General features: G+C 74.7%; 49 protein-coding genes and 2 riboswitches (1 of these 51 only partly in view). Of the genes, 23 read left to right on the top strand and 26 right to left on the bottom strand.

Features of this window, described 5'->3' with window-relative positions; all coding sequences use genetic code 11:
- The 6 genes from B5Y66_RS10790 to B5Y66_RS10765 all read left to right on the top strand — a co-directional run.
- A protein-coding gene (locus B5Y66_RS10790; protein ID WP_176168841.1) for a carbon starvation CstA family protein crosses the window boundary here: on the top strand, positions 1-1,094 show its 3' end. The gene continues 1,177 nt to the left of window position 1, outside the view; 1,094 of the gene's 2,271 nt are visible here — the last part of the coding sequence; its start codon lies off the left edge, out of view; its stop codon occupies positions 1,092-1,094.
- Entirely contained in the window at positions 1,078-1,326 is a 249-nt protein-coding gene (locus B5Y66_RS10785; RefSeq protein ID WP_407656381.1) for a YbdD/YjiX family protein, read from the top strand. Before B5Y66_RS10790 ends, B5Y66_RS10785 begins: the two co-directional genes overlap by 17 nt.
- Positions 1,327-1,367: 41 nt before the next feature.
- The gene (locus B5Y66_RS10780) at positions 1,368-2,270 is read left to right on the top strand and encodes an NADP-dependent oxidoreductase (RefSeq protein ID WP_079574283.1); all 903 of its coding nucleotides are present in this window, start codon (positions 1,368-1,370) and stop codon (positions 2,268-2,270) included.
- 80 nt (positions 2,271-2,350) lie between these two features.
- Positions 2,351-2,457: riboswitch (SAM riboswitch) on the top strand.
- 5 nt (positions 2,458-2,462) lie between these two features.
- A complete protein-coding gene (locus tag B5Y66_RS10775; protein WP_079574281.1) occupies positions 2,463-3,485 on the top strand; it encodes a methylenetetrahydrofolate reductase in 1,023 nt (340 codons plus the stop codon).
- A 28-nt stretch (positions 3,486-3,513) separates the two neighbouring features.
- Positions 3,514-5,922 (top strand): 5-methyltetrahydropteroyltriglutamate--homocysteine S-methyltransferase, encoded by a 2,409-nt coding sequence (gene metE / locus B5Y66_RS10770; protein ID WP_079574278.1) that lies wholly within the window; start codon positions 3,514-3,516, stop codon positions 5,920-5,922.
- 386 nt (positions 5,923-6,308) lie between these two features.
- Positions 6,309-6,824 carry an FBP domain-containing protein gene (locus tag B5Y66_RS10765; protein WP_079574276.1) on the top strand — a complete coding sequence of 172 codons (516 nt, stop codon included), beginning with the start codon at positions 6,309-6,311 and terminating at the stop codon, positions 6,822-6,824.
- Between the two features lie 93 nt (positions 6,825-6,917).
- On the opposite strand, the gene B5Y66_RS10760 is transcribed toward B5Y66_RS10765, so the two are convergent.
- The gene (locus B5Y66_RS10760; protein ID WP_079574274.1) at positions 6,918-7,394 is read right to left on the bottom strand and encodes an SRPBCC domain-containing protein; all 477 of its coding nucleotides are present in this window, start codon (positions 7,392-7,394) and stop codon (positions 6,918-6,920) included.
- A 16-nt stretch (positions 7,395-7,410) separates the two neighbouring features.
- Here B5Y66_RS10760 and B5Y66_RS10755 point away from each other — a divergent pair, with 16 nt between their 5' ends.
- Positions 7,411-7,752 carry an ArsR/SmtB family transcription factor gene (locus tag B5Y66_RS10755; protein WP_079574272.1) on the top strand — a complete coding sequence of 114 codons (342 nt, stop codon included), beginning with the start codon at positions 7,411-7,413 and terminating at the stop codon, positions 7,750-7,752.
- Between the two features lie 18 nt (positions 7,753-7,770).
- Here B5Y66_RS10755 and B5Y66_RS10750 read toward each other — a convergent pair whose 3' ends face one another.
- The 8 genes from B5Y66_RS10750 to B5Y66_RS10715 all read right to left on the bottom strand — a co-directional run bounded on the left by B5Y66_RS10750 (position 7,771) and on the right by B5Y66_RS10715 (position 15,770).
- On the bottom strand, positions 7,771-8,427 hold the full coding sequence (locus B5Y66_RS10750; protein WP_176168840.1) for a GOLPH3/VPS74 family protein: 657 nt from the start codon (positions 8,425-8,427) through the stop codon (positions 7,771-7,773).
- 44 nt (positions 8,428-8,471) lie between these two features.
- Positions 8,472-9,971, bottom strand: coding sequence for an aldehyde dehydrogenase family protein (locus B5Y66_RS10745; protein ID WP_079574267.1), 1,500 nt, complete (start codon positions 9,969-9,971; stop codon positions 8,472-8,474).
- A 10-nt stretch (positions 9,972-9,981) separates the two neighbouring features.
- On the bottom strand, positions 9,982-10,983 hold the full coding sequence (locus B5Y66_RS10740) for a proline racemase family protein (RefSeq protein ID WP_079574265.1): 1,002 nt from the start codon (positions 10,981-10,983) through the stop codon (positions 9,982-9,984).
- Between the two features lie 38 nt (positions 10,984-11,021).
- Positions 11,022-11,939, bottom strand: a complete 918-nt coding sequence (locus B5Y66_RS10735) for a dihydrodipicolinate synthase family protein (RefSeq protein WP_079574263.1) — start codon at positions 11,937-11,939, stop codon at positions 11,022-11,024.
- A gap of 90 nt (positions 11,940-12,029) precedes the next feature.
- On the bottom strand, positions 12,030-13,478 hold the full coding sequence (locus tag B5Y66_RS23140; RefSeq protein WP_079574261.1) for an FAD/NAD(P)-dependent oxidoreductase: 1,449 nt from the start codon (positions 13,476-13,478) through the stop codon (positions 12,030-12,032).
- Entirely contained in the window at positions 13,475-13,774 is a 300-nt protein-coding gene (locus tag B5Y66_RS22715; protein WP_079574259.1) for a (2Fe-2S)-binding protein, read from the bottom strand. Before B5Y66_RS22715 ends, B5Y66_RS23140 begins: the two co-directional genes overlap by 4 nt.
- Positions 13,771-15,021, bottom strand: a complete 1,251-nt coding sequence (locus B5Y66_RS10720; RefSeq protein ID WP_079574257.1) for an NAD(P)/FAD-dependent oxidoreductase — start codon at positions 15,019-15,021, stop codon at positions 13,771-13,773. Before B5Y66_RS10720 ends, B5Y66_RS22715 begins: the two co-directional genes overlap by 4 nt.
- Before the next feature lie 71 nt (positions 15,022-15,092).
- Positions 15,093-15,770, bottom strand: coding sequence for a GntR family transcriptional regulator (locus B5Y66_RS10715; protein ID WP_079574255.1), 678 nt, complete (start codon positions 15,768-15,770; stop codon positions 15,093-15,095).
- Positions 15,771-16,072: 302 nt separating this feature from the next.
- On the opposite strand from B5Y66_RS10715, the gene B5Y66_RS10710 reads away from it, so the two are divergent.
- The 9 genes from B5Y66_RS10710 (at position 16,073) to B5Y66_RS10670 (ending at position 28,396) form a co-directional block, all read left to right on the top strand.
- Positions 16,073-18,013 (top strand): glycoside hydrolase family 127 protein, encoded by a 1,941-nt coding sequence (locus B5Y66_RS10710; protein ID WP_217700776.1) that lies wholly within the window; start codon positions 16,073-16,075, stop codon positions 18,011-18,013.
- 64 nt (positions 18,014-18,077) lie between these two features.
- On the top strand, positions 18,078-19,796 hold the full coding sequence (locus B5Y66_RS10705; protein ID WP_245807048.1) for an ABC transporter substrate-binding protein: 1,719 nt from the start codon (positions 18,078-18,080) through the stop codon (positions 19,794-19,796).
- Positions 19,797-19,799: 3 nt separating this feature from the next.
- Positions 19,800-20,756 carry an ABC transporter permease gene (locus B5Y66_RS10700; protein ID WP_139820830.1) on the top strand — a complete coding sequence of 319 codons (957 nt, stop codon included), beginning with the start codon at positions 19,800-19,802 and terminating at the stop codon, positions 20,754-20,756.
- On the top strand, positions 20,756-21,754 hold the full coding sequence (locus tag B5Y66_RS10695) for an ABC transporter permease (RefSeq protein WP_079574251.1): 999 nt from the start codon (positions 20,756-20,758) through the stop codon (positions 21,752-21,754). Before B5Y66_RS10700 ends, B5Y66_RS10695 begins: the two co-directional genes overlap by 1 nt.
- The gene (locus B5Y66_RS10690; protein ID WP_079574249.1) at positions 21,751-22,596 is read left to right on the top strand and encodes an ABC transporter ATP-binding protein; all 846 of its coding nucleotides are present in this window, start codon (positions 21,751-21,753) and stop codon (positions 22,594-22,596) included. Before B5Y66_RS10695 ends, B5Y66_RS10690 begins: the two co-directional genes overlap by 4 nt.
- Entirely contained in the window at positions 22,593-23,570 is a 978-nt protein-coding gene (locus B5Y66_RS10685) for an ABC transporter ATP-binding protein (RefSeq protein ID WP_079574246.1), read from the top strand. Before B5Y66_RS10690 ends, B5Y66_RS10685 begins: the two co-directional genes overlap by 4 nt.
- Positions 23,567-24,874, top strand: a complete 1,308-nt coding sequence (locus B5Y66_RS10680) for an alpha/beta fold hydrolase (protein WP_245807047.1) — start codon at positions 23,567-23,569, stop codon at positions 24,872-24,874. The genes B5Y66_RS10685 and B5Y66_RS10680 overlap by 4 nt, the downstream gene beginning before the upstream one ends.
- The gene (locus tag B5Y66_RS10675) at positions 24,871-26,301 is read left to right on the top strand and encodes an aminopeptidase P family protein (RefSeq protein WP_079574242.1); all 1,431 of its coding nucleotides are present in this window, start codon (positions 24,871-24,873) and stop codon (positions 26,299-26,301) included. The genes B5Y66_RS10680 and B5Y66_RS10675 overlap by 4 nt, the downstream gene beginning before the upstream one ends.
- A 76-nt stretch (positions 26,302-26,377) precedes the next feature.
- Positions 26,378-28,396 carry an OmpL47-type beta-barrel domain-containing protein gene (locus B5Y66_RS10670; protein WP_079574240.1) on the top strand — a complete coding sequence of 673 codons (2,019 nt, stop codon included), beginning with the start codon at positions 26,378-26,380 and terminating at the stop codon, positions 28,394-28,396.
- 91 nt (positions 28,397-28,487) lie between these two features.
- Here B5Y66_RS10670 and B5Y66_RS10665 read toward each other — a convergent pair whose 3' ends face one another.
- Positions 28,488-28,712: a hypothetical protein gene (locus B5Y66_RS10665; protein ID WP_079574238.1), complete on the bottom strand. Its 225-nt coding sequence runs from the start codon at positions 28,710-28,712 to the stop codon at positions 28,488-28,490.
- A gap of 50 nt (positions 28,713-28,762) precedes the next feature.
- Positions 28,763-32,860, bottom strand: a complete 4,098-nt coding sequence (locus tag B5Y66_RS10660) for a phosphodiester glycosidase family protein (protein WP_079574236.1) — start codon at positions 32,858-32,860, stop codon at positions 28,763-28,765.
- A 168-nt stretch (positions 32,861-33,028) separates the two neighbouring features.
- Here B5Y66_RS10660 and B5Y66_RS10655 point away from each other — a divergent pair, with 168 nt between their 5' ends.
- The 4 genes from B5Y66_RS10655 (at position 33,029) to ggt (ending at position 36,254) form a co-directional block, all read left to right on the top strand.
- A complete protein-coding gene (locus tag B5Y66_RS10655; protein ID WP_079574234.1) occupies positions 33,029-33,559 on the top strand; it encodes a TetR/AcrR family transcriptional regulator in 531 nt (176 codons plus the stop codon).
- Positions 33,556-33,975, top strand: a complete 420-nt coding sequence (locus B5Y66_RS10650; RefSeq protein ID WP_456073095.1) for a DMT family transporter — start codon at positions 33,556-33,558, stop codon at positions 33,973-33,975. The genes B5Y66_RS10655 and B5Y66_RS10650 overlap by 4 nt, the downstream gene beginning before the upstream one ends.
- Positions 33,975-34,295 carry a DMT family transporter gene (locus tag B5Y66_RS10645; RefSeq protein ID WP_079574232.1) on the top strand — a complete coding sequence of 107 codons (321 nt, stop codon included), beginning with the start codon at positions 33,975-33,977 and terminating at the stop codon, positions 34,293-34,295. The genes B5Y66_RS10650 and B5Y66_RS10645 overlap by 1 nt, the downstream gene beginning before the upstream one ends.
- A gap of 87 nt (positions 34,296-34,382) precedes the next feature.
- A complete protein-coding gene (ggt, locus tag B5Y66_RS10640) occupies positions 34,383-36,254 on the top strand; it encodes a gamma-glutamyltransferase (protein ID WP_079574230.1) in 1,872 nt (623 codons plus the stop codon).
- 80 nt (positions 36,255-36,334) lie between these two features.
- On the opposite strand, the gene B5Y66_RS10635 is transcribed toward ggt, so the two are convergent.
- Positions 36,335-37,045, bottom strand: a complete 711-nt coding sequence (locus B5Y66_RS10635; protein WP_079574228.1) for a phosphonatase-like hydrolase — start codon at positions 37,043-37,045, stop codon at positions 36,335-36,337.
- Positions 37,046-37,085: 40 nt separating this feature from the next.
- Entirely contained in the window at positions 37,086-38,261 is a 1,176-nt protein-coding gene (locus B5Y66_RS10630) for a TIGR03364 family FAD-dependent oxidoreductase (protein WP_079574225.1), read from the bottom strand.
- Positions 38,262-38,329: 68 nt separating this feature from the next.
- Between B5Y66_RS10630 and B5Y66_RS10625 the strand changes: the two genes are divergently transcribed.
- Entirely contained in the window at positions 38,330-39,061 is a 732-nt protein-coding gene (locus tag B5Y66_RS10625) for a GntR family transcriptional regulator (protein WP_079574223.1), read from the top strand.
- An 11-nt stretch (positions 39,062-39,072) separates the two neighbouring features.
- Here B5Y66_RS10625 and B5Y66_RS10620 read toward each other — a convergent pair whose 3' ends face one another.
- From B5Y66_RS10620 to B5Y66_RS10605, 4 genes are read right to left on the bottom strand one after another with little or no spacing between them, the layout of a single operon-like run.
- Positions 39,073-40,128, bottom strand: coding sequence for a zinc-binding dehydrogenase (locus tag B5Y66_RS10620; protein WP_079574221.1), 1,056 nt, complete (start codon positions 40,126-40,128; stop codon positions 39,073-39,075).
- Positions 40,104-41,756, bottom strand: coding sequence for a phosphonate ABC transporter, permease protein PhnE (gene phnE, locus B5Y66_RS10615; RefSeq protein WP_079574219.1), 1,653 nt, complete (start codon positions 41,754-41,756; stop codon positions 40,104-40,106). Before phnE ends, B5Y66_RS10620 begins: the two co-directional genes overlap by 25 nt.
- Positions 41,753-42,529: a phosphonate ABC transporter ATP-binding protein gene (gene phnC / locus B5Y66_RS10610; RefSeq protein ID WP_217700775.1), complete on the bottom strand. Its 777-nt coding sequence runs from the start codon at positions 42,527-42,529 to the stop codon at positions 41,753-41,755. The genes phnE and phnC overlap by 4 nt, the downstream gene beginning before the upstream one ends.
- A 2-nt stretch (positions 42,530-42,531) precedes the next feature.
- Positions 42,532-43,506 (bottom strand): phosphate/phosphite/phosphonate ABC transporter substrate-binding protein, encoded by a 975-nt coding sequence (locus B5Y66_RS10605; RefSeq protein ID WP_079574215.1) that lies wholly within the window; start codon positions 43,504-43,506, stop codon positions 42,532-42,534.
- A gap of 153 nt (positions 43,507-43,659) precedes the next feature.
- On the opposite strand from B5Y66_RS10605, the gene B5Y66_RS10600 reads away from it, so the two are divergent.
- A complete protein-coding gene (locus B5Y66_RS10600) occupies positions 43,660-44,868 on the top strand; it encodes an alpha-D-ribose 1-methylphosphonate 5-triphosphate diphosphatase (protein ID WP_245807046.1) in 1,209 nt (402 codons plus the stop codon).
- A 9-nt stretch (positions 44,869-44,877) separates the two neighbouring features.
- Here B5Y66_RS10600 and B5Y66_RS10595 read toward each other — a convergent pair whose 3' ends face one another.
- Together B5Y66_RS10595 and B5Y66_RS10590 are read right to left on the bottom strand one after the other, a co-directional pair.
- Entirely contained in the window at positions 44,878-47,769 is a 2,892-nt protein-coding gene (locus B5Y66_RS10595) for an FAD-binding and (Fe-S)-binding domain-containing protein (protein WP_079574213.1), read from the bottom strand.
- Between the two features lie 253 nt (positions 47,770-48,022).
- On the bottom strand, positions 48,023-48,508 hold the full coding sequence (locus tag B5Y66_RS10590; RefSeq protein ID WP_079574211.1) for a DUF1269 domain-containing protein: 486 nt from the start codon (positions 48,506-48,508) through the stop codon (positions 48,023-48,025).
- 99 nt (positions 48,509-48,607) lie between these two features.
- Here B5Y66_RS10590 and B5Y66_RS10585 point away from each other — a divergent pair, with 99 nt between their 5' ends.
- Entirely contained in the window at positions 48,608-49,588 is a 981-nt protein-coding gene (locus B5Y66_RS10585) for a formylglycine-generating enzyme family protein (protein ID WP_079574209.1), read from the top strand.
- Positions 49,589-49,620: 32 nt separating this feature from the next.
- Here B5Y66_RS10585 and B5Y66_RS10580 read toward each other — a convergent pair whose 3' ends face one another.
- The 7 genes from B5Y66_RS10580 to B5Y66_RS10550 all read right to left on the bottom strand — a co-directional run bounded on the left by B5Y66_RS10580 (position 49,621) and on the right by B5Y66_RS10550 (position 57,179).
- Complete coding sequence (locus B5Y66_RS10580; RefSeq protein ID WP_079574207.1) at positions 49,621-50,292, bottom strand: GAP family protein; 672 nt, start codon at positions 50,290-50,292, stop codon at positions 49,621-49,623.
- A 68-nt stretch (positions 50,293-50,360) separates the two neighbouring features.
- Complete coding sequence (locus B5Y66_RS10575) at positions 50,361-50,798, bottom strand: (deoxy)nucleoside triphosphate pyrophosphohydrolase (protein WP_079574205.1); 438 nt, start codon at positions 50,796-50,798, stop codon at positions 50,361-50,363.
- A 129-nt stretch (positions 50,799-50,927) separates the two neighbouring features.
- Positions 50,928-51,161 carry a helix-turn-helix domain-containing protein gene (locus B5Y66_RS10570; protein ID WP_079574203.1) on the bottom strand — a complete coding sequence of 78 codons (234 nt, stop codon included), beginning with the start codon at positions 51,159-51,161 and terminating at the stop codon, positions 50,928-50,930.
- Between the two features lie 251 nt (positions 51,162-51,412).
- Positions 51,413-51,781, bottom strand: a complete 369-nt coding sequence (gcvH, locus tag B5Y66_RS10565; protein WP_079574201.1) for a glycine cleavage system protein GcvH — start codon at positions 51,779-51,781, stop codon at positions 51,413-51,415.
- Between the two features lie 60 nt (positions 51,782-51,841).
- Entirely contained in the window at positions 51,842-53,008 is a 1,167-nt protein-coding gene (gene gcvT, locus B5Y66_RS10560; protein ID WP_079574199.1) for a glycine cleavage system aminomethyltransferase GcvT, read from the bottom strand.
- A gap of 92 nt (positions 53,009-53,100) precedes the next feature.
- On the bottom strand, positions 53,101-56,118 hold the full coding sequence (gene gcvP / locus B5Y66_RS10555; protein ID WP_079574196.1) for an aminomethyl-transferring glycine dehydrogenase: 3,018 nt from the start codon (positions 56,116-56,118) through the stop codon (positions 53,101-53,103).
- Between the two features lie 214 nt (positions 56,119-56,332).
- Positions 56,333-56,438, bottom strand: a riboswitch (glycine riboswitch).
- 75 nt (positions 56,439-56,513) lie between these two features.
- On the bottom strand, positions 56,514-57,179 hold the full coding sequence (locus tag B5Y66_RS10550; protein ID WP_079574194.1) for an HdeD family acid-resistance protein: 666 nt from the start codon (positions 57,177-57,179) through the stop codon (positions 56,514-56,516).
- Between the last annotated feature and the right edge of the window lies 1 nt (position 57,180).

Genomic DNA, 57,180 nt, shown 5'->3' with positions numbered 1-57,180 from the left:
CCCGCTTCATCGGGTACGGCGGCATGCTCATGGAGTCGTTCGTGGCGATCATGGCGCTGGTCGCCGCGATCTCGATCGACCGCGGCGTGTACTTCGCCATGAACTCGTCGGCGGCCGCCACCGGCGGCACGATCGAGGGCGCGGTCGCGTTCGTGAACTCGCTCGGCCTCGCCGGTGTCAACCTCACGCCCGACGTGCTCAGCACCCTGGCCAGCCAGGTGGGCGAGCCGTCGATCGTGTCCCGCACGGGTGGCGCCCCGACGCTCGCGCTCGGGCTGGCGCACATCATGCACCAGCTGGTGGGCGGCACCGCGATGATGGGCTTCTGGTACCACTTCGCGATCATGTTCGAGGCGCTGTTCATCCTCACCGCCGTCGACGCCGGCACCCGCGTGGCCCGCTTCATGCTGCAGGACACCATCGGCAACGTGGCGCCGCGGTTCAAGGACATGAGCTGGCGACCCGGCGTGTGGATCTGCACCGCGATCATGGTCGCGGGCTGGGGCACGATCCTCTACCTGGGCGTCACCGACCCGCTCGGCGGCATCAACACGTTCTTCCCGCTGTTCGGCATCGCGAACCAGCTGCTGGCCGCCATCGCGCTCGCCGTCGTGCTCGCCATCGTCGCGAAGCGGGGCCGCGCCTACTGGGCGTGGCTGTGGATCGTGGCCGCGCCGCTGGCGTTCACGGCCCTCATCACCATCTGGGCGTCGTTCGAGAAGATCTTCTCCGACGTGCCCGCCGTGGGGTACTGGGCGCAGCACAACGCCTTCAAGGACGCCCTCGCCGCCGGGGAGACGTCGTTCGGCACCGCGCCCGACGTCGCGGCGATGGAGGCCGTGGTCCGCAACACCTTCGTGCAGGGCACCCTGTCGATCGTGTTCGTGGTGCTGTCGATCGTCGTGATCCTCGCGTCGCTGGTCGTGACCATCAAGGCGTTCCGCGCCGGCGGCGGCGAGAACCACGAGGACCCGGCTGTCCCGTCGCAGCGGTTCGCCCCGGCGGGCCTGTTCGCCTCGGCGACCGAGAAGCGGATCGAGAAGAAGTGGGCCGACGCCGGCCTGCGGGAGACCAGCGGTGCCGGGCACCACTGAGGCCGGCACCCCTGCGGTGCACCACGCCGCCCGGGCGCTGGCCCGGGCGGCGGCGGCCGCGTGGCGGAACCTGCGCTGGTACGTGCGGCAGGTGATGGGCGACGACGCCTACCGCACGTACGTCGCGCACGAACGGTCCGTCCACCCGGACCGTGAGCCGATGGGCGAGCGCGAGTTCTGGCGGGAGCACTACGCGGAGCAGGACCGCAACCCCGGCTCCCGCTGCTGCTGAGCGCGCGGGCGCGACGGCGGCGGCTGGGCCAGGATGGCCGCGTGCGCGCGATCGTCTTCGAGACCCACGGCGACCCCGAGGTGCTGCACCTCGCCGACGTCCCCGACCCCCAGGCCGGACCGGCGCAGGTGCGGGTGCGCGTCGAGGCCGCCGCCGTCAACGGCTGGGACCTCACGGTGCGGTCCGCGCCGGTGCCGGGCATGCGGCCACCGAGGTTCCCGGTGGTCCCCGGGCTCGAGGTGGCGGGCGTCGTCGACCAGGTCGGGGACGCCGTGACCGGGGTCGCGCCCGGCGACCGCGTCGTCGGGTTCGCCGTCGGCGGCGGGTACGCGGAGCTCGCCCGCACCTCCGTCTTCGCGCGGGTGCCGGACGGGCTCGCCGCGACCGACGCCGTCACGCTGCCCGTCGCCGCGGAGGCCGCGACCCGCGTGCTGCGCCGGCTCGGCGTGCGCGCCGGCGAGACGCTGCTGGTGCACGGGGCGTCCGGGTCGGTGGGCGAGCTGGCGACCCAGCTCGCCGTGCGCCGCGGCGCGCGCGTGATCGGCACCGCGTCCCCGCGGAACCAGGACCGGGTCGCCGCCCTCGGCGCCACGCCCACCCCGTACGGCGCGGGCCTGGTCGAGCGGGTGCGGGCGCTCGCCCCCGACGGCGTGGACGCCGTCCTCGACACCACCGGCGCGGGCGTCCTGCCCGACTCGATCGCCCTGCGCGGCGGCACCGACCGCATCGTCACCATCGCGGACGACGCCGCGGCGGACCTGCGCGTGGAGTTCAGCTCGCGGTCCGAGCGGGACGCCGGCGACCTCGCCGAGGCCGTCGCGGCCCTCGCCCGCGGTGACCTGGTGACCACCGTCGGCGCGGTGCTGCCGCTGGCCGACGCGGCCCGTGCGCACGCCCTGGTCGAGACCGGGCACCCCGGCGGCAAGGTCGTGCTGGTGCCCTGAGCAGGGCCTTCGCCCACCCCACGTCTCAGCAGGCGGTCTCATCCTCGACCGCATGGCGGATGCTGCGTACGATCGAGCTCCAGCCATCCAGAGCGGCCGAGAGTCCTGGCTCGACGACGCCGCAGCAACCCGTTCTCCGACGGAAGCCTCCCGAGGACGAAGGTGCTCACGCCAGGATCGATGGAGTGACGCATGGTCGCAGAGGCATCCCTTCCGCCCACCCCGGCGCTGCCGGCACGCCCGACGATCTCGTTCGAGCTCATGCCGCCCCGCCGGCCCGACGCCGCCCCCAAGTTCTGGGAGACGGCGCGCCGCCTCGTGGCCGCGCGACCGGACTTCGTGTCCGTGACGTACGGCGCGGGCGGCAGTGACCGGGCCACCGCCCGCCAGGTCGTGTCCACGCTGCTCAAGGGCACGCCCGTCCTGCCCGTGGCGCACCTGACCTGCGTGGGCGCGCACCGCGAGGACGTGTCCGCCGTCATCGACGACTTCCTCGACGCCGGCACCCGCGCCTTCCTCGCCCTGCGCGGGGACCCGCCGAAGGACCAGCCGGACTGGCGGCCGCCCGCCGACGGCGTCGCGTCCTCGATCGAGCTCGTGCAGCTGCTGCGCGAGGTCGAGGCCCGGCGCTGCGCCAGCGACCCGGGCGCCGCGCTGCGCGGTGCAGCCCGGCCGATGACGATCGCCGTCGCGACCTTCGTCGACGGCAACGTGCAGGCCGGCACCACCCGGACGCAGGAGGTCCGGCGCCTCAAGGAGAAGCAGGAGGCGGGGGCGGGCTTCGCCATCACGCAGCTGTTCTACGAGGCCGACTCCTACACCGACTTCGTCGCCGAGGCCCGCGCGGCCGGCGTGACGATCCCGATCCTCGCGGGGCAGCTGCCCACGACCGAGCCGCGCCGGCTCCGTCGCGTCGAGGAGCTCACCGGCGTCCGCGCGCCCCGGCACCTGCTGGACGCGCTCGACGCCGCGGGGGACCCGGAGGCGCAGCACGCCTACGGGACGGCCCGCGCCGTGGAGCTCGCCCAGCGCGTGCTCGACGCGGGCGCCCCCGGCATCCACGTGTACACGTTCAACAAGTACCGTCCCGCTCTGGACCTGCTCGAGGGTGTCCACCTCGGCGGACCGGCGCCGGCCGACGACCCGTCGGACGGCGCGGACCTGGCCAGAAGGCCGTGGGTACCGAGCATCCCGACCCAGGCTCCCGCCGTCTGACGCGCGGAGCCCGACCTCTGGAGTGCTCATGTCCACCACCCCCACCCCCGCCTTTCCGGGCGGCACGATCCTCGGCTATCCGCGCATCGGGCGCCGCCGCGAGCTCAAGAAGGCCGTCGAGTCCTTCTGGGCCGGGCGCACCGACGCCGTCGACCTGGAGGTCACGGCCGGCACGCTGCGCCGCGAGACCGCGCGTCGCCTCGTCGACCTCGGCCTGAACCCCGACGACGGCTCCGTCCCGGGCGCGTTCTCCTACTACGACCAGGTGCTCGACGTCGTCGCGCTGCTGGGCGCCGTCCCCGAGCGGTTCCGCGACCTGCTCGACGAGGAGGACGGCTCGCTGGAGCTCGACGGCTACTTCACCGTGGCCCGCGGCCGCGGCGAGGACGCCCCGCTCGAGATGACCAAGTGGTTCGACACCAACTACCACTACCTGGTCCCCGAGATCAGCGAGACGACGCCCGTCTCGTTCGCCGACCACCGCGTCGTGCGCGAGTACGCCGAGGCCAAGGAGGCCGGCGTCACGACCCGCCCGGTGCTCGTGGGCCCGGTGACGTTCCTTGCGTTGTCGAAGGCGGCCGACGAGGCGGGCGACGGGTTCCACCCGCTCGACCGGCTCGACGACGTCGTCGCCGCCTACGCCGACCTGCTGCGCGCGCTGGCCGCGGTCGGCGTGCCGTGGGTGCAGCTCGACGAGCCCGCGCTCGTCACCGACTCCCTCGACGTGCCCGCCGAGCGCCTGCACGACGCCGTCCGGTCCGCGTACCGGGCGCTCGCGACCGACCTCGCGACGGGCACCGACGACACCGACGACACCGACGACACCGACGACGAGCGGCCCGCGATCCTCGTGACCGCGCCGTTCGGGGGCCTCCACGACGACGCGCTCGCGCTCCTCGCCGCCTCCGACGTCGACGCGATCGCGATCGACCTCGTCAAGGGCGCCGTGCCCGCCGGCCCGGTGCCGGGCCTCGAGGGCAAGACCCTGGTCGCCGGCGTGATCGACGGGCACAACGTGTGGCGGGCCGACCTGGCCGCGAGGCTCGACGTCGTCGGGTCGCTGCGTCCCCTCGGCGCCGGTGCCCTCGCCGTCGGCACGTCGACGTCGCTGCTGCACGTGCCGCACGACGTCGAGGACGAGGTCTTCGCGGAGCCCTCAGCGGGTGCGGGGACCACGCTCGACCCGCGCCTGCGCGACTGGCTGGCGTTCGCCGACCAGAAGGTGGGCGAGGTCGCGACCCTGGCCCGCGGGCTCGCCGAGGGCCGTGACGCCGTTGCGGACGCGCTCGCGGCGTCGTCGGCGGCCGTGGCCTCCCGCGCGACCGCGGCCGGCGTCGTCGTGCCCGCGGTGCGCGACCGGGCCGCGGCGCTGACCGCTGCCGACTTCGCCCGCGGCCCGTACGCGGAGCGGGCGTCCGCGCAGGCCGCGCGGCTGAACCTGCCGGCCCTGCCGACGACGACGATCGGGTCGTTCCCGCAGACCCCGGAGATCCGCAAGGCGCGCGCCGCGTGGACCAAGGGGGAGCTCCCGGACGCCGACTACTCCGCCGCGATGCGCGCGGAGATCGGGCGCGTCGTGACGCTGCAGGAGGAGCTGGGACTCGACGTGCTGGTGCACGGTGAGCCCGAGCGCAACGACATGGTGCAGTACTTCGCCGAGCACCTCGACGGCTTCGCGGTGACGGCGAACGGCTGGGTGCAGTCGTACGGCTCGCGCTGCGTGCGTCCGCCGATCCTGTGGGGCGACGTGCAGCGCCCGGCGCCGATCACGGTCGAGTGGTCCGCGTACACGGCATCGCTCACCGAGAAGCCGGTCAAGGGCATGCTCACGGGCCCGGTGACGATCCTCGCGTGGTCGTTCGTGCGCGACGACCAGCCGCTCGGCGACACCGCGAACCAGGTGGGCCTCGCGCTGCGCGACGAGATCGCCGACCTGGAGGCCGCGGGCATCGGCATCGTGCAGGTGGACGAGCCCGCGCTGCGCGAGCTGCTGCCCCTGCGCCGCGCTGACCAGCCCGCCTACCTCGACTGGTCGGTCGGGTCGTTCCGGCTCGCGACGTCCGGCGTCGAGCCCGCCACCCAGGTCCACACGCACCTGTGCTACTCCGAGTTCGGCGAGGTCATCGGCGCCATCGACGGCCTGGACGCGGACGTCACCTCCGTGGAGGCGGCCCGCTCGCGCATGGAGATCGTGCCCGAGCTGGCCGACGCCGGGTACTCCCGCGGCATCGGGCCGGGCGTGTACGACATCCACTCGCCGCGCGTGCCGTCGGCGGACGAGGTCACCGAGCTGCTGCAGCTCGCGGTGAAGTCCATCGACCCGGCGCTGGTGTGGGTCAACCCGGACTGCGGGCTCAAGACCCGCCGGTACGCGGAGGTCGAGCCGGCGCTCGCCCACCTGGTCGCCGCCGCCCGCGAGGCCCGCGCCACCCTCTGACCCGGCCGACCATGCAGCTGCGCGCATTCTGGCGGCTCAGAACGCGCGCAGCTGCATGCTCTCCGCCCGGTCGCGGGGCCCGGTCATGGGGCCCGGTCATGGGGCCCGGTCGTGGGGGCGTGACGGAATAGACGTCGACCCGGGCGACGGTCCCGTGCCACCATGGAAGGGCCGGTCGTGCCCCCGGAGGCGCGAACGGACCAGACTTTTTCTCGAGCGAGGAGCGAGCGATGCGCGGCGTCGCAGGGAGCGGGGTGGGCCATCAGGCCTGCTCGGGCAGTCCCGCCTGCCCCGGCACCGCCTCCCGCTGAGCAGTTCGGTTCGGCAGGTGGGCGGTGCGGGGTTTCACCCTGCCCACCCCCGCTCACCCCGAAAGCCGATCTCTCATGAACCCGCTCACCGAGCAGCAGCTCCGCGCCTCCCTCGTCAACGCCACCCGCAGCGAGCGGCAGCGCATGATCGTCCCCGACCTCGCCGAGCTCGCCTGGGACCGCCTCGACTACCTGGGCTGGCGCGACCGCAAGCAGCCCCTGTCCGCGTACGTCGTCATGCCGCTCGACGACGCTCCCGACGCCGAGCCCGTCGGCGTCCTGCTGCGTGCCTCCGAGCGCACCGGCCCGCGCCGCGCCGCCATGTGCGCATGGTGCGAGGACGTCGTCGAGACGCGCGACGTGCAGCTCTACGTCGCGCGGCGCGGCGGTGCCGCCGGGCGCAAGGGCGACACCATCGGCACGTTGATCTGCAACGACTTCCGCTGCTCGCGCAACGTGCGGCGCCGGCCCACCCTCGCCGAGGCGGGGCGCGACGACGACGGCGTCCGCGAGGCGATCGTGGAGCGGCGCGTCACAGCCCTGCGCGAGCACACCCGCAAGTTCCTCAACGAGGTGCGCAGCACGGTCTGAGACGCCTGGCCCCTGCCTAACAGGCGGTCGACACCGTGATCCGGGACATCTGCCCGCGATCACGGTGCCGACCGCCTGTTCGGCGTCTCGGGCCTACCGGTAGAAGCCCTCGCGCAGGTTGATGCCGTGCTCGACCCACGCCTTGAGCGCGGTGAGCATGCCGGTCCAGCCCTCGCAGTTGCCGAACGCGTTCTTCGCGCCGCCCGGCGTGAGGGCCCAGGAGGACTCGGTGATGGTGACGAGCGTGCGGGTGTCGTCGTCGAGCGGCTCGAGCTCGAACGTCGTCGTGGTCTCGGCCGAGCCGTCGGCGGTGTCGGTGCCCTCCCACCGGACGACGATGCGGCGGGGCGGGGTGGCCTCGACGACGGTGACGGGGAAGCGGCCGGGGAAGTCGGCGAAGTCCCAGGACACGTCGGCCCCGGGCTCGAGACGCCCGCGGGCGCCGCCGGTGGTGAAGTAGCGGGAAAGCTGGTCGGGGTCCGCGATGGCCTCGTAGACGTCTCGGCTCGGGCGCGAGACGCGGCCCGAGACCGTGAAGGTGAGCTCGGAAAGTGCCTGCTTCTCGTTCATGTTGTAGTTTTATCACATGAACGAGAAGACGACCAGGGAACCGGACGACGCGGAGTCGGACGACGATCTCGTGTTCAAGGCCCTGGCCGCGCCCGTGCGTCGTCGCATGCTCGACGCGCTCAAGGAGTCCCCCCGCACCACCGGCGAGCTCTGCGCGCTGTTCCCCGGGCTCGACCGCACCACCGTGCTGCAGCACCTGCGCGTGCTCGAGCGGGCCGAACTCGTCGCCGGGCGCAAGGTCGGGCGGGAGCGCCACCTCGCGCTCGCCCCGCTGCCGATCAAACGCCTCCACGACCGGTGGATCGGCGACTACGCCCGCGCCGCCGTCGAGCTGCTCGACCGGCTCGACGGCGCCTGACCGACGCCCTGCCCTCCGTCAGGTGGCCGTGGGAAGCACCAGCGTCACCGTGCTGACGACTGCGGCGACCGCCGCACCGACAGCTCCCGCCGCCTCGCGGACCGGGCTGCCGCGCCACCACGTCGCCGCAAGCTCGTGCATCCGTGCGTCCGCCTCCCGGCGGCGCTCGCGCGGGACCCGCGGCCGGAGCCAGCCGGACCCCTCGGCGAGGGTGAGCAGCGCGGCGGTCCGGTCCCCGGGCGCGGCGCCGTCGAGCAGCACGCCGTGGACGCGGCGCCGCAGCGCGGCGACCGCCGGCCCGTCCACCGTGCGCCATCGCGTGCTGCGGAGCAGGCCCCAGACGGCACGGTCCTCCCGCCTCAGCAGCCCGCGGTCGACGAGCCCGTCCAGCAGCGGGCGCTCCACGTGACGCGCCAGGAGGTCGACGAGCTCGGCGGCGTGCCGGGGCGTCGCGGCGGCGAGGTCCAGGACGCGGTCGAGCTCGTCCCGCCCCGTCGGCGCACCGTCCAGGACCACGACCGGCCCGTCGCCCCCGGGGGCCGGCGCGACGCGGCCCGCGATCACCAGCTCGACGAGCAGCGCGCCGGCGAGCCGGTATGGCGCGTCGTCGAACAGGGACGGCGCCGTGCGCAGGTCGTCGTGGGCCAGGAGCAGCAGCTCTTCGGCAATGAGCACGTGGTCGGTCCTCCCCGTGAAGCGCCTGGTCGTGGCCTCGCTGCCTACCAGTGCGCAGACTCTCCCACACCCGACCGCGCCTGCGGCACCCCCCACGGGTTACCGTCCTGCAACGGCGCCGGCAACGCGTCCTGCGGGGCGTCCTGGTACGTGGTGCCGCGCAGGAACCGGCCGATCGCCGCGGTGCCGACCGACGTCGCGTCACTGGTCGTGGCCGGCCACGGGCCGCCGTGCTGCATCGCCGGGGTGACGGCGACGCCGGTGGGCCAGCCGTCGACGAGCACCCGCCCGGCGTGCCGCCCCAGCGTGGCGAGCAGGCCCGCGAGCTGCGCCCCCTCGCCCGCCCCGCGGTGCACGGTGGCGGTGAGCTCGCCCGGGAAGAGCTCGGCGACGACGGCACCGAGGTCGGTGTCCTCCGGGTAGGTGACGAGCACGGCGAACGGGCCGAACACCTCCTCCAGGACGGTGTCGCGGTGGGCGCGGAGCGTGGCGAGGTCCGTCTCGACGAGCGTCGGCGTCGCGTGGACGACGCCGTCATCCTCCGTCTCTGCGGAACCCGCGGCGAGCACGGCGACGCCGGGGGTGCCGAGGACGACGGACCGGCCCGCGACGTAGCCCACGCCGACGCGCGCGTTGAGCAGCGCGTGCTCGGGCACGGCGGCGGCGGCGTCGGCCACGACGGGCCCGAGGCCGTGCCCCTCGGGCACCAGCAGGAAGCCCGGCTTGGTGCAGAGCTGCCCAGCCGAGCCGCTCACCGACCCCACCCAGGCACGGGCGATCTCCGCACCCCGCTCGGCGAACGCGTCGGGGGTCACGAGCACGGGGTTGAGGGACCCGAGCTCGCCGAAGAACGGGATCGGATCCGGCCGGGCGGCAGCGGCGTCGGCGAGCAGCCTGCCCACGCGCGTCGAGCCGGTGAACGCCGCCGCCCGGACGGCGGGGTGCGCCAGCAGCGCGCGGCCGGCGTCGTCGCCCTCGACCAGGGCGAACGTGCCGGCGGGCAGGCCGGCGCCGGCGAGGGCCTCGACCATGAGGTCGGCGACGCGCCGCGACAGCGCCGGGTGCCCGGGGTGCGCCTTGACGATCACGGGGCACCCGGCGGCGAGCGCAGCAGCCGTGTCGCCGCCCGGGACGGAGAACGCGAACGGGAAGTTGCTCGCCGCGAAGACCAGCACCGGGCCGACCGGCCACAGCGTGCGGCGCAGGTCGGGACGCGGGCCGAGCACGAAGTCCGGGTCGGCGGCGTCCAGGCGCACGTCGAGGTACGCGCCGGACTCCACGACGCGGGCGAACAGCCGCAGCTGCACCCGCGTGCGCTTCAGCTCGCCGCGCAGCCGCGCCTCGGCCAGCCTGGTCTCGCCGGCGGCGAGGCCGACCAGCTCGTCATCGTGCGCACCGAGCGAGTCGGCGACGGCACGCAGCGCGTCGGCCCGCGTCGACGGCGAGAGGTCCGCGAGCACGGGTGCGGCCGCGGCAGCGGCGCGGGCCGCGTCCTCCGGCTGCGCGGGGGCGGTCGTCGTCGGGGAGTCTGTCGGGGTCGTCATCGTGTGCACCTCAGAACTGGAAGCCGGTCGGGAACGGGTCGCTCGGGTCGAGCAGGTAGGTGCCGAGCCCGGTGACCCAGGCGCGGCCGGTGACGGTGGGCAGGACGGCCGGGATCCCCGCGACCTCGGTCTCCCCGACGAGCCGCCCCACGAACCGCGAGCCGATGAAGGACTCGTTGACGAAGTCGGCACCCAGGGCCAGCTCGCCCCGCTGCCAGAGCTCCGCCATGCGCGCGGACGTGCCGGTGCCGCAGGGCGACCGGTCGAACCACCCCGGGTGGATCGCCATCGCGTGCCGGGAGTGCTCCGCCGTCGAACCCGGCGCGATGAACTCGACGTGGTGGCAGTGGTCCACGCCCGCGATCGTGGGGTGCGACGGCGGCGCGGTGGCGTTGATCGCGTCCATGATCGCGAGCCCCGCGGTCAGGATGTCCTGCTGCCGGGCGCGGTCGAACGGCAGCTGCACGGCGTCGAGGTCGACCATCGCGTAGAAGTTGCCGCCGAACGCCAGCGAGTAGGGCACGGTGCCGAGCCCGGGCACGTCCACCTCGTCGTCGAGCCGCACGACGAAGCTCGGCACGTTCTCGATCGTCACCGACTCGGCGTGCCCGTCGCGCACCTCCACCCGGGCGACGACCACCCCGGCCGGGGTGTCCAGCCGGATGGTGGTCGTCGGCTCGGTCACCGTCACCATGCCCGTCTCGACGAGCACCGTCGCGACGCCGATGGTGCCGTGCCCGCACATCGGCAGGCAGCCGGAGACCTCGATGTACACGACGCCCCAGTCGCAGTCGTCGCGGGTCGAGGGCTGCAGGATGGCGCCGCTCATCGCGGCGTGCCCGCGCGGCTCGTTCACGAGCAGCTTCCGCACGTCGTCGAGGTGCTCGATGAAGTGCAGCCGCTTGTCGTTCATCGTCGCGCCGGGGATGACCCCCAGCCCGGACGTGACGACGCGGGTGGGCATGCCCTCGGTGTGCGAGTCGACGGCGGTGAACGTCCGGGACGAGCGCATGGTGGTCTCCTGGGTGGGCTCGGCGACGGTGTACAGGATCAGCGGTTGGCGATGTACGCGAGGGCCTTCTCGGTGTCCCGCCGCACGGTGGCCTCCTGCTCGGCGGACAACGGGCCGCGCGGCGGGCGGGTCTCGACGGCGAACGGGCGCCCCGCGATCTGCGTGGACAGCTTGATGGCCTGCACGAACTCGGTGCGCGAGTCCCAGCGGAACATGGCCACCACGTTCTCGTACAGGTCCCGCGCCTCGGTGATCTTGCCGGCCCGCACCAGCTCGTAGAGCTCGACGGCCACCTCGGGGATGGCGTTCGGGTACCCGGCGAACCAGCCGGTCGCGCCCATGACCAGCGACTCGAAGAGCAGGTCGTCGGCTCCCGCGATGACGTCGATGTCCGCCACCTCGCGCAGCTCGGAGATCCGGCGCACGTCGCCGGAGAACTCCTTGATGGCCACGACGTTCTCGAGCTGCGCGAGCTCGGCGACGACGTCGGGCGTCAGGTCGACCTTCGTGTCGAACGGGTTGTTGTAGACCATGATCGGCAGGCCCACCTCGTTGACGCGGCTGTAGTGCTCGACGATCTCGCGGCGGTTGGCGCGGTAGATGGTGGGCGGCAGCAGCAGGACGGCGTCGGCGCCGTCCTCCGCCGCGAGCTCGGCCCAGTGCTTGGCCTGGTGCCAGCCCACGCCGTGCACGCCGGCGATGACGATGCCGCGGCCCGCGACGGTCTCGACGGCGGTCTGCACGACCTTGCGGCGCTCCTCGTCCGTCAGGGACGAGTACTCGCCCAGGGAGCCGTTGGGCCCGACGCCGCGGCAGCCGGCGTTCATCAGGTGGTCCACGTGGGCGGCGTAGCCGGCGTAGTCGACGGCGAGCCCGGCGGGCGCCGCGGGGTCGGGCGTGAACGGCAGCGTCGTCGCGACGACGACGCCGCCCAGGTCGATCTTCTGGGAGCTCATGCGATGTGTCCTCTCGGTTCACGCGCCTCCGGACTCGGGACGCGAGGGGTCGATGTCGGGATGAGGGTCGGGATGAGGGTCGGTGTCAGGTCAGGGGGCGTCGGCCGCCGGCACGTCGGGCAGGGTGGCGAGGTCGCCGAGACGGACGGGCACGACGAGCGGCCGCCGGTCGGGCACGGCGGGCGCCGAACCCGTGTCCCCACCGGGCGCGGGCTCGGTGGCCCCGACGAGCTCCGCGACCGTGCGGCCGCAGATCCTCGCCTGGCAGGGGCCGAGCCCGGCGCGGCTGGTGAGGCGCACGGAGCGCAGGTCGGCCGAGCCGGTGGCGCACGCCGCGGCGCGCAGCGTGCCGGCGTCGACCTCCTCGCAGCGGCAGACGAGGGTGTCGTCGCGCAGCCAGGAGGTCCATCCGCCGCGGATGCCGTGGGCGGCATCGAGCCGGCGCGCGAAGTCGGCGGACCGCGCGCGGCGCCGCGCCGCGCGGGCGAGGCCGGCATCGTCGGGCGCCCCGGACGCCGCGTGGTGCCCGGCCACCCAGCCCTCGGCCAGCGCGGCCTCCGCCCCGCCGATGCCGGTGAGCTCGCCCGCGGCCCACACGCCGGCCGCGCTGGTGCGCTGCTCGTCGTCCACGACGACGAAGCGGTCCGGCGAGATCGCGCACGCGGCGGCGACCGCGAGCTCGAGGCGCGGCGTGAAGCCGTGCGAGACGCACACGGCGTCGGCCGCGACGGTCCGTTCGGTGCCGGGCACGGGCGACCACCGCGCGTCCACGCGGGCGACCGTCACCTCCTCGACCCGGCCGTCCCCGCGGGCGGCGACGACCGCCTCGCCGAGACGGTAGGCCACCCGGTGGCGGGCGAGCGTCCCGACGTACCCGCCGAGCTCTCCCGCCTTGTGCGCGGCGCCCAGCAGCCCGGCCGGCCGGGCGCCCCAGCCGCGGGCCATCGACGCCGGCGTCGCCGCCTCGTGCACCGACAGCACGCGCGCGCCGGTGCGCAGCAGCGACGAGGCGACGGGCAGCAGGAAGGGGCCCGCCCCCGCGACGACGACACGGTCCCCCACGGCGACGCGCTCGGCCTTGGCGAGGGCCTGGGCCGCGCCGGCCGTGGTGACGCCGGGCAGCTGCCAGCCGGGGAACGGCAGGGTGCGGTCGTGCGCCCCCGTGGCGAGCACGAGCGCGTCGGGGGTCAGCGTGAGGTGCTCGCGGCCGGCGCCGTCCGCCGGCCCGACCAGCACGCGCAGCCGCACGCCGGCGTCGAGCCGCTCGAGCGCCCACACCTGGGCCGACGTCAGCAGCGTGACGCGGGGGTGCGTGGCCACGACGTCACGCAGGGCCGTGAACGTGCCCCAGCCGTGATGGAACGTGGGCTCGTCGGGCGCGGTGCCGCCGCCCGGGAGCGCCCGGTGCCGCCAGAACTGCCCGCCCACCTGGTCCGACGCGTCGAGCAGGGTCACGTCGGCGCCGGCGCGGGCCGCGGCGCGCGCCGCGGACAGCCCGGCAGGCCCGGCTCCGACCACGACCACCGTGCGGCGGCTCACGAGGTCACCCCCGGCAGCGGGTCGTGCTGCGTCTCGACGACGTCCCCGTCGGCCGCGCGCCGCAGGCAGGCCCGCACGTCCCGGGAGCCGTTGACGGTGACGAGGCAGTCGAAGCACACCCCGATCCCGCAGAACACGCCCCGCGGCGCGGACTCCACGCTGGTGGTGCGCCACGACCGGCGCCGCGCGGCCAGCAGCATCCCCGCGATCGTCTGACCCTCGGTGCCGGCGAACGGCCGACCGTCCAGGGTGATCGTCAGCGGGCGCGGTCCGGCGCCCTGCGACGTCGCGCTCATGAGGCCTCCCCGGTGTTCTCGGACGGCGTGTTCTCGGACGGCGTGGACTCGGACGGGTGCGGCTCGTCGAGCGCGGCGTCGAGCACCGCCGGCCGGTCGACGCGGAACGGCGCGGGATCGGTCGCGGGCTCCGCGCCGGTGAACAGGTCGGCGAGCAGCTCGCCGCTGACGGGCCCCAGCCCGATGCCCGCGCCCTCGTGGCCGGTCGCGACCCACAGCCCGGGGGTCCGCGGGTCGGGGCCGACGATCGGCAGGTGGTCGGGCACGTAGGGGCGGAAGCCCAGGTAGGTGCGCATGACGCTCGCGTCGGCGAGGAACGGGAACAGGCGGACCGCGCGGGCGGCCATCTCCCGCAGCACGGCGACGCGCAGCCGGTCGTCGAAGCCCACCTGCTCGCGGCTGGAGCCGATGAGGACCGTGCCGGCGGCGGTCGACTCGACCACGCTCGAGGTCTGCAGCGCCGCGTCGCCGGACTGGGTGGCGCCCACGTAGTCGCCGTCGTACACCTTGTGCCGCACGACGTGCGGCATCCGCGTGGTCACCAGCACCATCCCCCGCCGCGGTCGCACGGGCAGGCCCACGCCGAGCCGCGCGGCGACGACGCCGGACCACGGCCCTGCGGCGAGCACGACGGCCGCCGCCGGGATGTCGCCGTCGGAGGTCCGCACCCCGACGAGCCGCTCGCCGTCGCGCAGGGCGCCCACGACCTCCACGCCCGGGCGCACCGTGGCGCCGGCGCGCCGGGCGGACGCGAGCAGCGCCTCGGCCGCGGCGACCGGCTGCACCTGCGCGTCCTCCGGGTACCAGACGGCGGCCGTGAGCGCGGGGTTGAGCGCGGGCTCGAGCTCGAGAGCGTGCGCGACGTCGATCTCCCGCGCGTCCACCCCGGCGCCCCGCTGCCGGGCCGCGAAGTCCCGCAGCGGCTGCGCGCCCGCGGCCGTGGTCGCGGCGACGAGGCCGCCCTTGGGGTCGTACTCGAGAGGCGGGAACCCGTGGCGGTCGCTGCCCAGCTCGTCCTCGAGCTCCGCGACGAGGGAGGGCCAGCGCCGCGCCGCGTGCTGCGCGAGCACGAGCTCGGGGCCCGGTTCCTTGTCGGAGACGAGGAGGTTGCCCTCACCGTGGGCGGTGGTGCCCGAGGCGGCTCCCCGGCGGTCGAGCACGGTCACCGCGAGCCCGCGCCGGGCCAGCGCACGGGCGCACGCGGCACCCACGATGCCCGCTCCCACGACCACGACGTCGACGGTCATGCGGCTCCCTTCGATAATATGTCACATACCAGATATCGCGGAGGTTCGGCCACGCTGCCGGGCCGACCGGGTCAGCCCTCCTCGGCCCGCCCGGCCCACCAGCCGGTGGTGTGGCCGATGTGGCGGTGCATGAGGTCCCGCGCGCCGGCGGCGTCGCCGGCGGCGAGGAGGTCGAGCAGCTCGTGGTGCTCCGCCGCCGAGTGCTCCAGACGATCGGTGGCGACCATCTGCGACAGGCCGAGCAGCCGTGCGCGGCTGCGCAGGTCGGCCACCACGTCCACCAGCAGGGGGTTGCCCGCCAGCGTCGTGAGCCTCAGATGGAAGTCGCGGTCCGCCTCGAGGTACGTCACCAGGTCGCCCGAGCGCGCACCCGTGACGATGGCGTCTGCCTGCTCCCGGAGCGCCGGCAGCGCGCCCTGCGGGAAGCGGCCGGCCAGCTTCTCCATCGCGGGCGGCTCGAGCAGCTGCCGCACCTCGGCGATGTGGCTCAGCATCTCCGGGGACACCTCGGTGACCCGGAAGCCCTTGTTGCGGACCGCGGTGACGAACCCGCGCTTCTCGAGGTCCAGCATCGCCTCGCGCACCGGCGTCGCCGACACGGCGAAGCGCGCGGTGAGCGACGGCACCGACACCAGCGTGCCCGGGGCGAGGTCGCCCGAGACGATCGCCGCCGTGAGGGCGCGCGACACGCTCTCGCGCAGGCTCACCGGCGCCTCGATGCGGCGAAAGGACGCGACGGCTTCCGACATGAGCACTTCCTCACGAGCTGATCCAAGGGGTGGTGGACATCACAGTAGTGCATGATATGTTACCGCCCACATCGGCAGGCAGGTCAAGACGACCCGCCCGCCGAGGGCACAGGAACCGCGACCCGGCACCCTGGCCCACCTGCAGGAACAGCGCGGTTCCAGGCATCTGACGGAGCGCGGTCGACCTGCCGGACGCGACGAGGCGGGCGCGGCAGCACAGGACGGACGACGACGTCACGCCGGCTCGCCCATGGACGACGCAGGCGCATGTATGCAATGTGATATACCACCGAGGAGATTCCGTGGCCATCGCCCCGCACCTGACTCCCCCACCGACCCGCGCCCCCGCCGTCGCCGCGGCGACCGGGCGCGTCGGCTCCCCGCTCGGCACGGACCGTGTGCGGCTCACCGCCGGGCTGCTGCACGACTGGCAGCGGCGCAACCGCGTCGTCACCGTGCCGCACGTGGTGCGCGAGGTGCGGCAGGCCGGCAACCTCGACAACTTCCGGCGGCTCCACGACCCGTCTGTCGGCGACTACCGCGGGCGCTACCCCTTCCTCGACACCGACGTCTACAAGACGCTCGAGGGCATCGCGTACGAGCTCGCCCGCGGGGCGGCCGACGAGGACGAGGCCACGGCGCTGGCCGTGGCCCGCGACTTCTACGAGGAGTCGGTGGCCCTGATCGAGCGGGCCCAGCGCGCCGACGGCTACCTCGGCACCTTCTACCAGTCGCCGCAGAGCCCCAAGGAGCCGTGGCAGGACCTCTCGTGGGGACACGAGATGTACAACCTCGGCCACCTGGCGCAGGCAGCCGTCGCCGCATCCCGCCAGCTCGGCGACCGGCGGCTGCTCGACGTCGCGACGCGCTTCGCCGACCTCGTGGTCGAGCGGTACGGCCCCGACGGCGAGGCCGCCTACTGCGGCCATCCCGAGGTGGAGATGGCCCTGGTGGAGCTCGCCCGCGAGACCGGCGACCGCCGCTACCTGGAGCAGGCACGGCTCTTCGTCGAGCGCCGCGGCTCGGGCACCCTGGCGCACTCGATCTTCCCCGCGGACTACTTCCAGGACGCGGTGCCCCTGCGCGAGCTGGACTCGGTCACCGGCCACGCCGTGCGCTTGGTCTACCTGGCCGCCGGCGCCACCGACGTCGCCCTCGAGACGGGCGACGACGTGCTCCTCGCCCGCCTCGAGCACCTGTGGGACGACATGGTGGCCCGGAAGTCCTACCTCACCGGCGGCATCGGCTCCCGGCACTCCGACGAGGCGTTCGGCGACCGGTACGAGCTCCCCGCCGAGCGCGCCTACGCCGAGACGTGCGCCGCGATCGGCACCGCCCAGTGGGGCTGGCGGCTCTTCCTCGCCACCGGGCGCGCCGACGTGCTCGACCACGTCGAGCGGGTGCTGCACAACGCGTACGCCGTCGGGCTGTCGCAGGACGGCGCCGCCTTCTTCTACGACAACCCGTTGCAGCGCCGCCACGACCACGAGCAGCGCTCCGGCGCCGAGTCCGGCGGGGAGCTGCTGCGCCGCGCCTGGTTCGGCTGCCCGTGCTGCCCGCCCAACGTGGTGCGGTGGATGTCCGAGCTGCAGGACCACCTCGCCGTGGCCGACGACGGCTCCCTCACGCTCGCCCTGTACGCGAGCGCCGCGATCGACTCGCCCGCCCTCGACGTCGACGTGGCGACCGACCTCCCGTGGGACGGCCGCGTCACCGTGCGCGTGCGCCGCGCGGCAGACGGCCCGGCCACGCTCGCGCTGCGCGTCCCCGCCTGGGCGGACGGCGCCGCGGCGACCGTGGACGGCGCGCCCGTCGCCGAGCGTCCGGACGACGGCTGGCTCCGGCTGACCCGCGACTGGACGCCGGGGCAGACGGTCGTGCTCGACCTGCCCATGCCGGTGCGCGCGGTCACCGCCCACCCGCACCTGGACGCCGTCCGCGGCACGGCCGCCGTCCTGCGCGGGCCGCTCGTGTACTGCGTCGAGCAGCAGGACTCCCCCGCCCCGGTGGACGACCTGCTGCTCTCGGGCGACGACGTGTCCCGGCTCGTGGTCGACGAGGACCACCCGTGGCGCGTGCTGCGCGGCGACCTCGCCGTCGCGCCTCCGACGGGCGACGACCCGTACCCCCCGCTGGGCGCCACGGCGCCCGCCACGCACCGCGCGCCGGTGGCCCTCGTGCCCTACGCGCTGTGGGGCAACCGCGAGGCCGGCGCCATGCGCGTCTTCCTCCGGCTGTCCTGACCGCTCCACCGCTCCCCACTCCTCGCACCATCCCCACCCTGGGAGGCCTTTCATGAACCGACGAGTGACCAGACCAGCCCTCCGCGCCGCAGCGTTCGGCATCGCGGCCGCCCTCGCGCTCAGCGCGTGCTCGGGCGGCGCCGACGGCGGCTCCGGCTCGACGGCGAGCACCGCCGGGGGGCTCGAGGGCGAGCCCGCCGAGGGCGGCGTCGTGCAGGTGCTGCAGAACGCCGACTACTCCTACCTCGACCCCGCCAAGGGCTGGGACGGCGGCGTCAACAACTTCTACCGGCTCGTGTACCGCACCCTCACGACGCCGGCCTCCGGCAGCGCCGAGGACCCGAACGAGATCGTGCCGGACCTCGCGACGGACACGGGCACCGTGTCGGACGACGGCCTCACCTGGACGTTCACGCTCAAGGACGGGCTGAAGTTCGACAACGGCGACCCGATCACGTCGGCCGAGGTCAAGTTCGGCGTCTCGCGCGCCTGGGACCCGGAGATCGGCATCGGCTCCCCGTACGCCAAGCAGGTCATCGACGCGCCGAAGGACTACCAGGGCCCGTACGTCTCGGGCGACCTGCCCACCATCGAAACGCCCGACGACACCACGATCGTCTTCCACCTGAAGGCGCCGTTCCCCGACTTCCCCGCCGTCGCGTCCCAGCCGAACTTCGCGCCGTTCCCCGTCGGCTCGGGCGCCGGCGACGAGTTCCTCAACGACATCGTCGCGTCCGGCCCGTACACGCTCGACGAGTACACCCCCGGCAGCGTCATCAACCTGGTCCGCAACGAGAACTGGGACCCGGCCACCGACGAGGTCCGCACCGCCAAGCCGGACGGCTGGCACTTCCAGCTCGGCCTCGACCCCGCCACCATCGACGAGCGCCTGCTCGCCGGGCAGGGCGCCGACGTCAACGCCATCGCGGGCAACCTGCAGCCCGCCACGCTCGCCCGGCTGCAGGACCCGAAGTACCAGGACAGGCTGGTCGACTGGCCCGGCGTCTGCACCACCTACATGGGCCTCAACACCACGAAGAAGCCGCTGAACGACGTCAAGGTGCGCCAGGCGATCTCGTACGCGGTGGACAAGGCCGCCGTGCAGAACGGCACCGGCGGCACCATGCTCGCCGACATCGCCAGCACGACGATCCCGCAGTCCGTGGCCGGGTACAAGGAGTTCGACCTCTACCCGAGCGAGGGGAACACCGGCGACGTCGAGAAGGCGAAGGAGCTGCTCGCCGAGGCCGGCTACGCCGACGGCTTCGACATGACGCTCGACATGCGCACCCAGCCGAAGCTGCAGGCGCAGGCCGAGGCCGTGCAGCAGTCGCTGGCCCGCGTGGGCATCAAGGTCACCTTCAACCCGATCGACACCTCGAAGTTCTACGAGACGATCGGCACGCCCAAGCTGCAGAACGACGCCGCGATCACCGGCTGGTGCCCGGACTGGGCCTCGTCGGCGAGCACCGTGATCCCGCCGCTCTTCGACGGGCGCCGCATCACCGACAAGGGCAACTCGAACCTCGGCCAGATCGACGACCCGGCGATCAACTCCGCCATCGACGACGCGCTCGCCGTCACCGACCCGGCGGCCGCCAACGAGGCGTGGGGCAACCTCGACGAGCAGGTGCTCGAGGAGGCGCCGATCGTGCCGCTGCTGGTCGAGAAGGTCGTGCTGCTGCCCGGCGAGAACGTCACCGGGGTGTACTCCAGCCCCGGCGTCGCGACCGGCGGCCTCGACTACACCGGCGTCGGGCTCAAGGACCCGAGCAAGGGCTGAGCCATGACCATCAGCATGACCACGCTCGAGGCAGAGACCGGGGGCGCGCCGTCCGTCGGCGTCGCGCCCCCGGCGCCCCGGCAGGGCGTCTGGCACCACCTGCTCCGCAACCGCGGAGCGGTGCTCGCCCTGTCGTACATCGCGCTCGTCGCCCTCCTGGCCGTCGCCGCACCGCTCGTCGTCAAGCTCTCCGGCTGGGGGCCGTACGAGTTCGACCAGTCGGCCATCGACCCGAACCTCGGCGGCCTGCCCATCGGCCCGCTCGGCGGGATCAGTGCCGAGCACTGGTTCGGCGTCGAGCCCGGCACGGGCCGCGACCTGTTCGCGCGCATCGTCTACGGCGCGCGCACGTCCATGCTCATCGCGATCGCAGCCACCACCCTCACCACCCTGCTCGGCGTCCTCTTCGGGCTCCTCGCGGGGTACCACGGCGGCAAGGTGGACCAGGTCGTGTCGCGCGTCATGGACTTCCTCATGGCGTTCCCCGCCCTGATCTTCATGATCGCCATCCTGTCGGCGCTGCCCGCGAGCAACCGCGCCCCGCTGCTGGTGCTGGTCATCTCGGTGTTCGGCTGGCCGTACCTGGCCCGCGTCGTGCGCGGGCAGACCATGACGCTCACGCAGCGCGAGTTCGTCGAGGCGGCCCGGGCCTCCGGGGCGTCGGGCTGGCGGATCGTGCTCCTGGAGATCCTGCCGAACCTGCGCTCCACGATCATCGTCATGACGACGCTGGCCGTGCCCGGGTACATCGGCACGGAGGCGGGGCTGAGCTTCCTCGGCGTGGGCGTGGTCCCGCCGACCCCCTCCTGGGGGCAGATGATCGCGCAGTCGATGAGCTGGTACGCCGTCGACCCGGTGTACTTCCTGCTCCCCGGAACCTTCCTGTTCCTGCTCGTGCTGTCCTTCACGGTCCTCGGCGACCGCCTCAAGGACGTCGTCGACGCGGGAGAGAGGCGCTGATGGTCCGCTTCCTCGTGACGAGGCTCGCCGGCATGGTGGGCGTGCTGTTCCTCGTCGTCCTGTTCACGTACGCGATCTTCTTCGCGCTCTCCCCCGACCCCGCGGTGCAGATCTGCGGCAAGAACTGCACCCCGGAGCTGATCGACCAGATCCGCACCAACCTGGGCCTGGACCGGCCGTTCTACGAGCAGTTCCTCGGCTTCCTGTCCGGGCTGTTCGTCGGCACCACGTACGGCACCGGCGCCAACGCGATCGACTGCGCGGCGCCGTGCCTCGGCTACTCGTTCCAGACCGGGCAGCCCGTGCTCGAGATGTTCGAGCAGCGCTTCGGCGTCTCGGCCACCCTCGCGGTGGGCGCGGCCGTGCTGTGGCTGTTCATGGGCGTGGCGGGCGGCATGCTCGCGGCGATCAAGAAGGGCACCTGGTTCGACCGGGCCGCCACCGGCGCGGCGCTCGGCGGCGTGTCGATCCCCAACTACGTGCTCGCCCTGGTGCTGCAGTACGTGCTGGTCGTGAAGCTCGGCTGGCTCCCCTTCCCGCAGGCGGTGCCCTTCGGCGCCGATCCCGGGCAGTGGTTCCTCAACTTCGTCATGCCGTGGCTGGTGCTCGCGTTCACCTACGCGTCGATGTACCAGCGCCTCACCCGGGCGAACGTGCTGGACACCCTCGACGAGAACTTCGTCCGCACGGCGCGCGCCAAGGGGCTCGCGCCACGGCTGGTGTGGCGGCGGCACGCGCTACGACCCGCGCTCACGCCGGTCGTGACGCTGTTCGGCATGGACTTCGCAGGCCTGCTGGGCGGCGCGATCATCATCGAGACCGTCTTCGGCCTCAACGGCGTCGGCAAGATGGCGTCCGACTCCATCACCAAGAACGACCAGCCGGTCATCATGGGCGTCACCCTCGTCGCGGCGTTCCTCGTGATCGTCGGGAACGTGATCGTGGACATCGTCTACACGACGATCGACCCCCGCGTACGGATCGGAGCGAGGGCATGAGCGCGCTGCTCGAGGTCGAGGACCTCACCGTCACCTTCCGCACGGCGCACGGGCCCGTCGACGTCGTGGACGGGCTCTCGTTCACCCTCGAACGGGGCGCGTCGCTCGGGATCGTCGGCGAGTCGGGCTCCGGCAAGTCGATGACGTCGCTGGCCGTCATGGGGCTGCTGCCACCCACCGCGAGCCTGCGCGGCCGGGTGTCGCTGGACGGTGCCGAGCTCACCGCGCTGCCCGAGTCGAAGGTGCGGCGCCTGCGCGGCGACCGCATGGCGATGATCTTCCAGGACCCGCTGTCCTCCCTGAACCCGTACTACTCCGTGGGGATGCAGATCGAGGAGGCCTACCGGGCCCACCGTGCGGGCGTCACCCGCCGCCAGGCCCGGAAGGTCGCGGTCGAGGCGATGGAGCGCGTGCACATCGCCGACGCCGCGCGGCGGGTGGACCACTACCCGCACCAGTTCTCCGGCGGGATGCGGCAGCGCGTGATGATCGCGATGGCGCTGTCCACCGAGCCGGACCTGCTCATCGCCGACGAGCCCACCACGGCCCTCGACGTGACCGTGCAGGCCCAGATCCTCGACCTGCTGCAGGAGGTGCGGCGCGAGACCGGGACGGCGCTGGTCCTCATCTCGCACGACCTCGCCGTGGTCTCCGAGATCGCCGAGGACGTGGTCGTCATGCGGCACGGCCTCGCGGTGGAGCAGGCACCCGCGGAGCGGCTGTTCTCCGACCCGCGGCACCCGTACACCCGGGCGCTGCTCGACGCCGTCCCCAGGATCGACGACGAGATCGGCGAGCTGCGCGCCATCGACAGCATCGACGTCGTGGGAGGGAAGGCATGAGCACCACGAGCACCGGGCACAGCACCGAGGCCGAGGCCGTCGCCCCCGCCGCCGCGAGCGCCCCCGCGGCCTCGACGTCGCGCGGCGCCGATCCGCTGCTGCGCGCCACCGACCTCGTCAAGGAGTTCGCGGTGCCCGGCACCGGCGGGCTGCTGGGCCGCGCCGACACGTTCCGCGCCGTCGACGGCGTGAGCCTCGAGGTGCGCGCCCGCGAGACGCTGGCGCTCGTCGGCGAGTCGGGGTCCGGCAAGTCCACGACCGCGCGGATCGTCGCGCGCCTCATGGACGCGACGTCCGGCGAGATCGTCTTCGACGGCGAGCCGGTGACGCACGCGAAGGGCGAGCGGCTGCGGCGGTTCCGCAGCGACGTGCAGGTCGTGTTCCAGGACCCGTACTCATCGCTCAACCCGCGGCACACGGTGGAGCGGATCGTCACCGCTCCCCTGCTCTATCAGGGGCGGCAGGTGCCGGGCGGCACGCGGGCGTTCACGCAGCAGCTCATGGAGCGCGTGGGCCTGGACCCCGACCACCACCGTCGCTACCCGTCGCAGTTCTCCGGCGGGCAGGCGCAGCGCATCGGCATCGCCCGGGCGCTCGCCGTGTCGCCGCGGCTGGTGGTCTGCGACGAGGCGGTCTCCGCCCTCGACGTGTCCGTGCAGGCGCAGATCATCAACCTGCTGCGCCGGCTGCAGCGCGAGGAGGGGTTCAGCTACCTCTTCATCGCGCACGACCTCGCCGTGGTGCGTCAGATCGCCGACCGCGTCGCCGTGATGTCGAAGGGGCGCATCGTCGAGCAGGGCGAGCGGGACGCCGTGTTCGACGACCCGCAGCACGAGTACACGCGCACGCTGCTGTCGGCCGTGCCGCGCATCCGCCCCGAGTGGGAGCGGGCGCGCCGCGAGGCGGCCGCGGCACGGGCCGCGAGCGGCCACGCGGAGGAGACCGCGAAGCAGACCGAGGAGGAGACGACGTGACCACCTATCACCTGCCGGGGCTGCACGTCACCGAGCGCACGACCACCGTGCCGCTCGACTGGTCGCGGCCCGACCCGTCGACCGGCCCCGGAGGCTCCGGGGAGCAGATCTCCGTGTTCTGGCGGGAGGTCGTCGACCCCGACCGCCGCGACGACGACCTGCCCCTGCTCGTGTACCTGCAAGGGGGTCCCGGGGGCGCGTCGCCCCGCCCCCTGAAGCGCGACGGCTGGCTCGACGAGGCCCTGAAGACGTACCGCGTGATCCTGCCGGACCAGCGGGGCACCGGCCGCAGCACCCCGCTCGACGGCGAGGAGGTCGCGGCGCGCGGGGACGGCGCCGCCGGCGCGGACTACCTGGCGTGCTTCCGGGCGGACTCGATCGTGGCCGACCTGGAGCACGTGCGCCGCACCCACTACGACGGGCGTCGGTGGGCGAGCCTGGGCCAGTCGTTCGGCGGCTGGATCACGCTCGCCTACCTGTCGACCGCGCCGGAGGGGCTGGCCGCCTGCTACGTCACGGGCGGCATCCCGGGCACCCCGGCGAGCGCGGACGAGGTCTACCGGCGCACGTTCGCCCGGGCCGAGGCCAAGACACGGCGCTACTACGACCTCTACCCGCAGGACGTCGACGCGGTGGCGGCGATCGCCGACCGGCTGGCCGAGGGCGACGTGCGCCTGCCCGACGGCGACGCCCTCTCCACCCGCCGCTTCCAGTCCCTGGGGATCGACCTGGGGATGAAGCCCGGGTCGGAGCGCCTGCACTGGCTGGTCGACGAGGCGTTCGTGCGCCCGGGACGGCTGTCGCACGCGTTCCTCGAGCAGGTGCAGGTACGCACGTCGTCGGCGTCGAACCCGCTGTTCTGGACCCTGCAGGAGTCCATCTACGGCGACGGCGCCAACGGCCCGACGGCATGGGCCGCGCAGCGGGCCCGCGACGAGCGGCCGCAGTTCGGTCCCGACGAGCGGCCCCTGCTGCTCACCGGCGAGATGGCGTTCCCGTGGATGTTCGACGAGGTGCGGCTGCTGGAGCCGTTCGCCCCGGCGGTGCACGAGCTCGCCGCCCGGACGGAGTGGAGCCGGCTGTACGACGTCGAGCGCCTGGCCGCGAACGACGTGCCGCTGGCCGCGGCCGTGTACTTCGACGACATGTACGTGGACTCGGGCCTGCAGCTCGACACCCTGTCCAGGCTGGGGAGCTCGCACGCCTGGGTGACCAACGAGTACGAGCACGACGGACTCAGCGACCCCCGGGTGCTGCGGCGCCTGCGGGAGCTCGTCCGGGACGCGGGAGGAGAACGACGATGACGCACCAGCACACCCACCGCCCACCCCACGCGGGCACGCGCCCGCCGCGCCTCACGGAGGTCCCCGCGTTCGGCGCGATGATCGCCGAGGGCTGGGGCACCGACGTCGTCGAGGTCCGGGTGCCCGACGGCACGGCCGAGGCCGCCGCGGCCCACCGCGCCCGGCTGGCGGAGCGGCTCGGCGGCCGGACGGTCGTCGTCGGCGCGGGCCGCGCGCCCGTGCGCAGCAACGACACGTCCTACGACTTCCGCGCCGACAGCGACTTCGTGTGGCTCACGGGCTGCCAGGTGGAGGACGCCGTCCTCGTGCTGCACGGCGCCGACGCGGTGCTCTACCTGCCGCCGCCCGCCCGCCCCGGGGAGCCGGGGTTCTTCGCCGACGCGATGCACGGCGAGCTGTGGGTGGGGGCCTCCCCCGGGCTCGGCGAGTGGGAGCGGGCGCTCGGCGTGCCGGTGCGCCCGCTCGCGGACCTCGAGGGCGCCCTGGCCGCCGGCTCCGGCTGGTGGGCCGGGCGCGCGCTGCCGGCGGACGTCGTGACGCGGCACGGCCTGGAGCCGTCCGCGGAGCTCGCCCGCGCGTGCTCCGACCTGCGCATGGTCAAGGACGCCTGGGAGGTGGCGCAGCTGCGTGCCGCCGTCGACCACACCGTCACGGGCTTCGAGGCCGTGGCCCGCGAGATCCCGGCCGCCGTCCGCGCGGGCGGCGAGCGCTGGCTGCAGGGCACGTTCGACCGGCACGCCCGCACCACGGGCAACGGCCCCGGCTATGCGAGCATCGTGGGCAGCGGGCCGCACGCCCCGACCCTGCACTGGGTGCGCTGCGACGGCCCCGTGCTTCCCGACGCGGCCCTGCTGCTCGACATGGGCGTCGAGACCGACACCCTCTACACCGCCGACGTCACGCGCACCGTACCGCCGTCGGGCCGGTTCAGCGCCGAGCAGCGGGCCGTGCACGACCTGGTCGAGAAGAGCCACCGCGCCGGCATGGCGCGCGTGCGGCCCGGCGTGAACTACCTCGACTTCCACTTCGCGGCCATGGAGGTGCTGGCCCAGGGCCTGCACGACTGGGGCCTGCTGCCGGTGTCCGTCGACGAGGCGCTGTCGCCGCAGGGGCAGCACCACCGCCGGTGGCTCGTGTGCGGCATCGGTCACCACCTCGGCCTCGACGTGCACGACTGCGCGGACAGCGACTGGCAGGACTACATGGGCGCCGACCTCGAGCCGGGCGTCGTCATGACCGTCGAGCCGGGCCTGTACTTCCACGCCCACGACCTCACCGTGCCGCCCGAGCTGCGCGGCATCGGCGTGCGGCTGGAGGACGACCTGCTCGTCACCGCCGACGGCCACGAGGTGCTGTCCGACGCCCTGCCCATCGACGCCGCCGGCATCGAGGCGTGGACGACGGCCCGGCTGCCAGCCGGAGCCTGAGGACGCCACAACGCAACACCGCAACACCGAGCACCAACGTCAGGCAGGACCACCCGCAGACGAAGGGAACACTGGTGTGAAGACCAACCGAGACAGGTCGGGCCGCGCGGTCGCGGCCGCCGCGATGACGGCGGCCGCGACGGCCGTGTCGCTGCTCGCCGGGGCCGGGCCCGCCACGGCCGACGGCGCCGTGACGATCCCCGTCGCCGCCGACGGCACGGTGACCACGGACCCGGCCTTCGAGGGCCCCCAGGTCACCGAGGTCCGGGTGATCAACGAGGGCAGGTTCCTCGAGATCTCCTGGGACCGGTACGTCGACGAGACGACGGCGGTGAGCCCCGAGAACGTCACGCTCACCCAGGGCGGCAGCACCGTCGCCCTCACCGCGAAGCCGGCGACGGGGCCCACCGACACGATCTTCTTCGACAAGGACAACCGGCAGATCGCGGCCTCGGACGCGAACAGCATGGCGCGGCTGCCCGACGACCTGCACCTCGCGAGCATCGCCTACACCGGGACACTCGACCCCGACGAGCCCCTCACCGTCACCGTCGACGGGTCGCAGATCGAGGACGCCGTGGGCCGTCCCGCCCAGGACGCGACGTACACCGGCGTCCCGCGGCTGGACTACTACACGCAGTCCGTGACCACGGCGTCCGGGATCGCCGTCAAGGCGAACCCCCGCGTGGACCCGGCCACGCTCGACCTCGCCGCTGCGCAGGTGGACGTCCAGCTCGGCAGGGCCGACAACGGGATCGCGGCCCGCATGGCCGACTTCGGCTGCTCGCTGGCCGTGTACGCGGCGCGCGAGAACGCCTACCTTGTACCCGAGCACCGTGGCGGCTACGACCCGGAGATGTACGACGTCGAGGGGTACGGCGGCAGCGAGTGGAACGGCTGCGTGTCGTCGATCTCCGAGCGCAACGTGCTGCGCACGCGCGACGACGAGAACGCGTTCCTCAACACGGGCTACCGGAACGAGAACATCCTGGTCCACGAGTTCGGCCACGCGGTGCGGCTGGTGGGCATCGAGACGTTGGCGGACACGAGCCTCTCCGACGAGCTGTACGCCGCGTACGAGAACTCCTGGTCGACCGGCAGGTGGCCGAACACCTACGCGATCGGCAACATCGACGAGTACTTCGCCACGCTGTCGGCGATCTGGTTCGACGTCATGGCCGAGAAGCCGGACTGGACCGACGGCGTGCGCAGCCCGATCAACACCCGGGCCGAGCTGAAGGAGTACGACCCGCAGGCGTACGAGCTCTTCGCCAAGGTCTACCCTGCCGACCTCACGCTCCCCGCCCCGTGGGACGAGCCGGCGCCCGACGTCTACCACGGCGACCACACCCAGCTGCCGGAGCGGCCCGAGCGCACCACGGCCGAGGACGTCGACTTCGCCGCCGACGCGTTCCGCATCGTCACCGACGGGATCGGCACCGAGTACCAGGTGGACCGGTACGCCGGCGACGGCGACCACCCCGAGCGCGACATGGTCGTCTGGTCGCGGTGGGGCGACGGCGTCTGGACGCTCGCCCCGGCCGGCGGCGGCGCCTACACGATCGCGGCGTCCGACGGCTCCGGCGCGCTCGCGGCCGTCTCCGACACGGAGGTCCGGTACTCCGGCGTCGAGGCGGACGCGGACGATCCGCGGCAACGGTGGACGTTCGTGCCGGACACGGCGACCCCGGAGCAGCACGACGGGCAGCTGGTCAACGCGTCGACCGGCGGCGCCCTCGACGTCGACGGCCGCACCACCTCGGGCGTCTCGCTCACCCTGACAGAACCGTCGGACGCGACGCGGTGGCTGCTGGAGGACACGACCCGCACCGCGGTCCAGGGCGTCGGCGCCTACCTGCTGCCGGACGTCACCGCGCCGGAGGTCACGTCCGCGTGGGCGCACCCGAACCGGAAGTCCCTGACCCTTGCGGCGACGGACGACGCGTCCGGCGTCGCGAGCCTGGAGTACCGGGTCGGCGACGGCGGGTGGACCGCCTACCGCGGGGAGGTCCGGATCGGCCCGCGCGACCGGATCGAGGCGCGAGCCACCGACCGCGCCGGCAACGTCTCGGAGATCCTGGTCGTCACGCGGTAGCCCCGACGCCGAACAGGCGGTTGATGCCGGTATCGAGCGCACGACGGCGCGAGACCGGCATCAACCGCCTGTTCGGCATGACGGAGTGGCGTCAGCCCCGCTCGTGCGCCCCGATCATCGGCAGGCCGAAGGCCAGCCCGACGGCGAGGATGCCGCCCACGACCATGTAGGGGTCCAGGGTCGGGTTGCCGCCCGAGGCGCCGGAGCCGAACAGCACGATGCCACCCAGGAAGAGCACGAACGCGCCGAGGAAGCGGCCGAGGACGGCACCGGTGGGCTCGGACTTGACGCGCGGGTTGACCTGGAAGTCGCTCATGGTCCGAGGATAGGCCGCCCGTCGTGTGCCGGGCCAACGGCCGCCCGGGCTCAGCGCCGTACGCGCACCGTGACCTCCTTGCTGCGCGTCTCGCCCGCGGCGTTGGTCAGCACGGCGACGTACCGGTGGGTGCCGGGCGCCCGCCCGGTGAGCACGGTCGCGGCGGACTGCGCCTCTCCCCCGGTCCCCGGCGCCAGCTCCTGCCGGTCCACCTCGACGCCGTCCTCGTAGAGGACGTAGCCCGTGGCCTGCGTGCCCCACCACTTGTGCATGGTGACGACGTAGTCGCCGTCGCCGGGCACGTCGTCCGAGCCGTTGTCGTGGGACAGGGTGGGCGTGCCCGGGTTCGCGTCTGTGACCCGCACCGAGTGGGGCGCGGCGCACGGCGTGGTCCCGGCGGCGTTGACGAGCTCGCACGTGTACTCGTACTCGCCGTTCGGCCTGCCCGTCACGGGGACGGCGATCCGCTGGGCCTGGGTGCCGCCGTGGGTCAGCTTCTCCGTGTGGATCAGCTCGCCGTCCTCGTAGAGCCGCATGCCGGTGGCGTTCTCGCCCCACCACAGGTCGACGAGCACGTGGTAGTCGCCGTCGCGCAGGCCCGTGTCCCAGCCGTTGTCGTCGCTGATCCGGGCGGTGCCCGGCGCCCCGGCGGGCACGAGCACGTCGAGCGTGCCGACGACGCCGTTCACCTCGACCTCGACCGTCGCGCGGCCGGGCGCGACGGCGGTCGCCTCGTGCGTCGCCGGGTCGAGGGCGAGCACGGCGCCCGACGGCGCGTCCTCGGCCGCGCCGACGAACACGCCCTGACCGCCCCAGCGGGACGAGACCGGCCAGGCGACCGGCACCTGGCGGGTGCCGTCCTGCGTGACCAGGGCGCTGACCTGCCCCGACGTGCCCACGGCGAGCTCCTCCGGGCCGCTCACCGCGACGTCCTCGGCCCGCGCCTCGACCTCCCAGGAGAACCAGCCGCCGTCGCCGGTGCCCTCGGCCGCCGGGTCGATGCCGACCATCGACCAGCCGGTGAACCCGCCGTCGGCGGGCGTGCTCGCCGGGCTCTTGCCGGAGTTGCCGTTGACGACGGAGGGGATGCCGTCCGCGGTGGCGGCATGGAAGACGCCCACGTGCGAGCCGACAGACGCGACCTGCTTGCCCGACGTCTCGCGGAAGTCCTCGAACCAGCCGCGCAGCGTCTCCGCCTCCACCCGGTCGACGAGCTGGCTGGCCTTCGTGGGCAGCGGGTCGTCGAGCGGGTGGTGGAAGAGGGTGACGACGCCGGTCACGGCGTCGTCGGACGCCGCGTCGTCGAGCGCCTCGCGCAGCGCACGGAGCTGCGCGAAGTCGCTCCCCAGGCGCCCGCTGGACGAGTCGAGCATGACCAGGCGGGTGGTGCCACCGTCCGCGCCGTCCGGGTCGGGCACGTCGACGACGTGCGTGCGCTCGCCGAACTCGTCCTCGAAGTTCTCGATCGACCCGCCCATCACCTCGTGGTTGCCCGGCAGGTAGTACCAGGGGAACCCGGCGCCGGCGAGACCCTCGTCGAGCACCTGGCGGGCCAGGTCGAAGTCGGCCGGCGACGCCTCGTCCACCAGGTCGCCGTTGATGACGAGCAGGTCGGGGTCGGCGGCGACGATCTCGGCCAGCGCCTGCTTCGCCCCCTGCACGGCGCCGGACCCCGGGTCGCGGGCGACGAACTGCGCGTCCGACATCACGGCGACGCGCAGCGGGGCGTCGTCCGTCGCCCCCTCGGCGACGACCACCCGGTCCTCGACCCGGTCCGGCGTCGGCGCCTCGACGTCCGGCGGCACCTGCGCCCGCAGGTCCGAGACGACGATCTCGCCCGTGTACTGCTCCGCGGCCCGCGTCTCGAGGACGCGCAGGCGCTGCAGCGTGAGCGGGAACGCGACGCCCTCGGGGACGGCGACCTCCACCTGGCGCCAGCCCTCCCACGACACCGTCGGGCCGTCGAGGTTGGTGACGACCCCGTCGCCCTGGCGCACCTGCAGCCGCAGCCAGGCGCCGCGCCCGTCGCCGTGCACCCACGCCGTGAGCGTGCGGGGCTGCCCCGGGACCTCGATCCCGCCGTCCGGGGCGACGGCGTACTGGCCGCGCGTGGCCGTGGACCGCGTGAAGTCGTACGTCAGCCGCAGGCCCGCCGCGCCCTCGTGGCCCTCGGCCGGCCCGACGGAGCCGCCCGGGGCGCGGTCGTGCGCGGAGGTCCAACGATCGGCGTCGGCCAGGTCGGCCACGACGACGTCCTCGAGCGAGACCGCCACCGCGACCTCGATCTCCTCGTCGCCGACCGCGAGCGTGAACGTCGCGGCCCCCGAGCCCTGCAGCGCCCGGACCGTGAACGACCCGTCCGCCGCCGGCTCCAGCGCGGCGACGCCGTCGCCGCCCGTGACCTCGACGTCGCGCGCCTCGACCGGCGCGCTGTAGCCGTCGTCGTCGTGCCCGACGACGGTGAGGGACGCCGTCGCGTCCGCGTCGGGGAGGGTCACGACCGGCTCGGGGACGGTGAGCCGCTCGAGGCCGCCGAGCACCGTGAGGCCGGTGGACCCCGTCGCGACGCCGTCCGTCGCCGGGGCCGCGGCGCGGACGGTCGCGGTGCCGCGCGCGACACCGGTGACCACGCCCGCGCCGTCGTCGGCGCGCGCGACCGTGGCCACGCCGGCGTCGGTCGTCGTCCAGCCGTCGGGCCGGGTGTCCACGGGCGCGCGGGTCTCGTCGTAGCCGGCTGCGGTGAGGGTGCGGTGCAGCCCGGGGAAGACGCGGAGCGCGTCGGTCGCGGGGGCGTCGCCGGTGGGGACGGCAGCGCGGACGTCGAACGCGTGCACCTCGCCCGACCCCTCGGGGGTGAACAGGCCGAGCCCGTTCGCGTCCAGGCGCTCGGCGCCGTCGGACGGGCTGTTGAGCACGCTCGTGCGCGCGTCGCCCGGCAGTCGCGCGATCATCGTCGTCGAGCCGCCGCCGTCGAGGTTGATCGCGTCGTCGGCGCCGAGCTGCCCGACGAACCTGCCGAGCTCCGGCAGCGAGGCCCCGATGCTGTGCGCCTGGCGGCCGTCGACCACCACGAGGTACGCGGTCGCGCCGTCCGCGCTGAGCCCCACCGCCGTCCGCGGGTGGCGCAGGCGCGCGAAGTCGCTGGTGGCCGAGGTGATCTCGCCGTCCTCGAGCAGCCAGTCGTCGGGATCGCCGCCGACGGCGGTGCGGATCTCGCCGAGGTCGTCGCGCAGGCCGTAGGCGAGCGTCACCTCGGCGCCCGGCGCGAGGGCGGCGAGCGCGTCTGCCGCGGCACCGGGCCGCGCGACGACGGCGCGCACGTCGGCGGGCAGGCGGCCCGAGCCGGGGGCACCGACCGTGACGACGGTGCCGGGAGAGCCGCCCTCGCCGCCGCGGACCTGGACCTCGACGCCCTGCTCCCCGGCGGCGAGCGGGCGGGTGCGCGCGGCGTCGCCCCACGCGGCGTCGAAGACGACGACGCCGGCCGCGGGGGCCGCGGTGACGTTCAGGCCCGCGACCGGCAGCTCGCGGCCGTCCGGGCCGAGGGTGACCGTGCCCTCGAGGAAGAGCTCGGCGAGGCGCCCCACCCCGGACGCGTCGACCGCGAGCGCCTTCTCGCGGCCCGGGGCCGCGGACTTCAGCAGCGTGCCCTCGTCCACCGCCGCGCCGAGGGCGGCGCCGGAGCTGTTGATGTCGAAGAAGTCGCCGTTGATCGCGGCGACGGCGCCGCGGTCGGCCGCCATCTCGCTCACGGTCGCGTTGCCGGCCACGGCGTCGGGGCCGAGGTAGCCGAGCCGCGGCCCGTCGTCCCGACCGAGGTGGGCGACAAGCACCTCGCCGCTCAGCCAGCCGTCGGCGGACACCCGCGCGAACTCCGTGAGCTCCAGCCCCGGGGCGATCAGGCGCTCCGTGCGCTCGGTGACGATCGCGGCGCCGTCGTCGTCCAGCGCCAGGTCGGCGACGTCGCCCTGGAGGACGGTGGCCGCGGCGGGCTCGGCACCCGCGGTGGCGACGGGCAGCGCGGGCCGGTCGTCGGGCGGTACCGCGACCGCGGCGCCGGCGGGCACCGCCATCGCCAGGCCGAGCAGGAGGCCGACACCCGCCGGGACGGCCGCGGTGCGTCGGGCAGGGGGCAGAGCTCGGCTCATCGGGTCCTCCGCTGGTCGGCCGGGACGTGCGCCGTTGCAGCGTCCCGCGACCAGGTTGCCATCAACTTTCACATTGTCAACCAATGGGGAAACTTCTGAACATCGGTGGGTCGTACCGCGGGCGACGGCGCCGGCGCCGCCTTACCAAACGGATGGTAGGTTCGCGGAATGACGACGAAACCCGAGATCCTCGACGCCGGCCTGGCCGCGCTGCGGCACGGAGAGCCGCTCACCCTCGACGCCGTGGCACGCCGGGCCGGGCTCACGAAGCCCGGCGTCGTGCACCACTTCCCGACGAAGGCGGCTCTCGCCGTCGCGGTGGTGGACCGGCTCGTGGACCGGTGGATCGCGGACCTGGAGTCGCGGGCAGGCGAGACGTCGTCGACCCCGCAGGACCGCCTGCGCGCCTATGTCGACTTCGCGCTCACGGCCGACCTCGACCCCAGCGACCTCGCGCTCCTGTCCGACGTGCGGCTGTGCGACCGGCTCGTCCGGCAGTGGACCGACCGCCTCCACCCCTGGTTCGGCGAAGAGCTCACGTCCAGCCCCCGCGGCCGCGCCGCGCTGCACGCCGTGCGGCTGATCGCGGACGGCGCCTGGTTCGACCGGGCGCTCGGCATCGTCGACCTCGACGAGGACGAGCGGACACGGATCATCGACGTCGCGCATCGGCTGGTCGACGAGGCGGTCGCCGCATGAGCGGGGCCACCGTGAACCAGGACGGTGCCCACCAGGCCGAGATGGACCAGGCCGGTGCGGGCCGCGGCAGGGCCGCCGCGTGGGTGTTCCTCGCCGGCGCGATCCTGCTCGAGGTGAGCGCCACCCTGTCCCTCAAGGGCGCGCTCGAGCTGCCCGCGCTGTACGCGCTCGTCGTCGCCGGGTACGTCGGGTCGTTCACGTGCCTCACACTCGCCCTGCGGGCCGGGATGGCGCTCGGCGCGGCGTACGGCATCTGGGGCGCGTCCGGGGTGGCGCTCACTGCCGTCCTGTCCACGATCCTCTTCGGCGAGCCTTTCACCCTGCTCATGAGCATCGGCGTCGTGCTCGTCATCGGAGGGGTGCTGTGCGTCGAGCTGGGGGCACAGGCCGCCCGCCGGAACAGGGAGGTGGCGTGATGGCGTGGCTCTACCTCGCCGGCGCGATCGTGTTCGAGGTCGGCGGCACGCTCTCGCTCCGCATGGTCGCGACCGGGAGGAAGGCCTGGCTGACCGGCGTCCTCGTCGGCTATCTGGTCGCCTTCTGGATGCTCGCCCTCGCGCTCGCCGAGGGCATGGGGATCGGCGTCGCCTACGGCGTCTGGGCCGCCTCGGGCGTCGCCCTCACCGCCGTCCTCAGCAGACTCCTGTTCTCGGAACCGCTCACCTGGGTCATGGGCCTCGGCATCGTCCTCATCGCCGGCGGGGTCCTGCTCATCGAGGCGGGAGCCGCGCACTAGGGACGGCCGTCGTCTCGGCGCGCGACTGGCGGCGAACTCCGCCAGTCTGGTGGATCATCCCCGCCTGACCTGCCCGAGGAGAGAGCCATGGACCACCGTCGTTCCAGCAGGCGCCGCTCCCCCGCCCCCGCCGTGCCGGCCCGCGCCACGGCGGCGCTCGCCGCGGCCACGCTGGCCGCGGGCCTCGGCGTCGTCGGCGCGGGCGCCGCCACCTCCGCGAGCGCCGACCCGCGTGACGACATGAAGGTGCCCACCGCCGTCGGCCACGGCGGCGCGATCAGCACCGTGGACCCGGAGGCGAGCCGCGTCGGGCTGGACGTGCTGCGCAAGGGCGGCAACGCGGTCGACGCGGCGGTGGCCGCCGCGGCCGCGCTGGGCGTCACCGAGCCGTACAGCGCGGGCGTCGGCGGCGGCGGGTACTTCGTCTACTACGACGCGGCCAGCGGCGAGGTGCACACGATCGACGGTCGCGAGACGGCTCCGGCGGACATGCCGAACGACGCGTTCGTCGACCCGGCGACGGGCAAGCCGTACCCGTTCACGCCGGACCTGGTGACGAGCGGCGTCTCCGTCGGCACGCCCGGCACGCCCGCCACCTGGGAGACGGCACTGGACGAGTGGGGCACGTACTCGCTGAAGAAGGCGCTCAAGCCGGCGACCCAGCTGGCGCGGCGCGGGTTCGTCGTCGACCAGACGTTCCACGACCAGACGGCGTCCAACGCCGCACGGTTCGCGGCGTTCCCGGCCACGGCGGAGCTGTACCTGCCGGGCGGCGAGCCGCCGGCCGTGGGCAGCGTGCTCCGCAACCGCGACCTGGCCGCCACGTACGACCTGCTGGCGAAGCACGGCACCGACGCGTTCTACGGCGGCGACCTCGCGGCCGAGATGGTGGACGTCGTGCAGCACCCGCAGACCTCGCCGGACACCGACCTGCCCGTGCCGCCCGGCTACCTCGACCTCGACGACCTGGCCGGCTACGAGGCGCTGCTGCAGGACCCGACCGTGTCCGACTACCGCGACTACGACGTCTACGGCATGGCGCCGTCGTCCAGCGGCGGGTCCACGGTCGGCGAGGCGCTGAACATCCTCGAGACGTTCGACCTCGCGGGCATGGACGACGCCGCGTACCTGCACCACTACCTGGAGGCGAGCGCCCTGGCGTTCGCCGACCGCGGCGCGTACGTGGGCGACCCGGCGTTCGTCGACGTCCCCCTCGCCACGCTGCTCTCCGACGACTTCGCGGCGGAGCGCGCCTGCCTGCTCGACCCGGAGGCGGCGGCGACCAAGCCCGTCGCGCCCGGCGACACCGACGCCGACGACGCGGCGTGCGGCGAGACGATCTCCCCCGCCGACTCCGACACGGAGAACGTCTCGACCACGAACCTCACCGTGGTCGACGGGGACGGGAACGTCGTCGAGTACACGCTGACGATCGAGCAGACCGGCGGGTCCGGGATGCTCGTGCCGGGCCGCGGCTTCCTGCTCAACAACGAGCTCACCGACTTCTCGACGGTGTGGGCGGCGGAGGACCCGAACCGCATCGAGCCGGGCAAGCGGCCCCGGTCTTCGATGGCCCCCACGATCGTGCTGCGCGACGGCGAGCCGGTGCTCGCGCTCGGCTCGCCCGGCGGGTCGACGATCATCACCACGGTGCTGCAGACCCTCGTCAACCACCTCGACCGCGGCATGCCGATCGGCGACGCGCTCGCAGCCCCGCGCGCGGCGCAGCGCAACACGGCGTCCGTCACCGCGGAGCCGGAGCTCATCGCCGCGTACGGGCCCGCGCTCGAGGCGTACGGGCACACGCTCGTGCCGTCGGGCGACCAGTTCACGTCCGCCGCCGAGATCGGCGCCGCGACGGCGGTGCAGATCGGCGACGACGGGCTGCTCACCGCCGTCTCCGAGCCGCGACGCCGCGGCGGCGGCGCGGCGATGGTGGTGCGGCCCGCGGACGGCTGAGCCGCTCCCGCTACAGGCGCCGCGGCTGCTCGTCCTGGCCGATGAGCGTGCGCCGCGTCACCCGCGCGACGGGGCGTCGCTCAGGCCGTGACCCGCTCCCCCGCGTCCGCGGCGACCGCCGGCAGGTCGGCCACGCCGTCGAGCACGTGCGTGTGCGGGGCGGCCTCCAGCACGGCGCGCGGCACCCCGCCGCTGAGCACGCCGACGACGAGCGCGGCCCCGGCGTTCGTCCCCGCCTCGAGGTCGAGCACCGTGTCGCCGACGGTGAGCACGCGGGCGACGTCGGTGACCCCGGTGCGCTCCATCGCCCGGTGCACCATGTACGGCGCGGGGCGCCCGGCGGGCACGTCGTCGGTGGTGACGACCGCGTCCACGACGCCCGCGGTCCAGCCGAGCCGGTCGAGCAGCAGCCCGGTGACGTCGGCGGAGAAGCCGGTGGTCAGGGCGATCCGGGCGCCGCGGTCGCGCAGCGCCGCGAACGTGTCGAGCACGCCGGGCATCGCGACCGGCGGGGTGACGTCGTAGGCCTCGAGCAGCAGGCGCTCGAAGTCGGCGAACGCCGGCTCGACGGCGGACGGGTCGCCGCCGAGCGCGAGCAGGGCACGGATGGCGGTGCGCTTGTCGGCGCCCATCCAGCGGGCGACGTCGGGCACCTCGGCGGTGCTCCCGTGCCGGCGGACCGCGGCGTGCAGCGCGCGGTAGACGACACCGCCCTCCTCCACGGTGGTGCCGGCGACGTCGAAGGCGGCGAGCTCGATCGGGGCGGGGACGTGCGGAGCGGTGTGGCTCACGGGGTTCCTTCCGGTGGGTGGGTCGTGGGGGCCGGGGCGCTCAGGCGACGCCGACGCGGTCGAGGACGTCGGCGGCGAGGCCGAGCCCGGTGGTCATGCCGATGCCCGTGGTGACGGTGGCGACGTGCACGCCCGGCGCGGGCTCGGCGACGAGGAACTCGCTCCCGGGCGCCGTGGCATAGGTGCCCTGCCAGCGCTCGACGACGCGCAGGTCGCCGCCGAACAGGTCGCGGCCCAGGCACAGGAGCAGGTCGAAGCCCTCCTCGTCCTGGAAGACGGGCGCGTCGGCGGCGCGCGCGTGGGTGTCGCCCAGGAGCAGCGTGTCCCCCTGCGGGGTCGCCATGAGGTTGACGTCCCACCGCGCCCCGGCCGGGTCGGCGTCGGAGAGCTCCGCCGCGACGTCTGCCGCCGACGAGCAGGCCATGAACGCGGCGTACCGCACCATCGACCAGCCGGTGAGGAGCGGCGTCGTGAGGCCGAGCGGGGCGTCGGGCCGCACGCGGAGCATGTGCAGGCGGCAGCGGCGCAGCCCGGCCGCCTCGGCGACGTCCGGCAGCAGGCGATCCAGGTCGTGGTGCGCAGCGACCAGCACGACGTCGGCCTCTTCGACGCCGCGCGTGGTCTCGACGCGGCCAGGCGCGACGGCGCGGGCGGCGGTGCGCCAGCGGAAGGTGACGCCCTGCGCCTCGAGCCACCGGGCCAGGGCCGGCGCCGCCGCGCGGGGGTCGACGAGCAGGTCGAGAGGCAGGTGCGCGCCGCCGACCACGGGCTGCGGCCGCACGGGCACGGCCGCCCGGGTCGCCGCGGCGTCGAGGAGACGCACCTCGTCGGGCCCGCGCGCGGCGGCGAGCTCGCCGAGCAGCCGCAGCTCGGCCGCGGTCCGCGCCACGACGTGCGTGCCCACCGGGGCGACGTCGAACCCCGCCGCCGCGCCGAGGGACAGCCAGCGCTCGCGGGCGGCGAGGGCGTACCGGCGCGCGTCGCCGGCCTGCGCCGTCGTGCACACGTGGCCGAAGTTCTGCACCGACGACCCGACCACGCCCGCCGCCTGCTCCACGACCGTCACCCGGTACCCGCGCCGGTGCGCCTCCGCCGCGGCGCCGAGCCCGACCACCCCCGCGCCCACGACGACGACCCGGCGGCCGGTCGCGGGCGACGGCACGCGCGGCGGCACCGTGGCGGTCGTCGTCGGGGCGGTCGTCGTGGAGCCGGTCATCGGGTCCCTCCGGGGAGCTGGTCGGCGTCGTTCACCGCACGGCCACCTGGGGCCGGTACGGTCCGGGCGTGGCAAGCGAGAAGGGACCGGCGACGCCGTCGGCGCAGATCGTGCGGGTGCTCGCGGACGAGCTCGCGGGGCTGCCGTCCGGCACGCGCGTCGCCTCCGAGGCGGAGGTGGGTCGCCGGTTCGGCGTCGGGCGCGCCGCCGCACGGGCCGCGCTGGGCGAGCTGGAGCGCCGGATGCTCGTGAGCCGCGTCCAGGGCCTCGGCACGTTCACGCGCCGCCGCGTCGACTACCTCGTGGCGCCGGGGCGCGCGCCGTCGTGGAGCCGGACCCTGCGCGAGGCCGGCGCGTCGCCGCGCACCGTCGTCCTGGCCTGCGACGACGTCGCGCTGCCGGACGACGTCGCCGGCGCGCTGGAGGTCCCGGCCGGCACGCGCGGGTTCCGGCTGGTGCGGCGGTCGCACATCGACGAGATGCCCGCCGCGTGGGGCGTCGAGTGGCTCGCCCGCCGCCTCGTGCCCGAGCTGCCCGCCGCGCTGCGGCTCGAGGAGTCCCTGGACACGATCCTGCGCGAGTCGGCCGGCACCCGCCCCGAGCGGGCGTGGACGCGGGCCAGCGTGGAGCCCGCGCCCGAGGTGGCGAGCGAGGGCCTCGGCTGCCGTCCCGGCGACCCGGCGTGGCTCATGGTGAGCCTCGCGCGCGACGGCACCGACGGCCGCCCCCTGCTGTTCACCGAGCGCTGGGTGCGCGCCGACGCCGTGCGCGTCGTGCTGGAGCTGGGCCAGGGCGGCTGAGCGGGCGGGCGTCACGGCGCCACCGCCGCGCGGGGCGCGGAGAGGGCCGGCCCGGTGAGCAGCGCGGCCACGTCGACCAGCGGCGCGGCGGGCGTGACGAGCTCGCCCCACGGCACGGCGTCGCGCGTCCGGTCGAGCAGCAGGAGCGCGGCCCGCAGGTGGCGGGGCTCGTAGTTGTGCACGCCGGTCACGGTGAGCCAGCCGCGCACCACGCGCTCCGGGTCGAGCGGCACGGCGGGCGACGGCGCCACCGACCCGACGAGCACGAGCCGCCCGCCGACGTCGAGCGCGTCCAGGCACCGGGCCACGGCGGGGCTCGCGCCGGAGAGCTCGATCGCGACGTCGACCTCCCCGACGGGCTCCGCGGTCCCCAGGGCCGCGTCAGCGCCGAACCGGGCCGCGAGGCCGCGGCGGCCCGGGTCGGGGTCGGTGACGACCACCTCCGCCGCCCCGGCGTCCCGCGCCGCCACCACGGCAGCGACGCCGAGCATGCCGGCGCCGCTGACGAGCACACGGCGACCGGGCAGCGGGCCGGCGGCCTCGATCGCCGCCATCACGGTTGCGGTGGCACACCCGGCGGGCGCGGCGAGGGCGTCGGGCACGGTCACCGGCACGCGGGCGATCGTCGACCCGGCCGGCAGCACGAGGTGCCGCGCGTACGTGCCGGACAGCGGCCAGGCCGAGTCGAAGGCCTCGTGTCCCACCTTGCGCACGGACCGGCACTTGGCCGTGCGCCCGGCCCGGCAGCGGTCGCAGTCCCCGCAGGCCACGGTCACGCCCCAGACGACGCGGTCGCCCGCGGCGAGCGCGCCGCCGTCGTCGCCCACGGCGCCGCCGGGGCCCACCTCGATGATCTCGCCGACGGCCTCGTGCCCGAGCACGGACGGCGACGGCGACGACCGCCGCCCCGAGACGGTGTGCCGGTCGCTGCCGCACACGGTGGCGAGCAGCACGCGCACGAGCACCTCGCCCGGGCCGAGCGCAGGGAGCGGGACGTCGACGATGCGGACGGCGTCGCCGCCCTCCCACAGCGCGACGGTGGTCAGGACAGCTGAGCGCGGATCCACCCGGAGAGCCTCTCGATGAGCAGGACGACGACGAACACGAGCAGGACGATCCCGCCCGCCACCTGGAAGTGGAGGGTGCGGACGGCCTCGAAGAGCAGGAAGCCGACCCCGCCGGCACCGACGATCCCGAGGATCGTCGAGGTGCGGATGTTGACGTCCAGGAGGTACAGCCCCGACCCGACGATCGCGGGCATGCCCTGGGGCAGCACGGCGGCGAACAGGACCTTCCACCAGCCGCCGCCCACGGAGCGGACGGCCTCCGCCGGCCCGGGCGGGATCTCCTCGACGGCGTCGGCGACGAGCTTGCCGAGGAAGCCGATCGACCCGATGCCGAGCGCGACGGCGCCCGCGACCGGCCCCAGCCCCACCGCGGCGACGAAGACGACCGCGAGGACGAGCTCGGGGATCGCCCGCACCACGAGGATCACGGTGCGGGCGGCGCCGTACACCAGCGGGTGCGGTGCCACGGTACGCGCGGCGAGCAGGCCCAGCGGCAGGGACAGCAGGACGCCGATGCCGGTGGCGGACAGCCCGATGGCGAGCGTCTGGAGCAGGGCCTCCCACAGCGCGGGGCCCAGGGTGGTGAGGTCGGGCGGGAACGTCCGGCCCGCGACGGCGAGCAGGGCGGGCACCGAGGTGACCAGGGCGAGCGGGTCGATGTCGAGCCGCACGAACGACACGACGAGCAGCACGGCGGCCGCTCCCCCGACCGCCAGGCGCACCGCACGGTCGCGCCCGTACCGGGGGTTCTTCGGCGCGAGCAGCGTGCGGCGGATCGCCATCGACAGCAGCTCCATGCCCGCGACCAGCACGAGGATGACCAGCACGATCCCCATCGCCTTGGGGTAGACGAGGCCGCGCAGCGCGTCCTGCAGGGCGAAGCCGATGCCGCCGGCCCCGACGAAGCCGAGCACCACGGAGGTGCGCAGGTTGATGTCCACGCGGTAGACGAAGGCCGAGACCCAGGCGGGCACGACCTGCGGCACGACGCCGTTGAGCAGCTCGCGCACCCGGCCCACGCCGACCGCGCGCACGGCCTCGCGCGGCCCCTCGTCGGCGCCCTCGATCGCGTCGGCGAACAGCTTGCCGAGCATGCCCACCGAGTGCAGCGCCAGCGCGAGCACGCCCGGCAGCACCCCGAGGCCGAGCGCCCGCACGAACAGGACCGCGAACACGAGGTCCGGCACCGCGCGGCAGAACGTGATGACCCCGCGGGCGGCGGCCGCCACCGCGGGGTGCGGCGTCGTGGTGCGCGCCGCGAGGAACGCCAGCGGCACGGACAGCAGCGTCGCCAGGACCGTGCCGAGGAACGCCATGAGCACCGTGTCCAGCGCGAGCGTCGCGATCCTGGCCGGGTCCGACAGCTCCGGCGGCACCATCCGGCCGAGCAGGTTCGCGACGTCCTCGCCGCCCGCGACGAGCGTGGGCAGGTCGAGGCCGATCGCCGACGACGCGACCAGCACGAGGACGACGCCGCCCCCGGCGAGCCAGCGCAGGGCCCGGCGCCGTCCGTCCGCCGGCGGGCGCAGCGGGTCCCGCCCCGGTGCGGGCGCGCGGCCCGCGCCGTCGTCGGGCCGCTCCGGTGCGGACGCCCCGCCGGGCGGCCGCGCCTGCGTCGCCGCCGTCATGCCGCCACCGCGGCGGGCTCGACCCGCCGGTAGATCGCCATCGCCTCGTCCCGCGTGAGCCCCGCCGCGGGCCGGTCGAGCACCTTCTCGCCCTGCCGCAGGCCGACGAGGCGGTCCGCCCAGCCGAGCGCGAGGTCCACCTGGTGCAGCGTGCACAGCACGGTGAGCCCCTCCTCCGCGCACACGCGCACGAGCAGGTCCATCACCGTGCCGGCGTTCTCCGGGTCGAGGGAGGCGACCGGCTCGTCGGCGAGCACGAGCTGCGGGCGCTGCATGAGCGTGCGCGCCAGCGCGACACGCTGCTGCTGGCCGCCGGACAGCGTGTCGGCGCGCTGGTACGCCTGCGCCGCGAGCCCCACGCGCTCGATGTGCGCCATCGCCTCCGCCCGCATCCGGCGCGAGTAGGTCGAGACGCCGTAGCGCGGCCCGCGCACCCGGCCGAGCCCGCCGATCAGCACGTTCTCGAGGCAGGTGAGGCGGCCCACGAGGTTGAACTGCTGGAACACGAAGCCCACCTCGGTGCGCAGGTGCCGCAGCTCGCGCGCGGACGCGCGGTCCACCCGCGTGCCGGCCACCGTCACCTCGCCGCCGGACGGCCGGTGCAGGCCGTTGAGGCAGCGCAGCAGCGTCGACTTGCCGGAGCCGGACAGCCCCAGCAGCACGACGAGCTCGCCGCGCGCCACGTCCAGGTCCACCCCGCCGAGGGCCGGCGTCCCGTCGAACTCCTTGCGGAGGCCGCGGACCCGCACCAGGGGCTCGTCGCCGGCCGGCACGGTCACTCCTCGCACTTGTCGGACTTGGTGATGGTGCAGACCTCGCGCGTGCCGTCGTAGTCCGCGTCCTTCGCGGGCACGAAGCCCCACGCGTCCTCGTCGGTGAGCAGGCACTCCCCGTCGCAGTAGCCCTGCTCGCGCAGGTAGTCGGCGTTCGCCTTCTCGGTGAGCAGCGTCGTGAGCTTCTGGTTCACCTCGTCCCCGAGGGCGTCGTTGCCGACGAACAGCGAGCCCGAGATCGTCGCCGACCTCCAGACCTCCTTGAGGTCGCCGTCGGCGAGGTCGCCCGACGCCGGCAGCGTCTCCTCGACCATCGACTGCATGGCGAAGCCCACCTCGCAGTCGCCCGACGCGACGGCCAGCGCCGACGCGTCGTGACCGCCCGCGTACACGGGCTCGACCCCGGCCGCGACGTCCTTCTCCGTGCCCGACTCGATGACGCCCGCGTCGATGAGGCCGGCGGACGGGTACAGGAAGCCCGACGTCGAGCCCGGGTCCACGAGGCAGACCGTCTTCCCCGCGAAGTCCTCCAGGCCGTCGACGGCGTCGTTGTCCCCCTGCGTGATGCCGAGGGAGTAGTAGCCGGGCTCCGCGCCCTTCTCGGCGATGACGGACGCCAGCGGCGTGATCGCGGCGTCGTTGTGCGTCGCGAGGACGTACCCGAACGACCCGAGGAAGGCGAGGTCGACCTTGTCGGCGATGAGCCCCTCGATGACGCCCGCGTAGTCGGAGGCCTGGCTGACCTCGACCTTCGCGCCCGTCTCCTCCTCGAGCATCTGGATGATCGGGTCGTAGCCCTCGGCGAGGTTCGTCGAGTTCTCCGCCGGGATGGCGCCCAGGCGCAGCACCTCGGGGAAGCCCTGCTCGGTGGTGCCGCCGCCCGCGGACGCCGTGCCCAGCGACCCGCAGCCGGCGAGCGCGACTGCCGCGGCGCCGGCGAGCGCCACGGCCGCGAGGGTGGTCCTGGTGGTCTTCATGTCGTCTCCGCCTCGAGGCTCTCCGCGTGCGCGCCGACCCCCGGCGCCGTCCAGGAGTCTGGAAGCCCGGGAAGAAGGGGTGACCCCGGGGACATGAACGCCGGGTGAAGCCTCGTTAACCGTCGCGCCAGGTCGTCCGGACAAGATGCCCCGGTGTTCACCGAGCTGCGCCCTACGACCGGGAGGCCCTGGCCGCTCGGCGCCCCGCCCGCAGAGTGGTCGCTCGCCGGCGTCCGCGCCGTCCTGCCCGACCGGGTGGTGGACGACGCCCGGCTCGTCGTGCACGCCGGCCGCGTGGCGGAGGTGGGCACGCGGCCGCCGGGCTTCCGGGCGGACCTCGACGGCGGCGGGGCGCTGCTGCTGCCCGGCCTCGTCGACGTCCACACGGACGTCCTGGCGCACGAGCGGCGGCCGCGCCCCGGGGCGGACCTGCCGCTCGACCTCGCGGTGCGGACCGCCACCGACAGGCTCGCCGCGGGCGGCGTGCTCACCGCGTTCCACGGGGTCCCGTTCGGCGAGCGCACGCCGGTCGGCCTCACGGCGGGCGACCCCGGGCCGGAGCCGCTGCTGGCGGCGCTGCGCGACCCGGTCGCCGTGGACGCGGGCGCGAAGGTGCTGCACCGGGTCGACGTGCGCTGCCCGACCGGGCTCGCGGACCTCGAGGCCGCCCTCGACGCCGACGCCTGCGGCGTGCCGCCCCTCGTCTCGCACGAGGACCACACCCCGGGCATCGGGCAGTACGCCGACCCGGCGACGATGGAGCGCTTCCTCGTCGAGCGCGAGGGCATGGACCCGTCCGACGCCCGCGCGCACGTGGCCGCCTGGCGGGCCGAGCGCGAGGACCGGTCGGAGGTCGCGACGGCCGCCCTCGACCGGTTGGGCGGGTGGGCCCGAGCCGGACGGGTCCGGCTCGCCGGGCACGACCCGCAGGACCGGGCCGACGTCGAGGCGCTCGTCGCCCGCGGCGGCGCCGTCGCCGAGTTCCCGACCACCGTCGAGGCGGCGCTCGCGGCCCGAGAGCACGGGCTGCACGTCGTGGCAGGCGGGCCCAACGCCGTCCGCGGCTCCTCCCACGCCGCCAACGTCTCCGCCCGCGAGCTCGTGGCCCGCGGCCTGGTCGACGCCCTGGCGTCCGACTACGTCCCGTCGTCCCTGCTCACGGCCGTCGAGGTGCTCGTGCGCGAGGGCCTCACCGACCTGCCCGGCGCCGTCCGGCTCGTGACGTCCGGGCCCGCGCGCACCGCGGGCCTGCACGACCGCGGCACGCTGGAGCCCGGCGCGCGGGCCGACGTCCTGCTCGTGCGTCGCGCGGGACGCTGGCCCACCGTGGTCGCCGCGCTGCGGGCCGACGTCGCCTCCTGAGCGCCGGGCTCAGCGCGTCGCCGCCTCCAGCAGCTCCAGCACGTGCACGTAGTCGCGCCCGGTGGCGCGCGCCATCCCCATCTCGCAGGTGCGGTTGGAGGAGACGTACGCGTCGTACCGGCCGCCCGGCAGCGCCCGCTCCCCCGCCGCGACGTCCGCGGCCTCGGCGTGCGTGGCGGCCGCGGTGAGCTCGGGGTGCAGCATGCCGCGGTCGCCGGCGAAGCCGCAGCAGCCCCACGCCGCCGGGACGACGGCGTCGTCGGCCACGGCGGCGGCGACGGCGGTCAGGTCGTCCACCGCCCCCAGGTGCACGGTCGCGCACGTGGGGTGCACGACGACGCTCCTCTGCCGCTCGATCGCCACCTCGCGGTCCGCGAGCGCCGGCAGCACGTCGGTCCGCACGAACGTCACGGCGTCGACGATCCGCAGCCTCCGGAACCGCTCGCGGTCCTGCGCCGACAGGTGGTGCCGCATCTCGACCAGCCCGTGCGTGCAGCTCGACGCGTCGCACACCACCGGCAGCTCGCCGCCGCGTGTCGCCGTCCACAGCGCGTCCAGCACCTGCCGCGCCATCCGCGCCGCGCCGTCGGGCAGGCCCTTGCTCACCCACGGCGTGCCGCAGCACAGCCCGCCGATCCCCTCGGGCACGGCCAGCCCGATGCCGGCACGCTCGCACAGGGTGCGGAAGGCGAGCTCCGCGCCGAGCGCGGACCCGTCGAAGTCCGGGAGGCCCCGGGGTGACGCGGCGAACAGCTCTCCCATGCAGGAGGCGAACAGCACGGCGCGGGGCGAGCCCCCGTCGCCTGCCGCGAGGTCGCCCTCCTCGCGCTGGAGGCCCGGTCCGGGCAGGTCGCGGTCGACCCGCGGCACGACGTCCGTCCCGACGACGCCGCGCGCCACCTCCGACGCGACGCGCACCACGGGCGTGGGCACCTTCTGCACCACGCCGAGCGCGCCGCGCAGCACGTCGACCACCGGCCCCCAGGACCCGGCGAGCGCCTCGGCGCCCTTCTGCACGAGCGCCGGGGTCGACCGCGCCCGGTGCCCCTTCATCACGACGCCCGTGTCGATGCCGACCGGGCACGCCTCGACGCACATCGAGTCGGCGGCGCAGGTCTGCACCCCCCAGTACTCGTACGCCTTCGCGAGCTCCTCACGCTCACCCTCGGGCGCGACGGCGAGCTCCTTGAGCAGCGCGATGCGCTGACGCGGCGTCGTCGTCACCGTGCGTGACGGGCAGCCCGGCTCGCAGTACCCGCACTCCACGCACCGGTCCACGAGCGGCGCGTCCTCGCCGCCGGCGGAGGCCTCGACCTTGAGGTCGCGCAGGTGCTCGCGCGGGTCGTCGGTGATGATCACGCCCGGGTTGAGCACGCCGCGCGGGTCGAACAGCCGCTTGACCTCCCGCATCACGGCGTACAGCTCGTCGCCGTACTGGCGGCGCACGAACGGCGCCATGATGCGGCCGGTGCCGTGCTCGGCCTTGAGCGAGCCGCCGTGGCCGAGCACCAGGTCGACGAGGTCGTCGCTGAAGGCCGCGTACCGGTCCAGCTCGGCCGCGTCACCGAGGCGCGGCGAGATCATGAAGTGCAGGTTGCCGTCCTTGGCGTGCCCGAACGTGACCGCGTCGTCGTAGCCGTGCCGGGCGAACAGGCCGCCCAGGGCCCGCACGGTCGCGGTGAGGTCCGGGACGGGGACGACGACGTCCTCCAGCAGCGCCGTCGCCCCGGCCGGGCGCGCGCCCGCGACCGCGGTGTACAGGCCCTTGCGCACCCGCCACAGGCGCTCGCGGGTGGCGGTGTCGGTGGTGAGCGTGGCGGGCAGCTCCAGCGCGAGGCCGCCGACGGCGGCGCGGGCGGCGTCCTGCAGCGGGGCGAGCCCGTCGTCGGTCGCGGCGCGGTACTCGACCAGCAGCGCCGTCTGCCCCGTGATGCCGGTGCCCCCGGCGAGCGCCCGCATCGAGGGGTCCGCCTTCGGGTCGGCTGCCGCCACGCGCAGCGACGCGGCGTCCATGAGCTCGATCGCCTCCGGCCCGGACGCGCCGAGCGGCACCAGCGCGTCCGTGGCGCGCTCGAGGGAGTCGAAGACCAGCAGCGTCGTCGCGGCGCGCGTCAGCAGCGGCACGGTGCGGAAGGTGACGTCGGCGACCCAGCCCAGCGTGCCCTCCGACCCGATCATCAGGTGCTCGAGGATCCTCACCGGGGTGTCGTGGTCGAGCAGCGCGTTCACCGAGTAGCCCATGGTGTTCTTCATCGCGAACTGCCGCTCCACCTCGGCCCGCATCGTCGCGCTGCCGCGCACGCGGTCGCGCAGCGCCGCGAGGCCGCGGTGCAGGTCCGGTTCGAGGGCGGCGAGGCGGACGTCGGCGTCCGGCGCGCCCGTGTCGACGACGGTGCCGCTGGGGAGCACCACCGTCATCGACTCCACGGTCCGGTACGCGGTGCGCGTGGTGCCCGACGACATCCCCGAGGAGTTGTTGGCCACCACTCCCCCGACGGTGCACGCGACCTCGCTCGCCGGGTCCGGCCCGAGCCGGCGGCCGTGGCGTGCCAGGTGCCCGTTGACCAGGCGCAGCGTGGCGCCCGGCTGGCAGCGCACCCGCTCCCCGCCGTCCAGCACCTCCACCCGCGCGAACCGGGTGCGCGTGTCGATCAGCATCCCCGCGCCCGACGCCTGTCCCGACAGGCTGGTGCCGCCCGAGCGGAACGTCACCGCCAGCCCGCGCCGGCTCGCCTCCCGCATCGCCGCGACGACGCCGTCCAGGTCGTGCGCGCGCGCCACCGCCTCGGGGCGCAGCAGGTAGTGCGACGCGTCGTGCGCGTGCGCCACCCGCGTGAGCAGGTCGGTCCGCAGCTCGAAGCCGTCGTCGGCCCCGCCGCGGGCCGCGGTCCGTCCCGTCATCGCCCCTCCTTCGTCGCCAGCGCCGCCAGCCGGCGGCGCCGCTCCACGACGCTCGACCCCCGGTCGTCGAGGAGCCCGGGGGCCACGGCGAGCGGCGCGAGGTGCGGCACGGATGCTCCGTCCTTCGGGGTCGACGTCGACCACGGATGCTGGGCGCTGCGGCCACCGTACCGTCGCCGCCGCCGCACGCCCCCGCTCCCGCGGGCGCCGGAGACGACGTGCGCGGCGCGCCGGGCCGTACCCCGGCGCGCCGTCAGGCGCCGAAGGTCTCCAGCAGCGCCGCGCGCTCCGCGTCCGTGAGGTTCGTGGCGATGAGCGTGGCGTGCATGCCGTGGAACCGCTCGCCGACACGGTCGGTGTCGCCGTCCTCGGTGACCGCGAACAGGGCGGAGGTGCCGGTGGTGACCTGCTCGCGGATCGTCTCGAGCTGCGTCCTGCCGATGCCGACGGCCGCCGTGGTCTTGGAGATGGCGCCGATCGCCGCCCCGGCGGCGGCGCCGAGGATCGGCATGAAGAACAGCACGCCGAGCAGCAGGCCCCAGAAGGCGCCCCACCCGGTGCCCCGCTTCTGGTCGTCGTGGGAGTGCTTCGTCGTGGGCGTCGCCTGACCGACGGGCCACGAGACGACGGCGTGGTCGATCACGGTGATCAGCCCGTCCGATGCCGCGCTCCGGAGGATCGCCGCGGCCCCGTCGGCCGCCACGGGGTCGTCGAACTTCCAGACGGTGAACGTGGCCATCGAGGGGTCCTCTCGGTCGGTCGCGGAGACAGGGATGTCGCCGGACCGATCGTGGCACCGGGCGTGCCACGCCGCGCGGCGACCGGGCAGGATGGCCCCATGACTACCGCCACCGCTCTCACCCCGCTGGTGGAGGTCCCCGCCGGGCGGTTCCGCATGGGATCCACGGAGTTCTACCCGGACGAGGGCCCGGTGCGGGACGTCGAGGTCGACGCCTTCGCCGTCGAGCAACATCCGGTGACGAACGCCCAGTTCGCGCGGTTCGTCGCCGAGACGGGGTACCTGACCGTGGCCGAGCGCGAGCTCGACCCCGCCGACTTCCCCGGCGCGGACCCCGCCGTCCTGGTGCCCGGCGGACTCGTCTTCACCCCCACGCGCGGGCCGGTGGACCTGGCCGACTGGACGCGGTGGTGGCGCTGGCAGGCCGGCGCGTCGTGGCGGCACCCGGGCGGCCCGGGCACGGGTGTCGACGGCCGCGGGGACCACCCGGTGGTGCTCGTCGCGTTCGACGACGCCCTCGCCTACGCGCGCTGGGCGGGCCGCGACCTGCCCACGGAGGCGGAGTTCGAGTACGCCGCGCGCGGCGGCACCGACGGCGCCCGGTACGCGTGGGGCGACGAGCCACGGCCGGACGGCCGGCTCATGGCGAACACGTGGCAGGGCCGCTTCCCGTACGCGAACACGGGCGCCGGCGGTTGGGTGGGCACCTCCCCCGTCGGCTCCTTCCCCGCCAACGGCTACGGCCTGGCGGACATGATCGGCAACGTGTGGGAGTGGACGACGACGTTCTACCTCACCGGCGACGCCCGGCACGCGCACGACGGCGCGTGCTGCGCGCCGTCGTCCGACGACCTCGGCCCCGCCGCCCGCGCGTCGATCGCCCCCGGCGAGCGGCAGCCGCGCAAGGCGCTCAAGGGCGGGTCCCACCTGTGCGCGCCCGAGTACTGCCTGCGCTACCGCCCCGCCGCACGCTCCGCGCAGTCCGTGGACTCCGCCACCACGCACATCGGCTTCCGGTGCGTGGTGCGGCCCGCCGCGCCGGCCATGCCGGCCGGCGCGGCGGACCTCCTCGCAGGCTGAGCCCGCCCGCTGGGTGGCGGACGGGTCGAGGATCAGAGCGCGGTGATGCCGTCGCCGATCATCTTGGCGCCGATGACGAGCAGCAGGACGGCCATGATGACGGCGTTGTTGGTGATCATCCAGGTCTTCAGCCCGTCGAGGACGGCCGCGGCGCGCTCCCCCATGACGAGGTAGATGATCAGCGGGGTCACGACGCCGGCGCTGGCGATCAGCGCGAAGACGACGGCGGCCACGACCTGGGCGTTGGTGTCGCCCGGCGCGGCCGCGGCGATGGCGGCGCCGCCGGACACGACGAGCAGCAGGTTCTTCGGGTTGACCGCGGACAGGAGGACGGCGAGGCCGAGCGCCTTGCCCGGCGTGAACTGGTCGATCGCGGCCATCCACTTCGGCGTCTCCGGAGCCACGCCCTCGCGCGGCCGCCCGCGCCACTGCTTCACCGCGAGCAGCAGGAGCAGCACGCCGAGCACGATCTTCGTCACGCTCGCCCAGGCGGGCGGGCCGCCGTCGTCCGGCGCGGAGGACCCGGCGAGGACGGCAACCAGCGCGACGACGACCAGGACCGCGACGAACCAGCCGACCAGGAAGGCGCCGGCGTTGGCCTTGGCCCGCCTGCTGACCAGCATCAGCACGACCGCCACGATGGGCAGCGGGCTGATGAGCACACCCACCGCCACGGGCAGGGACTGGCCGATCGCTGCACCCACGCGCTGCTCCTTCGTCCGACGATGGTCCGAACCTAGGCGCGGCGGCGCGATGGTGCCTGCGGGGCGATTCAGCGGGCGGCGTCGACCGGGTCGAGGACGGTCTCGAGCGTCTCGACGATGCGGACGTCGCCGTCCAGCCAGTCGACGTCGAGGAGCGTCTCCCGGTCCAACCAGCGCAGGTCGTCGTGCTCCACGAGGGGCCGCGGGTCACCCTCGGCGACGGTCGCGAACCACAGCCGCAGCACGTGCCGGTCCGTGATGATCCAGCCGCCGTCGTCGGGGCCGGGCACCTCGTCGCCGAGCTCGACCCGCACGCCCAGCTCCTCGCGCAGCTCGCGGTGCAGCGCCTCGACCGGTGTCTCCCCCGGGTCCACCTTGCCGCCGGGGAACTCCCACCGCCCGACGAGGTGCTCGGGCCGGCTCCGCCGGGCAGCGAGCAGGCGCGCCGGGCGGTCGAGGTCGTCGACGATCGCGGCGGCGACCACGAGGCGGCGTGCTGCTGTCATACCGCGAGTCTGCCATCCGGCACCGGTGGCCCGTGCTCGAGGCACCGTGCCCGGTACCGTGCCCGGACGTGCGAGAGCCCCGCACCGACGACCTCCCCTGTCGTCGAGCGGGGCCCGGCACCACCGCTGTCAGATGGCGCCGAAGCCGGCCTGTCGCGCCCATGCGACAGCATCGGCCCGGCTCGAGACGCCGATCTTGCGGTACACGCTGCGAACCTGCGACTTCACCGTGTTGCGGGTGACGAAGAGCTTGGTCGCGATCTGCTCGAGGGTGACGTCCTCGGACAGGTTGGACAGGACCACTCGCTCGCGACGCGTCAGCAGGCGGTTCGGCACAGGGCCAGCCATCTCGATGATGCTCATCGTTTTTCCTCCGGCGACGGCCGTCGACCGAAAGTCGACCAGGGGAAGCCGTCATGGATGAAGAAGGTCGGGGAGCCCCGTTATGACGCGGAAGAACTTGGGATAGTTGCCGCGAACCGACGACGGCGGCCGGCCGCACGCCCTCGAAGGGCGGGGCCGGCCGCGTCGTCGCAGGTCAGCGCGGTTATCCCAGGCAATCAACCCAATTCGGGCGCCGATGTCACGATTTGGTCACGATGCCGGGGAAAGCGTCAGCCCGCCTGGGCGGCGTACTCGTCGGCCGTCAGCAGGGCCCCGCGTGAGGTCACGTCGACCTTGAAGAGCCAGCCCGCGCCGAACGGGTCGGAGTTCACGACGGCGGGGTCGTCCACCGCGGACTGGTTGACCTCGACCACGGTGCCGCTCACCGGCGAGTACAGCTCCGAGACGGACTTGGTGGACTCGATCTCGCCGACGACGGCGCCCGCCTCGATCGAGGCGCCCACCTCGGGCAGCTCGAGGTAGACGACGTCGCCCAGCGCGTCGGCGGCGACGGAGGTGACGCCGATGGTCGCGGGCGACGCGTCGTCGACCCACTCGTGCTCGGCGGAGTAGCGGAGGTTCTCGGGGAAGTCGGCCATGGGGACTGCTCCTTCGGTGTTCACGGCTGGAGAGGGAGGGGGTGCTCGAGGACGATCGTCCTACGCCCGCTTGTAGAACGGCAGCGGCACGACGACGAACGGCTCGGCTCGGCCGCGGACGTCGACCGCGAGCTCCGAGCCCTCGGCGGACACCTCGGGCGTCACGTACGCCATCGCGACGGGGTACCCGAGCGTCGGCGACGGCGCGCCCGACGTCACGTGCCCGACGACGGCACCCACGGCGCCGTCGAGACCGCGCTGCACGACGTCGTAGCCCGCGCGGGCGGGCCGACGACCCTCGCCGCGCAGCCCGACGAGCACGCGCGCCGGCGCGCTCTGCGCCCGGGCCGCGAGCGCGTCGCGCCCCACGAACGGCAGGGCCTCGCCGTCCGCCCCCGTCTTGTCGAGCTTCACCACGCGGCCGAGGCCGGCCTCGTACGGGGTGGTGGTCTCGTCCAGCTCGTGCCCGTACAGCGGCATGCCGGCCTCCAGGCGCAGCGAGTCGCGCGCGGACAGGCCCGCCGGGACCAGGCCGCGGGGCTCCCCCGCCGCGAGCAGCGCGCGCCAGAGCCCCACCGCCCGGTCGGCGGGGACGAACAGCTCGAAGCCGTCCTCCCCCGTGTACCCGGTGCGGGCCACGAGCACCGCGACCCCGGCCACCGTGGCGGGCGCGGAGGCGTAGTACTTCATGGTGCGGACCGTCTCGACGTCGTCCGCGGCCGTGAGGGACGCGACGATCTCCTCGGCCTGCGGGCCCTGCACCGCGACCAGCGCCGTCTCGGCCGACCGGTCCGTCACGACCGTGTCGTGCGCGGCCGAACGCGCCACCAGCTCGGCCGCGACGCGCGGCGCGTTGCCCGCGTTCGCGACGACGAGGAAGTGCTCGTCCGCCAGCCGGTACACGATGAGGTCGTCGAGCACGGCGCCGTCGTCGGCGCAGATCATCGAGTACCGCGCCCGGCCGACGCCGATCGCGCTCGCGTTGCCGACCAGGGCGGCGTCGAGCGCCGCGCCGGACTGCGGCCCCTCGAGATGGATCTCCCCCATGTGCGACAGGTCGAACAGGCCCGCGGCGTCGCGCACCGCACGATGCTCCGCGAGGTCCGAGGTGTAGCGCAGCGGCATCAGCCAGCCACCGAAGCCGGTGAGGCTGGCGCCGAGCGCGACGTGCTCGTCGTGCAGCGGCGTGGTCTTGTCCTGCGTCGGGTCCTGCTGGTCCTCGGCCATCGAGGCTCCCTTCGTTGATGAACGTCGTCGGTCGAGCCTGTCGAGACCCGTGGCCGTGTCGACACCGTGGCCTCGACAGGCTCGACCGACGATCAGACGGCGTACGACTCGATGGGCGGGCAGGCGCACACGAGGTTGCGGTCGCCCTTGGCGCCGTCGATGCGCCGCACCGGCGACCAGTACTTCCCCGCGCGCAGGCTCGGCAGCGGGAACGCGGCGAGCTCCCGGGAGTACGGGCGCTCCCAGCCGTCCGTCATGAGGCTCGCCGCGGTGTGGGGTGCGTGCCGCAGGGGCGACTCCTCCGCGCTCCACTCCCCCGCCCCGACGCGGTCGATCTCGGCGCGGATGGCGATCATCGCGTCGACGAAGCGGTCCAGCTCGGCGAGGTCCTCGCTCTCCGTGGGCTCCACCATCAGGGTGCCGGCCACGGGGAACGACAGCGTCGGCGCGTGGAAGCCGTAGTCGATGAGGCGCTTGGCCACGTCCTCGGCCGTCACGCCCGTCTCCGCGGTCAGCGCGCGCAGGTCGAGGATGCACTCGTGCGCCACCAGGCCGTTCTCGCCCGTGTAGAGCACCGGGAAGTACGGGTCCAGCCGGGACGCGACGTAGTTCGCGGTGAGGACGGCGGCCTTCGACGCCTCGGTGAGCCCGTCCGGACCCATCAGCGCCAGGTAGGCGTACGAGATCGGCAGGATGCCCGCCGAGCCGTGCGGCGCCGCGCTCACCGGCGCGATCCCGTCCTGCGCGACGACGCCCGGCGTCGGGTCGGCCGGCAGGAACGGCACCAGGTGCGCCGCCACCGCGACCGGGCCCACGCCCGGGCCACCGCCGCCGTGCGGGATGCAGAACGTCTTGTGCAGATTGAGGTGCGAGACGTCGCCGCCGAACTCCCCCGGCCGCGCCAGCCCGACCAGCGCGTTGAGGTTCGCGCCGTCGATGTACACCTGACCACCTGCCTCGTGTACAAGATCGCAGACCTGGCGGACATGCTCCTCGTAGACGCCGTGGGTCGACGGGTACGTGATCATGATCCCGGCCACCTGCGGACCGTGCTGGTCCAGCTTCGCGCGCAGGTCGTCCAGCTGGATCTCGCCGTCGTCCGCCGTCGCCACGACCACCACGCGCAGCCCGGCCAGCGCCGCCGACGCCGCGTTCGTGCCGTGCGCCGACGCCGGGATCAGCACGATGTCGCGGTGCTCCTCGCCGCGCGACCGGTGGTACCCCTTGATCGCCAGCAGGCCCGCGAACTCCCCCTGCGAGCCCGCGTTCGGCTGCACCGACACCGCCGCGTACCCCGTGATCTCCGCGAGCTGCGCCTCGAGCGTCGACACCAGCTCCGCATAGCCCAGGGCCTGGTCAGCCGGCACGTACGGGTGGATGTCCGCGAAGCCCGGCCAGCTGATGGCCTCCATCTCCGCCGTGGCGTTGAGCTTCATCGTGCACGAGCCCAGCGGGATCATCGTGCGGTCCAGCGCCAGGTCCTTGTCGCTCAGCGCGCGCAGGTAGCGGAGCATCGAGGTCTCGCTGCGGTGCATGTGGAAGATGGGGTGCTGGAGGAACGGCGTGGTGCGGGTGACGGCCTCGGGCAGGGCGACGGGCTCGGGAATGCCGCGCACGGACGCGTTCACGGGCGCCAGGGCGCCCTCCACTTCGGGATTGACGTCCGTGCGCGCCCTTCCCGAGCCCGCCACCTTCGCGTCGGTCTCACCGTGGCCGTTGCTCAGCACGGTGGAGAACGCCGACAGGACGGTCGTCACGTCTGCGGACGTGGTGGTCTCGTCGCAGGCGATCTGTACATGGTCCGCGTCGGCCTTGTACAGGTTGTAGCCCGCCGTCGCGGCGGCCGTGACGACCTGCTGGGCGACGCCCGGGACGACGGCGCGGACGGTGTCGAAGAAGACGTCGTGCTCGACGGTGACACCCGCGGCGCGCAGGCCCGCCGCGACGGCCGCGGCGCGGGCGTGGGTGCGCTCCGCGATCGCCCGGAGGCCGTCGGGGCCGTGGTAGACGGCGTACATCGAGGCCACGATGGCGAGCAGGGCCTGGGCGGTGCAGATGTTGCTCGTCGCCTTCTCGCGGCGGATGTGCTGCTCGCGGGTGGCCAGCGCCAGGCGCAGGCCCGTGGCGCCGTCGGCGTCGGTCGAGACGCCGACCAGGCGGCCCGGGAGCTGGCGCTCCAGCCCCTTGCGCACGGCCATGAAGGCGGCGTGCGGGCCGCCGTAGAACAGCGGGACGCCGAAGCGCTGCGCCGAACCGACCGACACGTCCGCGCCGAGCTCGCCAGGGGAGGTGAGCAGGGTCAGCGCCAGGAGGTCCGCGGCCACCGTGACCAGCGCGCCGCGCTCCTTGGCCTCGGCCACGACGCCACGCGCGTCGAGCACGCGTCCCGACGCGCCCGCCTGCTGCACCACCACGCCCACCAGGTCGCCGTCGGGCAGCGAGCCGCCCCCGGCCACGAACGCGTCGAGGCCCGCCGCGAGGCCGCCGTCGAGCCCGACGACGACCGCCGGGAGGCCGATGGCCTCCGCGCGACCGCGCGTGACCGACAAGCTCTGCGGGAACAGGTCGGCGTCGAGCACCACGTACCCGCTCTTCGCCCGCGAGGCGCGCCACATCAGGGCCACGGCCTCAGCGACGGCGGTCGCCTCGTCGAGCAGCGACGCACCGGCGATCCCCAGCCCCGTCAGGTCCTCGACGGCCTGCTGGAAGTTGAGCAGCGCCTCGAGGCGGCCCTGCGAGATCTCCGGCTGGTACGGCGTGTACGCCGTGTACCAGGCGGGCGACTCCAGCACGTTGCGGCGGATCACCGGGGGAGTGGCGGTGCCGTAGTAGCCGAGGCCGATCATCTGCCGCTTGACCTGGTTCCTGCCCGCGAGGTCGCGCAGGTGCGTCAGGACCTCGGCCTCCGAGCGGGCGGCCGGCAGGTCGAGCGGGCGGTCGGTGCGGATCGTCGCGGGGACCGCGGCGTCCACCAGCGCGTCGAGGCTCGCGTGGCCGAGCTGGTCGAGCATCGCGGCGACCTCGCGGCCCCGCGGGCCCACGTGCCGGTCGGCGAAGACGTCGGGGTCGACGCCGGTGAGGAGGGGCGAGTCGTCCGGGAGGGTGGTCACGTCGGAGCTCCGTGGGTCGGGCCGGGCAGGCGGGGGACGGGCGGTGTCCTCCCCGCTCTGTCATCGGACGCGCGCGCGTCGACCTGAGAGTTTTGCCGGTCCGCCATGGCGTCGTCGCAGACGTGACCTACGACGTCGACGGGGCGCGCCGACTTGCACCGTCGGTGGGCCCGGGCCGCCGCAGGGACGGGACCGGGCCGCTTTCCAGAGTTGCCTCGCCACGACGGTACGGATGCCTGAGAGTTTCCCGGGGAGGGTTGCTCCTTCGGCGCCGGCCGTCCCCTGGTGGGGCACGGCGCGAGCTCTCCCGTCGCGGTTCGAGCGGCTATGTGGCAACCGCATCGGGGTGCGGCCGCGTTGTGGGCAGCCGGGGCTGCGGTGTGACGCGGCCGATCCTACCCGCCCGGGGCGTCGCCCCGGGCCTTCCGGGCGTCGCGGGCCCGGGTGCCGGTCGCGAACGCGCCCACCACCAGCACCGCGCCCGCGAGCACGAGGTACAGGGCCAGCAGCTGGCCCGAGGTCGCGACGTCCGAGCTGGGCCGCAGGAGCATGACCAGGCCGAGCACGATCCACAGCACCGCGTTGACGAGCTGCCAGTCCCACGACGCCGTCCGCAGCGCGCGGCCCCGTAGCCCGCCGATGACGCCGACGGCACCGGCCGCGCACGCCCAGACCGCCACCACCAGGTACATCACCGGGCCGGTCATCGAGGGCCACACGACGATGAGCACGCCGGCGAGGATGCTGACGACGCCGGCGATCAGGCGCCAGCTGACCTCGTCGCCCGCGCCCTGCGGGCGGCCCGACCGCCTGGTCGGCGCACCCTCGAACGTGAGCAGCACGCCCTGCGCGACGATCACGCCGCCCACCAGCCACCGGACCCACACCAGGCCTCGGTCGGGGTTGGCGAACAGCACGATCCCCGCCGCCAGGTACATCGCCGCACGCAGGTACACGAGACCCCAGAGCCGACGCGCAACGCCGAACGTGCGGTCGGACAGGGGCGCCGCCTCGCGCCCCGGACCGTCCGCGGAGCCCGAGCCCGCCGTCGTGTCGCCCATG

The organism is Krasilnikoviella flava, assembly GCF_900167525.1.
In the GTDB taxonomy this organism is placed as follows: domain Bacteria; phylum Actinomycetota; class Actinomycetes; order Actinomycetales; family Cellulomonadaceae; genus Isoptericola; species Isoptericola flavus.
Note: the sequence above shows the minus strand (reverse complement) of the source record. Positions and strands in the feature narration are given on the sequence as shown.

Bases quoted from the DNA above. Each gene is read 5' to 3' on its own strand.
- B5Y66_RS10550 (WP_079574194.1), bottom strand. From the start codon at position 57,179: ATGGGCGACACGACGGCGGGCTCGGGCTCCGCGGACGGTCCGGGGCGC.
- B5Y66_RS10745 (WP_079574267.1), bottom strand. From the start codon at position 9,971: ATGACGACCCCGACAGACTCCCCGACGACGACCGCCCCCGCGCAGCCG.
- B5Y66_RS10590 (WP_079574211.1), bottom strand. From the start codon at position 48,508: ATGGCCACGTTCACCGTCTGGAAGTTCGACGACCCCGTGGCGGCCGAC.
- B5Y66_RS10660 (WP_079574236.1), bottom strand. From the start codon at position 32,860: ATGAGCCGAGCTCTGCCCCCTGCCCGACGCACCGCGGCCGTCCCGGCG.
- B5Y66_RS10665 (WP_079574238.1), bottom strand. From the start codon at position 28,712: ATGAGCGACTTCCAGGTCAACCCGCGCGTCAAGTCCGAGCCCACCGGT.
- B5Y66_RS10695 (WP_079574251.1), top strand. From the start codon at position 20,756: ATGGTCCGCTTCCTCGTGACGAGGCTCGCCGGCATGGTGGGCGTGCTG.
- B5Y66_RS10605 (WP_079574215.1), bottom strand. From the start codon at position 43,506: ATGAAGACCACCAGGACCACCCTCGCGGCCGTGGCGCTCGCCGGCGCC.
- B5Y66_RS10720 (WP_079574257.1), bottom strand. From the start codon at position 15,021: ATGACCGTCGACGTCGTGGTCGTGGGAGCGGGCATCGTGGGTGCCGCG.
- B5Y66_RS10775 (WP_079574281.1), top strand. From the start codon at position 2,463: ATGGTCGCAGAGGCATCCCTTCCGCCCACCCCGGCGCTGCCGGCACGC.
- B5Y66_RS10650 (WP_456073095.1), top strand. From the start codon at position 33,556: ATGAGCGGGGCCACCGTGAACCAGGACGGTGCCCACCAGGCCGAGATG.
- metE (WP_079574278.1), top strand. From the start codon at position 3,514: ATGTCCACCACCCCCACCCCCGCCTTTCCGGGCGGCACGATCCTCGGC.
- B5Y66_RS10765 (WP_079574276.1), top strand. From the start codon at position 6,309: ATGAACCCGCTCACCGAGCAGCAGCTCCGCGCCTCCCTCGTCAACGCC.
- B5Y66_RS10585 (WP_079574209.1), top strand. From the start codon at position 48,608: ATGACTACCGCCACCGCTCTCACCCCGCTGGTGGAGGTCCCCGCCGGG.
- B5Y66_RS10690 (WP_079574249.1), top strand. From the start codon at position 21,751: ATGAGCGCGCTGCTCGAGGTCGAGGACCTCACCGTCACCTTCCGCACG.
- B5Y66_RS10570 (WP_079574203.1), bottom strand. From the start codon at position 51,161: ATGAGCATCATCGAGATGGCTGGCCCTGTGCCGAACCGCCTGCTGACG.
- ggt (WP_079574230.1), top strand. From the start codon at position 34,383: ATGGACCACCGTCGTTCCAGCAGGCGCCGCTCCCCCGCCCCCGCCGTG.
- B5Y66_RS10755 (WP_079574272.1), top strand. From the start codon at position 7,411: ATGAACGAGAAGACGACCAGGGAACCGGACGACGCGGAGTCGGACGAC.
- gcvH (WP_079574201.1), bottom strand. From the start codon at position 51,781: ATGGCCGACTTCCCCGAGAACCTCCGCTACTCCGCCGAGCACGAGTGG.
- gcvT (WP_079574199.1), bottom strand. From the start codon at position 53,008: ATGGCCGAGGACCAGCAGGACCCGACGCAGGACAAGACCACGCCGCTG.
- B5Y66_RS10740 (WP_079574265.1), bottom strand. From the start codon at position 10,983: ATGCGCTCGTCCCGGACGTTCACCGCCGTCGACTCGCACACCGAGGGC.
- B5Y66_RS22715 (WP_079574259.1), bottom strand. From the start codon at position 13,774: ATGAGCGCGACGTCGCAGGGCGCCGGACCGCGCCCGCTGACGATCACC.
- B5Y66_RS10645 (WP_079574232.1), top strand. From the start codon at position 33,975: ATGGCGTGGCTCTACCTCGCCGGCGCGATCGTGTTCGAGGTCGGCGGC.
- phnE (WP_079574219.1), bottom strand. From the start codon at position 41,756: ATGACGGCGGCGACGCAGGCGCGGCCGCCCGGCGGGGCGTCCGCACCG.
- B5Y66_RS10700 (WP_139820830.1), top strand. From the start codon at position 19,800: ATGACCATCAGCATGACCACGCTCGAGGCAGAGACCGGGGGCGCGCCG.
- B5Y66_RS10735 (WP_079574263.1), bottom strand. From the start codon at position 11,939: ATGAGCTCCCAGAAGATCGACCTGGGCGGCGTCGTCGTCGCGACGACG.
- B5Y66_RS10685 (WP_079574246.1), top strand. From the start codon at position 22,593: ATGAGCACCACGAGCACCGGGCACAGCACCGAGGCCGAGGCCGTCGCC.
- B5Y66_RS10675 (WP_079574242.1), top strand. From the start codon at position 24,871: ATGACGCACCAGCACACCCACCGCCCACCCCACGCGGGCACGCGCCCG.
- B5Y66_RS10655 (WP_079574234.1), top strand. From the start codon at position 33,029: ATGACGACGAAACCCGAGATCCTCGACGCCGGCCTGGCCGCGCTGCGG.
- B5Y66_RS10715 (WP_079574255.1), bottom strand. From the start codon at position 15,770: ATGTCGGAAGCCGTCGCGTCCTTTCGCCGCATCGAGGCGCCGGTGAGC.
- B5Y66_RS10595 (WP_079574213.1), bottom strand. From the start codon at position 47,769: ATGACGGGACGGACCGCGGCCCGCGGCGGGGCCGACGACGGCTTCGAG.
- B5Y66_RS10760 (WP_079574274.1), bottom strand. From the start codon at position 7,394: ATGAACGAGAAGCAGGCACTTTCCGAGCTCACCTTCACGGTCTCGGGC.
- B5Y66_RS10575 (WP_079574205.1), bottom strand. From the start codon at position 50,798: ATGACAGCAGCACGCCGCCTCGTGGTCGCCGCCGCGATCGTCGACGAC.
- B5Y66_RS10630 (WP_079574225.1), bottom strand. From the start codon at position 38,261: ATGACCGGCTCCACGACGACCGCCCCGACGACGACCGCCACGGTGCCG.